53 protein-coding genes are annotated in these 56,529 nt (G+C 72.2%); 22 read left to right on the plus strand and 31 right to left on the minus strand.

The window, feature by feature from the left end; translation table 11 throughout:
* Positions 1-200: 200 nt before the first annotated feature.
* Positions 201-1,115, plus strand: coding sequence for an LLM class flavin-dependent oxidoreductase (locus IF22_RS0108290; protein ID WP_030330064.1), 915 nt, complete (start codon positions 201-203; stop codon positions 1,113-1,115).
* 108 nt (positions 1,116-1,223) lie between these two features.
* On the opposite strand, the gene IF22_RS0108295 is transcribed toward IF22_RS0108290, so the two are convergent.
* The gene (locus tag IF22_RS0108295; RefSeq protein ID WP_030330066.1) at positions 1,224-2,465 is read right to left on the minus strand and encodes an extracellular catalytic domain type 1 short-chain-length polyhydroxyalkanoate depolymerase; all 1,242 of its coding nucleotides are present in this window, start codon (positions 2,463-2,465) and stop codon (positions 1,224-1,226) included.
* A 218-nt stretch (positions 2,466-2,683) separates the two neighbouring features.
* On the opposite strand from IF22_RS0108295, the gene IF22_RS0108300 reads away from it, so the two are divergent.
* The 3 genes from IF22_RS0108300 (at position 2,684) to IF22_RS0108310 (ending at position 5,683) form a co-directional block, all read left to right on the plus strand.
* Positions 2,684-4,516, plus strand: coding sequence for a DUF6311 domain-containing protein (locus IF22_RS0108300; RefSeq protein WP_030330068.1), 1,833 nt, complete (start codon positions 2,684-2,686; stop codon positions 4,514-4,516).
* 80 nt (positions 4,517-4,596) lie between these two features.
* On the plus strand, positions 4,597-5,238 hold the full coding sequence (lipB, locus tag IF22_RS0108305; RefSeq protein ID WP_030330071.1) for a lipoyl(octanoyl) transferase LipB: 642 nt from the start codon (positions 4,597-4,599) through the stop codon (positions 5,236-5,238).
* Positions 5,239-5,290: 52 nt separating this feature from the next.
* Positions 5,291-5,683, plus strand: a complete 393-nt coding sequence (locus IF22_RS0108310; protein WP_030330073.1) for a VOC family protein — start codon at positions 5,291-5,293, stop codon at positions 5,681-5,683.
* 45 nt (positions 5,684-5,728) lie between these two features.
* Here IF22_RS0108310 and aspS read toward each other — a convergent pair whose 3' ends face one another.
* Positions 5,729-7,015, minus strand: a complete 1,287-nt coding sequence (gene aspS / locus IF22_RS0108315) for an aspartate--tRNA(Asn) ligase (protein WP_030330075.1) — start codon at positions 7,013-7,015, stop codon at positions 5,729-5,731.
* Positions 7,016-7,460: 445 nt separating this feature from the next.
* Between aspS and lipA the strand changes: the two genes are divergently transcribed.
* Positions 7,461-8,456, plus strand: coding sequence for a lipoyl synthase (lipA, locus tag IF22_RS0108320; protein WP_081883748.1), 996 nt, complete (start codon positions 7,461-7,463; stop codon positions 8,454-8,456).
* Between the two features lie 53 nt (positions 8,457-8,509).
* Positions 8,510-10,186 (plus strand): hypothetical protein, encoded by a 1,677-nt coding sequence (locus IF22_RS0108325; protein ID WP_030330079.1) that lies wholly within the window; start codon positions 8,510-8,512, stop codon positions 10,184-10,186.
* 14 nt (positions 10,187-10,200) lie between these two features.
* Here the strand turns inward: IF22_RS0108325 and IF22_RS0108330 are convergent, their stop codons facing one another.
* The gene (locus IF22_RS0108330; protein WP_245233568.1) at positions 10,201-13,251 is read right to left on the minus strand and encodes a helix-turn-helix transcriptional regulator; all 3,051 of its coding nucleotides are present in this window, start codon (positions 13,249-13,251) and stop codon (positions 10,201-10,203) included.
* A complete protein-coding gene (locus IF22_RS35335; RefSeq protein WP_167337283.1) occupies positions 13,248-13,418 on the minus strand; it encodes a hypothetical protein in 171 nt (56 codons plus the stop codon). Before IF22_RS35335 ends, IF22_RS0108330 begins: the two co-directional genes overlap by 4 nt.
* 206 nt (positions 13,419-13,624) lie before the next feature.
* On the opposite strand from IF22_RS35335, the gene IF22_RS0108340 reads away from it, so the two are divergent.
* The gene (locus tag IF22_RS0108340; protein WP_030330083.1) at positions 13,625-14,311 is read left to right on the plus strand and encodes a DUF4191 domain-containing protein; all 687 of its coding nucleotides are present in this window, start codon (positions 13,625-13,627) and stop codon (positions 14,309-14,311) included.
* Between the two features lie 629 nt (positions 14,312-14,940).
* Here IF22_RS0108340 and IF22_RS0108345 read toward each other — a convergent pair.
* Positions 14,941-15,339, minus strand: a complete 399-nt coding sequence (locus IF22_RS0108345) for an RDD family protein (protein ID WP_030330085.1) — start codon at positions 15,337-15,339, stop codon at positions 14,941-14,943.
* Between the two features lie 263 nt (positions 15,340-15,602).
* On the opposite strand from IF22_RS0108345, the gene glnA (IF22_RS0108350) reads away from it, so the two are divergent.
* The 3 genes from glnA (IF22_RS0108350) to IF22_RS0108360 all read left to right on the plus strand — a co-directional run bounded on the left by glnA (IF22_RS0108350) (position 15,603) and on the right by IF22_RS0108360 (position 18,473).
* Entirely contained in the window at positions 15,603-17,027 is a 1,425-nt protein-coding gene (glnA, locus tag IF22_RS0108350; RefSeq protein ID WP_030330087.1) for a type I glutamate--ammonia ligase, read from the plus strand.
* Between the two features lie 100 nt (positions 17,028-17,127).
* A complete protein-coding gene (locus IF22_RS0108355) occupies positions 17,128-17,493 on the plus strand; it encodes a PadR family transcriptional regulator (RefSeq protein ID WP_030330089.1) in 366 nt (121 codons plus the stop codon).
* A complete protein-coding gene (locus tag IF22_RS0108360) occupies positions 17,490-18,473 on the plus strand; it encodes a hypothetical protein (RefSeq protein ID WP_030330091.1) in 984 nt (327 codons plus the stop codon). Before IF22_RS0108355 ends, IF22_RS0108360 begins: the two co-directional genes overlap by 4 nt.
* A 57-nt stretch (positions 18,474-18,530) precedes the next feature.
* On the opposite strand, the gene mptB (IF22_RS0108365) is transcribed toward IF22_RS0108360, so the two are convergent.
* The 6 genes from mptB (IF22_RS0108365) to IF22_RS0108390 all read right to left on the minus strand — a co-directional run bounded on the left by mptB (IF22_RS0108365) (position 18,531) and on the right by IF22_RS0108390 (position 27,546).
* The gene (mptB, locus tag IF22_RS0108365; RefSeq protein ID WP_030330093.1) at positions 18,531-19,994 is read right to left on the minus strand and encodes a polyprenol phosphomannose-dependent alpha 1,6 mannosyltransferase MptB; all 1,464 of its coding nucleotides are present in this window, start codon (positions 19,992-19,994) and stop codon (positions 18,531-18,533) included.
* 14 nt (positions 19,995-20,008) lie between these two features.
* Complete coding sequence (gene mptB / locus IF22_RS0108370) at positions 20,009-21,409, minus strand: polyprenol phosphomannose-dependent alpha 1,6 mannosyltransferase MptB (RefSeq protein ID WP_030330095.1); 1,401 nt, start codon at positions 21,407-21,409, stop codon at positions 20,009-20,011.
* Between the two features lie 48 nt (positions 21,410-21,457).
* Positions 21,458-23,074 carry a hypothetical protein gene (locus tag IF22_RS0108375; RefSeq protein ID WP_030330096.1) on the minus strand — a complete coding sequence of 539 codons (1,617 nt, stop codon included), beginning with the start codon at positions 23,072-23,074 and terminating at the stop codon, positions 21,458-21,460.
* Positions 23,067-26,114 (minus strand): bifunctional [glutamine synthetase] adenylyltransferase/[glutamine synthetase]-adenylyl-L-tyrosine phosphorylase, encoded by a 3,048-nt coding sequence (locus tag IF22_RS0108380; RefSeq protein WP_030330098.1) that lies wholly within the window; start codon positions 26,112-26,114, stop codon positions 23,067-23,069. The genes IF22_RS0108375 and IF22_RS0108380 overlap by 8 nt, the downstream gene beginning before the upstream one ends.
* The gene (locus IF22_RS0108385) at positions 26,114-26,881 is read right to left on the minus strand and encodes a type 1 glutamine amidotransferase (RefSeq protein WP_030330100.1); all 768 of its coding nucleotides are present in this window, start codon (positions 26,879-26,881) and stop codon (positions 26,114-26,116) included. Before IF22_RS0108385 ends, IF22_RS0108380 begins: the two co-directional genes overlap by 1 nt.
* A 74-nt stretch (positions 26,882-26,955) precedes the next feature.
* Entirely contained in the window at positions 26,956-27,546 is a 591-nt protein-coding gene (locus IF22_RS0108390) for a TetR/AcrR family transcriptional regulator (protein ID WP_030330102.1), read from the minus strand.
* 76 nt (positions 27,547-27,622) lie between these two features.
* Between IF22_RS0108390 and IF22_RS0108395 the strand changes: the two genes are divergently transcribed.
* Positions 27,623-28,039 carry a VOC family protein gene (locus IF22_RS0108395; RefSeq protein ID WP_030330104.1) on the plus strand — a complete coding sequence of 139 codons (417 nt, stop codon included), beginning with the start codon at positions 27,623-27,625 and terminating at the stop codon, positions 28,037-28,039.
* 28 nt (positions 28,040-28,067) lie between these two features.
* Entirely contained in the window at positions 28,068-29,030 is a 963-nt protein-coding gene (locus IF22_RS0108400) for a S66 peptidase family protein (RefSeq protein ID WP_245233569.1), read from the plus strand.
* Positions 29,031-29,174: 144 nt separating this feature from the next.
* Here the strand turns inward: IF22_RS0108400 and IF22_RS0108405 are convergent, their stop codons facing one another.
* Entirely contained in the window at positions 29,175-30,053 is an 879-nt protein-coding gene (locus IF22_RS0108405) for a Vgb family protein (RefSeq protein WP_030330109.1), read from the minus strand.
* 180 nt (positions 30,054-30,233) lie between these two features.
* On the opposite strand from IF22_RS0108405, the gene IF22_RS0108410 reads away from it, so the two are divergent.
* The gene (locus IF22_RS0108410; RefSeq protein WP_030330110.1) at positions 30,234-30,710 is read left to right on the plus strand and encodes a hypothetical protein; all 477 of its coding nucleotides are present in this window, start codon (positions 30,234-30,236) and stop codon (positions 30,708-30,710) included.
* Positions 30,711-31,047: 337 nt separating this feature from the next.
* Here the strand turns inward: IF22_RS0108410 and IF22_RS0108415 are convergent, their stop codons facing one another.
* The 4 genes from IF22_RS0108415 to glnA (IF22_RS0108430) all read right to left on the minus strand — a co-directional run bounded on the left by IF22_RS0108415 (position 31,048) and on the right by glnA (IF22_RS0108430) (position 34,376).
* Entirely contained in the window at positions 31,048-31,431 is a 384-nt protein-coding gene (locus tag IF22_RS0108415; RefSeq protein ID WP_030330112.1) for a VOC family protein, read from the minus strand.
* 189 nt (positions 31,432-31,620) lie between these two features.
* Complete coding sequence (locus tag IF22_RS0108420; RefSeq protein ID WP_030330114.1) at positions 31,621-32,313, minus strand: helix-turn-helix transcriptional regulator; 693 nt, start codon at positions 32,311-32,313, stop codon at positions 31,621-31,623.
* Between the two features lie 199 nt (positions 32,314-32,512).
* Positions 32,513-32,938 carry a DUF350 domain-containing protein gene (locus IF22_RS0108425; RefSeq protein WP_030330115.1) on the minus strand — a complete coding sequence of 142 codons (426 nt, stop codon included), beginning with the start codon at positions 32,936-32,938 and terminating at the stop codon, positions 32,513-32,515.
* A gap of 88 nt (positions 32,939-33,026) precedes the next feature.
* Positions 33,027-34,376 carry a type I glutamate--ammonia ligase gene (gene glnA, locus IF22_RS0108430; RefSeq protein WP_030330117.1) on the minus strand — a complete coding sequence of 450 codons (1,350 nt, stop codon included), beginning with the start codon at positions 34,374-34,376 and terminating at the stop codon, positions 33,027-33,029.
* Positions 34,377-34,658: 282 nt separating this feature from the next.
* Between glnA (IF22_RS0108430) and IF22_RS0108435 the strand changes: the two genes are divergently transcribed.
* The gene (locus IF22_RS0108435; protein ID WP_030330119.1) at positions 34,659-36,416 is read left to right on the plus strand and encodes an NAD+ synthase; all 1,758 of its coding nucleotides are present in this window, start codon (positions 34,659-34,661) and stop codon (positions 36,414-36,416) included.
* A 196-nt stretch (positions 36,417-36,612) separates the two neighbouring features.
* Entirely contained in the window at positions 36,613-37,458 is an 846-nt protein-coding gene (gene panB / locus IF22_RS0108440; RefSeq protein WP_030330121.1) for a 3-methyl-2-oxobutanoate hydroxymethyltransferase, read from the plus strand.
* A gap of 52 nt (positions 37,459-37,510) precedes the next feature.
* Here the strand turns inward: panB and npdG are convergent, their stop codons facing one another.
* The 4 genes from npdG to IF22_RS0108460 form a co-directional block, all read right to left on the minus strand.
* Positions 37,511-38,209: an NADPH-dependent F420 reductase gene (gene npdG / locus IF22_RS0108445; RefSeq protein ID WP_030330123.1), complete on the minus strand. Its 699-nt coding sequence runs from the start codon at positions 38,207-38,209 to the stop codon at positions 37,511-37,513.
* Between the two features lie 91 nt (positions 38,210-38,300).
* Complete coding sequence (locus IF22_RS0108450; protein WP_030330125.1) at positions 38,301-39,731, minus strand: RNB domain-containing ribonuclease; 1,431 nt, start codon at positions 39,729-39,731, stop codon at positions 38,301-38,303.
* Positions 39,732-39,811: 80 nt separating this feature from the next.
* Positions 39,812-40,624 carry a hypothetical protein gene (locus IF22_RS32930; protein WP_081883751.1) on the minus strand — a complete coding sequence of 271 codons (813 nt, stop codon included), beginning with the start codon at positions 40,622-40,624 and terminating at the stop codon, positions 39,812-39,814.
* A gap of 83 nt (positions 40,625-40,707) precedes the next feature.
* Positions 40,708-40,911, minus strand: coding sequence for a hypothetical protein (locus tag IF22_RS0108460; RefSeq protein ID WP_030330129.1), 204 nt, complete (start codon positions 40,909-40,911; stop codon positions 40,708-40,710).
* Between the two features lie 176 nt (positions 40,912-41,087).
* Between IF22_RS0108460 and IF22_RS0108465 the strand changes: the two genes are divergently transcribed.
* Positions 41,088-41,585 (plus strand): NUDIX hydrolase, encoded by a 498-nt coding sequence (locus tag IF22_RS0108465; protein ID WP_030330131.1) that lies wholly within the window; start codon positions 41,088-41,090, stop codon positions 41,583-41,585.
* Between the two features lie 3 nt (positions 41,586-41,588).
* On the opposite strand, the gene IF22_RS0108470 is transcribed toward IF22_RS0108465, so the two are convergent.
* The 3 genes from IF22_RS0108470 to IF22_RS0108480 are packed head-to-tail and all read right to left on the minus strand — an operon-like array spanning position 41,589 to position 43,913.
* A complete protein-coding gene (locus IF22_RS0108470) occupies positions 41,589-42,545 on the minus strand; it encodes a hypothetical protein (RefSeq protein ID WP_245233570.1) in 957 nt (318 codons plus the stop codon).
* A gap of 31 nt (positions 42,546-42,576) precedes the next feature.
* Positions 42,577-43,587 carry a hypothetical protein gene (locus IF22_RS35610; protein WP_209444513.1) on the minus strand — a complete coding sequence of 337 codons (1,011 nt, stop codon included), beginning with the start codon at positions 43,585-43,587 and terminating at the stop codon, positions 42,577-42,579.
* Positions 43,581-43,913 (minus strand): PadR family transcriptional regulator, encoded by a 333-nt coding sequence (locus IF22_RS0108480; RefSeq protein WP_030330137.1) that lies wholly within the window; start codon positions 43,911-43,913, stop codon positions 43,581-43,583. The genes IF22_RS35610 and IF22_RS0108480 overlap by 7 nt, the downstream gene beginning before the upstream one ends.
* Before the next feature lie 165 nt (positions 43,914-44,078).
* Between IF22_RS0108480 and IF22_RS0108485 the strand changes: the two genes are divergently transcribed.
* Positions 44,079-44,669: a GrpB family protein gene (locus tag IF22_RS0108485; RefSeq protein ID WP_081883752.1), complete on the plus strand. Its 591-nt coding sequence runs from the start codon at positions 44,079-44,081 to the stop codon at positions 44,667-44,669.
* Between the two features lie 142 nt (positions 44,670-44,811).
* Here the strand turns inward: IF22_RS0108485 and IF22_RS0108490 are convergent, their stop codons facing one another.
* Positions 44,812-45,402 carry a GNAT family N-acetyltransferase gene (locus tag IF22_RS0108490; RefSeq protein ID WP_030330141.1) on the minus strand — a complete coding sequence of 197 codons (591 nt, stop codon included), beginning with the start codon at positions 45,400-45,402 and terminating at the stop codon, positions 44,812-44,814.
* Between the two features lie 65 nt (positions 45,403-45,467).
* Here IF22_RS0108490 and IF22_RS0108495 point away from each other — a divergent pair, with 65 nt between their 5' ends.
* On the plus strand, positions 45,468-46,352 hold the full coding sequence (locus IF22_RS0108495) for a transglutaminase domain-containing protein (protein WP_030330143.1): 885 nt from the start codon (positions 45,468-45,470) through the stop codon (positions 46,350-46,352).
* Here IF22_RS0108495 and IF22_RS0108500 read toward each other — a convergent pair.
* The 3 genes from IF22_RS0108500 to IF22_RS0108510 all read right to left on the minus strand — a co-directional run bounded on the left by IF22_RS0108500 (position 46,339) and on the right by IF22_RS0108510 (position 49,482).
* Positions 46,339-47,280, minus strand: coding sequence for a redoxin domain-containing protein (locus tag IF22_RS0108500; protein ID WP_051708256.1), 942 nt, complete (start codon positions 47,278-47,280; stop codon positions 46,339-46,341). The genes IF22_RS0108495 and IF22_RS0108500 overlap by 14 nt on opposite strands.
* On the minus strand, positions 47,281-48,504 hold the full coding sequence (locus IF22_RS0108505; RefSeq protein WP_030330146.1) for an epoxide hydrolase family protein: 1,224 nt from the start codon (positions 48,502-48,504) through the stop codon (positions 47,281-47,283).
* 198 nt (positions 48,505-48,702) lie between these two features.
* Positions 48,703-49,482 (minus strand): SDR family oxidoreductase, encoded by a 780-nt coding sequence (locus IF22_RS0108510; protein ID WP_030330148.1) that lies wholly within the window; start codon positions 49,480-49,482, stop codon positions 48,703-48,705.
* Positions 49,483-49,623: 141 nt separating this feature from the next.
* Between IF22_RS0108510 and IF22_RS0108515 the strand changes: the two genes are divergently transcribed.
* A complete protein-coding gene (locus IF22_RS0108515; protein ID WP_030330150.1) occupies positions 49,624-50,244 on the plus strand; it encodes a TetR/AcrR family transcriptional regulator in 621 nt (206 codons plus the stop codon).
* A gap of 42 nt (positions 50,245-50,286) precedes the next feature.
* Here IF22_RS0108515 and IF22_RS0108520 read toward each other — a convergent pair whose 3' ends face one another.
* Positions 50,287-51,135, minus strand: coding sequence for an SDR family oxidoreductase (locus IF22_RS0108520; RefSeq protein ID WP_030330152.1), 849 nt, complete (start codon positions 51,133-51,135; stop codon positions 50,287-50,289).
* Positions 51,136-51,267: 132 nt separating this feature from the next.
* Between IF22_RS0108520 and IF22_RS0108525 the strand changes: the two genes are divergently transcribed.
* Both IF22_RS0108525 and IF22_RS0108530 read left to right on the plus strand, forming a co-directional pair.
* Positions 51,268-51,870 carry a TetR/AcrR family transcriptional regulator gene (locus IF22_RS0108525; RefSeq protein WP_030330154.1) on the plus strand — a complete coding sequence of 201 codons (603 nt, stop codon included), beginning with the start codon at positions 51,268-51,270 and terminating at the stop codon, positions 51,868-51,870.
* 55 nt (positions 51,871-51,925) lie between these two features.
* Complete coding sequence (locus IF22_RS0108530) at positions 51,926-52,843, plus strand: expansin EXLX1 family cellulose-binding protein (RefSeq protein WP_030330156.1); 918 nt, start codon at positions 51,926-51,928, stop codon at positions 52,841-52,843.
* Positions 52,844-52,893: 50 nt separating this feature from the next.
* On the opposite strand, the gene IF22_RS33645 is transcribed toward IF22_RS0108530, so the two are convergent.
* The 3 genes from IF22_RS33645 to IF22_RS0108545 are packed head-to-tail and all read right to left on the minus strand — an operon-like array spanning position 52,894 to position 55,855.
* Positions 52,894-54,267: a hypothetical protein gene (locus IF22_RS33645; protein WP_156057389.1), complete on the minus strand. Its 1,374-nt coding sequence runs from the start codon at positions 54,265-54,267 to the stop codon at positions 52,894-52,896.
* A 53-nt stretch (positions 54,268-54,320) separates the two neighbouring features.
* Positions 54,321-55,517, minus strand: a complete 1,197-nt coding sequence (locus IF22_RS0108540; RefSeq protein WP_030330159.1) for an RNA polymerase sigma factor — start codon at positions 55,515-55,517, stop codon at positions 54,321-54,323.
* On the minus strand, positions 55,514-55,855 hold the full coding sequence (locus IF22_RS0108545) for a YciI family protein (RefSeq protein WP_030330161.1): 342 nt from the start codon (positions 55,853-55,855) through the stop codon (positions 55,514-55,516). The genes IF22_RS0108540 and IF22_RS0108545 overlap by 4 nt, the downstream gene beginning before the upstream one ends.
* A 236-nt stretch (positions 55,856-56,091) precedes the next feature.
* Between IF22_RS0108545 and IF22_RS0108550 the strand changes: the two genes are divergently transcribed.
* Positions 56,092-56,448: a hypothetical protein gene (locus IF22_RS0108550; RefSeq protein ID WP_156057391.1), complete on the plus strand. Its 357-nt coding sequence runs from the start codon at positions 56,092-56,094 to the stop codon at positions 56,446-56,448.
* Positions 56,449-56,529 lie beyond the last annotated feature (81 nt).

A 56,529-nucleotide genomic window follows, 5' to 3' on the forward strand; every position in this document is an offset into this window, starting at 1 on the left:
CCCTAACCCCCACCCACCCACCCACCCACCACCATTTGCGTTGATCAAGAGGGTTGCGTCAGATTTCGGCTTCCGGATGACGCAAACCTCTTGATCAACAGGGGCGGGGGGGGTGGGGCTTCGCCCGGCCCCACCCTGGGTGGTTCGGCCCTCGGCAGAAATCGGCGGTCAGGGGGCCGGCGTGGGCCGAAGCTGGACCGATGGCGACTTTCTCCCTCCAGGCCACCCCGACCGACGCGGCGAGCTGGGCCGAGCTGGCCCGCCGGGCCGAGACCGCCGGCTTCGACGCCCTGCTCGCCGCCGACCACCCTGGCGACGTGACGTCACCGTTCGTGGCGCTGGCCGCTGCCGCCCCGGTCACCTCGACGATCGGGCTCGGCTCGTACGTGTCAAACCTCGGCGTACGGGAACCGATGCTGCTCGCGGCCGACGTGGCCACCCTCGATCTGATCTCCGGTGGACGGGCCCGGCTCGGTGTCGGCGCCGGTCACACCCCGGCGGAGTGGCGCGCCGTGGGCCGGGAACGCCCCGACGTGGCCGGGCGGGTCCGTCGTTGCGTGGCCGTCGCCGAGGCGGTCCGCGCCCTGCTCGACGGCGCCCCGGTCACCGTCGACACGGCCGAGCTGACGATGCGCGAGGCGGTGCTGCGCGAACCCCGGCCGGTGCAGGAACGGATCCCGCTCACGATGGGTACGGCGAACTCGGCCCTGCTGCGGTGGGCCGGCGCGCACGCCGACGTGGTCGGGCTGACCGGGTTCGGACGTACCCTCGCCGACGGCCACCAGCATGAGGCTCGCTGGCGGACCAACCAGATCGAGGCGCAGCTGGCCTGCGTGGCCGACGGCGCAGCCGGCCGGGCCGACCCGCCGGCGCTGGAGGCGCTGGTGCAGACGGTGATGGTCACCGACGACGCGGAGGCTGCCGCCGCGGAACAGGCCCGGCGCAACGGCATGACCGTCGCCGAGCTGTTGACCACTCCGTTCGTGCTGATCGGCACGGTGGACGAGATCATCACGGCGGTCGCGGAGCATGAACGGCGCTGGGGGGTGACCCGGTTCGTGGTTCGCGAGGCCGCGCTGGAGCCTCTCGCGCCGGTCCTGGCCCGGCTGACCTGATCCCACGCTGACGCCCCCGTTGATCAAGAGGATTGCGTCAGATTCCGGCTTCCGGATGACGCAAACCTCTTGATCAACAGGGGCAGGGGTGGGGGTGGGGGTGGGGGGTCAGCAGCCGATCACCCAGTGGTTGGGGGCGGTTTGCTTGAGGGCGGTGGTGTAGAAGGTGTTGTAGAGGCCCATCCGCTGGTTGGAGCCGTTGGCGTAGGCGTAGCCGCCGGACTGGTACGCCCGACCGGCCGTCACGTGCGCGTAGTTGCTGGCCGTCACGCAGACCGGCGCGGTGGTCGGCGTGGGGGTCGGGGTAACGGTCGGGGTCGGCGTGGGGGTGGGGGTGGCCGTCGGGGTCGGGGTCGGGGTCGGGTTGGTGCCGCCACCGTTCAGACCGAAGAAGAGCGCGTCACGGTACGTCGAGCAGATGGTGTCCAGGAAGTACGCGGTGGCGGTGCCGCACTGTTCGGCTGCGGAGCCCGGGTCGACCGGGGTGCCGTGGCCCATCCCGGAGATCCGGTAGAGCCGCACGTCGTCGTTGCCGTACACCTCGAGGCTGGTGTTGCCGGGCAGCGACGAGGTGCTGGTCGGGGTCTGCGACACGCCCCGGACGTTGGTCCACTGGTCGCGGGACTCGGTGCCGTTGAGCGGGGTGACGGTGGTGTCCGAGGTGCCGTGCCAGATCGCCACCCGGGGGCGCGGGCCGGTGTAGCCGGAGTACGCGCCACGGACCAGGTCGCCCCAGGCGGCCGGGGTCTTGTCCGCACCCGGGTTCATGCAGCTGAACGCGTTGACCATGCTGGTGGCGCAGCGGTACGGGATACCCGCGATGATCGACCCGGCGGCGAAGACGTCCGGGTAGGTGGCGAGCATGACCGCGCTCATCGCCCCGCCCGCGGAGAGCCCGCTGACGTACACCCGGGAGCCGTTCACTCCGAAGTTCGCCTTGGCGTGGTCGACCATCTGCTTGATCGACAGCGCCTCGCCCTGGCCTCGGGTGGTGTCGCCCGCCTCGAAGAAGTTGAAGCAGGAGTTGGCGTTGTTGCCGGACGGCTGCTGGGCGACGATCAGGGCGAACTTCCACTGGTCGGCGTACTTCTGCCAGCCGGAGTTGGCGAAGTAGCCGGAGGCGTTCTGGACGCACCCGTGCAGCAGGACGACGGCCGGGGAGTTGGCCGGCAGGTTGTCCGGCCGGTAGGCGTACATGGCGAGGTTGCCGGGGTTGGAGCCGAAACCGGTGACCTGGGTGAGGGTTGCGGCCTGGGCGGGTGCGGCGATGGCGACCACGCCCGCGGCGGCGAGGGCGACCCCGGCGACCGCACCGAGCAGCCGGGTGAGGATGGACGAGGAGCGGCGCACGGCGGCCTCCTGAGGGGGCGGACTGTGAACTGGGTCACGGTCGAGTTGCCGAGACGTTACGACGGTGTGTCGCCGCCATGACATGGCGCACACTCACACATTCACGACGGACGCTGTGTACGCCGAACCATCGACGAGGCGGACCTAATCCGTCCCCAACGGTCCCGTCCTTGCAGGTCTGACCGGCCCGTCCAGGTCCGGTTGGTAACGTCCGCTGCGTGCCGTCCTCCCCGTCGCTGGCCACCGGGCCCGCACCCGCGTCACCGCCGCGCGCAGTCCGGAACCGCCGGGCCGACCTGATCGTCGTGCTGGTGGCGCTCGCGCTCGCCGTCTGGGTGACCAGTGGGCTGTGGCGGGACCCGAACGTGCGGACCATCACCGTCAACTCCAGCGACCAGGCGCTGTTCGAGTGGCTGCTCGCCTTCGGCGGGCACGCGGTCACCCACGGGGAGAACCCGCTCTTCACCTACCTGATCAACGTCCCGGACGGCGTGAACCTCGCGGTCAACACGACGGTCACCGTGTACGCGGTGGTCTTCGCCCCGCTCACGTACCTCATCGGGCCGCCGGCCACGTTCCTGGTGATCCTCACCCTGAACCTGCTCGCCACGGCGTTGGCCTGGTACTGGCTGCTGTCGCGGCACCTGGTCCGCAGCCACCTGGCCGCCGGGGTGGGCGCGCTGTTCATCGCCTACTCCCCCGGCATGGTGTCGCACGCCAACGCGCACCTGAACTGGACCGCCGGTTGGCTGGTGCCGCTGCTGATCTGGCGGCTGTTCGCGCTGCGCCGCCCGGGGCACTGGCTCCGCGACGGGGTGATCCTCGGCGTGCTGGTCGCGGTGGCCTTCTCGATCGCCGCCGAAGGGCTCTTCTTCACCGCGCTGGCGCTGGGCGTGTTCGTCGCCATCTGGGCGCTGCACCCGGCCAACCGGGCCGAGGCGCGCGCCGCACTGCCCAATTTTCTGCGCGGGCTCGGGGTGACCGCGGTGGTCGCCGGGGTGCTGTTGTCGTACCCGCTGTGGTTGCACTTCGCCGGGCCACAACGGTTCCACGGCACCGGCTTCGACCCGGTGATCCACTCCGAGGACATCGCGGCGTTCGCCGCCTTCCCGCGCCGCTCGCTGGCCGGCGAGGTCGGGTTGGGCACCTCGCTGGCACCCAACCCGACCGAGGAGAACTCGTTCTTCGGCATCCCGCTGCTGGTGCTCACAGTGGTCTGCTTCATCGCGCTCTGGCGTCGGGCCGACGCGCACCGCCGGGCCACCCTCTGGGCGCTGGGCGTCGTCGCCCTGATCTTCACGGTGCTCTCCTTCGGTCCGGTCGCCAAGATCGACGGCCGACGCACCGACCTCCCCATGCCGTTCGACCTGCTCGGACAACTGCCGGTGGTGAATGCCGCGCTACCGGCCCGGCTGGCGCTGGTGGTCGCGCCGGTGGTGGGGCTGTTGCTGGCGTACACGATCGACCAGTTGCGCGCCGCACCACTGCGGCACCGCTCCACGGAGCTGGCCTGGCTGGTCGGTTTCGTGGTGGCCCTGGCGCCGCTGCTGCCCACCCCGCTGCTGACCGACGAGCGGGAGCCGATCCCGGAGTTCATCACCTCCGGCACCTGGCGGGAGTACGTGTCACCCGACGGGGTGCTGACCCCGCTGCCGCTGACCGTGGACATCTACCCGGACGGCCAGCGGTGGCAGGCGTACGCGTTGTCGCACCGGCAGGGCGAGTTCGCCATTCCGGGCGGCTTCTTCCTCGGCCCCGGCGGGCCGGACGGGCGGGGCCGGATCGGTCCGGTGCCGCGCACCCTGAGCGCCTTGATGGACCAGGCCGGCCGGACCGGGCTGGTTCCCATCATCACCGACGGGTCGATCCGGGAGGTCCAGTCGGACCTGCGGCACTGGCGCATCGAGACGGTGGTGCTCGCCGACCAGGTGCACGGCGCGAAGTTCGAGGTGGACGAGGAGGCTCTGCGGCGTACCGCCACCGCCCTGTTCGGCGAACCGCAGCGGGTCGACGACGTCTGGCTCTGGCGGATCCCACCGGCTGACCGGTAGCCCCCGACCCCCGTGGTGATCTTCGCCGGTGAGGCGGCTCACCAGGGAAGATCGCCCATGGCGGGACTAGGCTTGATGCCGTGACAACGACGACCCCCGGCCTGACGGCCGTTCGTGCCGGCCTGCTCGACTACCAGGCCGCCTGGGACGAGCAGCGACGCCTGCACGAGTCGGTGGTGGCTGGCGAGCGCGGCGACACCGTGCTGCTGCTGGAGCACCCCAGCGTCTACACCGCCGGCAAGCGCACCGAACCGTGGGACCGGCCGATGGACGGCACTCCGGTCGTCGACGTGGACCGCGGCGGCAAGATCACCTGGCATGGGCCGGGGCAGCTCGTCGGTTACCCGATCCTGCGCCTGCCCGACCCGGTGGACGTGGTGGCCTACGTGCGCCGGACCGAAGAGCTGCTCATCGACGTGTGCGCCGAGTTCGGGCTGAGCGCCGGCCGGGTCGAGGGGCGCAGCGGGGTCTGGGTGCCCGCCGACGACCGGGGGCCGGCCCGCAAGGTGGCCGCCATCGGCATCCGGGTGGCCCGGGGCGTCACCCTGCACGGCTTCTCGATCAACTGTGACTGCGACCTGACGTACTTCGACCGGATCGTGCCGTGCGGCATCCGGGACGCCGGCGTCACCTCGCTCACCGCCGAGCTGGGCCGCCCGATCAGCGTCGCCGACGTGCTCCCGGTGGTCGAGCGTCGGCTCTCCACCCTCGTCACGCTCTGAGCAGGCCCGGCCGCGCGCCGGGGTGACCGAGGGTCGGCCTATCCTCGGGCCAATGCAGATCGACCTCGTCACCGTTGTCGTCACCGAGTACGACCCGGCCATCGCCTTCTTCACCGGGGCACTCGGCTTCGAGTTGGCCGAGGACTCCCCGTCGCTGACCAACGACGGGCGGCCGAAGCGCTGGGTGGTGGTCCGCCCGCCGGGCGGCGGCACCGGGTTGCTGCTGGCCCGCGCCGACGGCGAGCGGCAGGAGGCCGCGGTGGGCGACCAGACCCACGGCCGGGTCGGGTTCTTCCTCCAGGTCGACGACTTCGACGCCACGTACCGCCGGATGGTCGAGATGCACGTCGAGTTCGTCAAGCCGCCGCGCACCGAGCCGTACGGCAAGGTCGCTGTCTTCCGCGACATCGCCGGCAACCTCTGGGACCTGCTCGGCCCCGCCTGAGCCCCGCTGCCGGCCCACCCGATCGGATGGGCCGGCAGGGCAGCCCTACGGAGTCAGGCGGTGCAGGTCACGCGGGAACGCGGTGACCTCCCGGATGTTGGCCGCGCCGACCAGCCGGGCCACGAACCGTTCCAGGCCGATGGCGAAGCCGCCGTGCGGCGGCATGCCGTGCCGGAACGCGTCCAGATAGCCGGCGTACGGCTCGACCGGCTCACCCCGGGCCGCCAACGCCGCCAGGTAGTCGGCGTGCCGGTGCAGCCGCTGCCCGCCGGTGACCAGTTCCAGACCCCGAAAGAGCAGGTCAAAACCGTTCGAGTACGCGGGCCGCTCCGGGTCCGGGTGGGTGTAGAAGGGCCGCTTCGCCATCGGGTAGCCGGTGACGTAGAGGAAGTCCGACCCGTGTTCGCGGCGGGCCCACTCGCCCAGCGCCCGTTCGTGGGCGGGCGCGAGGTCCGGCTCGTCGGCGGGCGCGCCGGCGATCGCCAACGCCTCGGTGAAGTGCACCGCCGGGATCTCCGCCGGCACCTGCGGCGCGGTGACGCCGAGCGTCGCCAGGGCCCCGCCGGCCCGCTCGTCCACCGCGCCCAACATGCCGGCCAGTGTGTCGCGCAGCACCCGCATCACGTCGGAGTGGTCGGCAACGAAGCCCAGCTCCGCGTCGAGCGACGTGTACTGCGCGAGGTGCCGGACGGTGTCGTGCGGCTCGGCCCGGAAGACCGGCCCCACCTCGTAGACACGTTCGAAGACGCCGACCATGAGCTGCTTGTAGAACTGCGGCGACTGGGCCAGGTACGCGGGCCGGCCGAACCAGTCCAGCGCGAACACGTTCGCGCCGCTCTCGGTGCTGGAGCTGACCACCTTCGGCGTGTGGATCTCCACGAAGTCGCGGGCGTCGAGCGCGGTCCGGAACCCGGCCACCGCGGCCGCCGAGATCCGCAGCGCGGCCGAGCGGGTGGGGTGCCGCAGCGCGGTGGGCGCGTGGTCCAGCTGGGTGGGCAGGCTCGCGGTGAGCGCCGGCCGGTACAGGTCGAACGGTGGCGGCGCGGCGGGCGGCCCCAGCGGACGTACCGTCGGGTCGGTCAGCTCGACCCCGGCGGGCGCGGTGCCGTTCGCGGTGGCCGTGGCGGTGACCTCGACGACCGTCTCCTCGGTGAGTTTCTCCAGTTCGGCGCGGACGGCCGGGTCGGTGACGACCACCTGGGCCAGGCCGGCGGCGTCCCGCACGATCAGGAAGGCCACCGACTTGAGCAGTCGGCGGCGGTGCACCCAGCCGGCGATCCGCACTGTCGTGCCGATGCTGGCGGGCAGGTGATGGGACAGGGTTCGTTGCATGGCGCGCTGCTCCTCGGTCGATCGCGACGCCGTCGCCGCCCGGGGGAAGCGATGCGTCGCATCAGCCCCAGGCAGGTGTGGGCGAGCGGGAACCTCGCGGTGCCACCACACCTTCACCCCCGCCGAAGCGGAGGCCTCGTTCGTCGCCTGATGACCGGGGCCAGCCGGGCGAGCTCTACTAGGCGTTTCGCCGTTCTGCCCGCAGCTCGGGAGGGTCTTCGCGCCCCGGCGCCAGACCGCCTCTCAGCACCGGCGGCTCTCTGCACTGGCGGGGTCGGGACGCTACTTGGCTCCGTCATCGCTGTTGGCGGTGACCGTAGCAGCCGAATCCCGCTCGTGTGACGCACATTTTCGACACCCCGGTGTCCGGCGTCACAAGGTTTGGGGCGTGACGCCGGTCGCCTGACGCACATAGACACCTGCCGTCGGGCGTAGGCTCGTTTTCGTGACGATCGAGCACTCCGCGCCGACGACCGGCCAGGCAGCGCGCACCGCAACGGCGGCCCCCGAGGGGCGGCGTCTGCTGCGGATCGAGGCGCGCAACGCCGAGACGCCGATCGAGCGCAAACCGCCATGGATCAAGGTCAAGGCCAAGATGGGCCCGGAGTACACCCAGCTGCGCGGGCTCGTCTCGCGCGAGGGGCTGCACACCGTCTGCCAGGAGGCCGGCTGCCCCAACATCTACGAGTGTTGGGAAGACCGGGAGGCCACCTTCCTCATCGGTGGTGACCAGTGCACCCGGCGCTGCGACTTCTGCCAGATCGACACCGGAAAGCCGGCCGAGTTCGACGCCGACGAGCCGCGCCGGGTCGCCGAGTCGGTGGTCTCGATGGGGCTGCGCTACGCCACCATCACCGGTGTCGCCCGCGACGACCTGCCCGACGGCGGCGCGTGGCTGTACGCCGAGACCGTCCGGCAGATCCACGCCCTGCAGCCGGGTTGCGGCGTCGAGCTGCTGATCCCCGACTTCAACGCCGTCCCCGAGCAGTTGGCCGAGGTTTTCGGCTCCCGCCCGGAGGTGTTGGCGCACAACGTGGAGACCGTGCCGCGCATCTTCAAGCGCATCCGCCCGGCGTTCCGCTACGACCGTTCGCTGGACGTGATCCGGCAGGCCCGCGCCGACGGCCTGGTCACCAAGAGCAACCTCATCCTGGGCATGGGCGAGGAGCGGGCCGAGGTCTCGCAGGCGCTGCGTGACCTGCACGAGGCCGGCTGCGAGCTGATCACCATCACCCAGTACCTGCGCCCCTCCCCCCGCCACCACCCGGTGACCCGCTGGGTCAAGCCGGAGGAGTTCGTGGAGCTGCGGGAGGAGGCCGAGGAGATCGGCTTCGCCGGGGTGATGAGCGGGCCGCTGGTGCGTTCGTCGTACCGGGCCGGCCGGCTGTACCAGCAGGCCATCGACGCCCGCGCCGCCGCCTCGGTCGTCACCGTCAGCTGACTCCGCCGGCAACGCCGCGCGGCCGTTCGACGTCCGGGTGTCATGATCCTGTGATGACCGTCGGCGTACGCGAGCAGCCGCGCGGCGCGGGCGCGCCCCGCCCGCGTCCCGGCGCACGTGCCAGCCTGGTCGGTTGGCTCACCGGGTTGGCAGTGCTCGCCGGCGTGGGTTACCGGCTCTGGCTGCTGCGGCAGGCCGCGCCGCCGACGAACAGCGACGAGGCCACCATGGGGCTGGCCGCGCTGCACATCGCCCGGGGCGAGGGTTTCCCGATCTGGTTCTACGGCCAGCAGTACATGGGCACGCTGGAGGCGTACCTGGCCGCGCCGGTGTTCGCCGTGGCCGGTGGGCCGTCGCTGCTCGGGCTGCGGTTGCCCACGCTGGCCCTGTACGCGCTGTTCCTGCTGCTGGCCTGGCGGTTGACGCTGCGGCTGACCGGGGACCGGTGGTTCGGGCTGCTGATGGTCGTGCTGCTGGCCCTCGGCTCCGACCGGATCGTCAAGAACCAGCTGATCGCCGGCGGCGGCTACCCCGAGATGAACGTGGCCGCGGCGGCGCTGGCCCTGCTCGCCGTGGACCTGGCCACCGACCGTCCCGGGCCGTCGGCCGACACCGGGCGGCAGTGCTGGCGGCTGGCGCGCTGGGCCACCTGGGGGTTCCTGGCCGGTCTGATGCTCTGGGTCGACCCGCTCGTGCTGCCGTACGTCGCGGCGACCGGGGCGGTCCTCGTCGCGTTCCGCCGCCGGGAACTGTGGGGTGCCGCCGGGGCGCTGCTCGGGGTGGCGGCCGTGCTGGGCGCGGCCCCGCTGCTGCTGCACAGCCTGCTGACCGGGCGCAACCCGCTGCACGCCGTGCTCGTGGCCAGCGGCGCGAACGCCAGCGCGGGCTGGGCGGACCGGCTGCACGGCGGTCTGGTGCTCGGCCCGCCGCTGGGCATGGGCTTCTGCGCTCCCGGCCAGTGCGCCACCTGGCAGCTGTGGTGGGCACTCGTCCTGCCGCTGCTGCTGGCCGTCGCCGCCGGCACCGCCTGGCGGGTCCTGCGCACCGCCGACAGTGGCCCCGCCGAGGTCGGCCCCGGCGCGGTGTCGCCCCGGGTGGCGGCGGCGGTCCGGCTGGCGCTCGTGCTGGCCGCGCTGGCCACCCTCGGGGCGTACACCGTGAGCAGCGCCGCCGGGCTCACGCCGGTGGAGAGTTCCCGCTACCTGTCCTGCCTGCTCGTCTCCCTGCCGGCGCTGCTCTGGCCGGTGTGGACGGTGGCCCGGCGTGGGCTGCGACCGGCGGCGACCGGCCGGCACGGCGTCCGGTCGACGGTGGCCCGCTCGGTCGCGGTGCTGCTGCTCGCCACCACCGTGGGTACCGCCACTCACGCCACCTGGCGGGCGGCGCAGACCGTCGGGGCGACCCGGGCCGCCGAAGCCCGGCACGCCGAGTTGGTGAGCACCCTGCGTCAGCTCGGCGTACGGCACGTGCGCGCCGGTTACTGGACCTGCAACCGGCTCACCTTCGCCACCGCGGAGCGGGTGGTCTGCGCGGTCGTCGACGACAACCTCCGCCCCGGGTTCGACCGCTACCCCGGGTACCGGCGGGAGGTGGACAGCGCGACGGCGCCGGCCTGGGTCGCGCCGGCCGGCTCGCCGCTGGCCGGGGTGCTCGACGAGCGGCAGCGGGTCGCGCCGGGCAGCCTCGACCTGGTCACGATCGAGGGCTGGCGCATCTACCTGCCGCGCTGATCCCGCAGCCGCTGTCAGCGCGGCGCGGCGGCCTCGGTGAGCAGGCCCAGGCGGTGGGCCAGGGCGGCGGCCTCCACCCGGTTGGACACGCCCAGCTTCGCGATGATCCGGGAGACGTGCACGCTTGCCGTCTTCGGCGAGATGAACAACCGCTCGGCGATCCGGCTGTTGCTGTGCCCCTCTGCGACCAACCGCAGCACCTCCCGCTCCCGGGCGGTCAGCAGGTCCGCGCCGGCCCCGCCCCCGGCCGCACCGCGCAGGCCGACCCGCCGCGCCAGGGTGGTTGCCGCCTCGACCAGCGGCGCCGCGCCCAACCGCCGGCCGATCTCGGTGGCCTCGGTGACCGCAGCCGCCGTCTCGTCGCGTTCCCCGGCGGCGGCGGTCACCTCGGCCAGCGCGAGCAGTGCCCGGCCCAGCGGGTACGGCTGCCCGTCGGCCCGCCACGCGTCGACCGCCGCGCGCCACGCCGGCAGCGCCTGGTCGCCGACCGCGAGCAGCGCGCCGACCTGGGCGGCGTGCGCCCGGGCCGCCGGGTGCCGCGCCGGCAGGTCGGCGGCGAGCGTCGCCACGGCGGCGGCCAGCTCCCGGTCACCCACCCGGGCCGCGGTACGCGCGGCGGCGCTGAGCACCGGCCAACCCTCGCGGGGCAGCTGCGGCAGGCTCTCGTCGGTCACCGCGACGCGGGCCGCCCGGACCGCCTCGACCTTGTCGTCAGCGGCCAGCGCCGCCTCGATCGCCAGCTCGTGCAGGGGCAGCCGGTGGTTCGGCCACAGGTACGGCCGGTTGAGGAAGGTGAGCGCCCGGTCGACCAGTTCGTCGGCGCCCGGATGGGCGCGGGCCAGCCGCAGCCCGGCGCCCAGCTGGAGCCAGTGCAGCCCGGTCACACCCGACAGGTCGATCCGGGCGGCCTCCGCGCAGACCGCCTCGGCCTCGTCCCACCGGCCCAGCGCGATGAGCGCCTCGGCCCGGTTGGAGAGCAGGTACGCCCCGGTGGAGCGGCTGATCCCCACCCGACGCGCCTCGGTCGCCCCGGCCTCGGCGGCCTGCGCGGACTCGGCGTAGCGGCCCAACTCGCAGAGCATGTCCGACTCGAAGACCATGGCGAGCACCAGGGTGGGCGCGTCGCCGGCGGCACGGGCTGCGGCCGCCGCCTGGCCCAGCTCGGCCAGCCCTCCGGTGAGGTCCCGCTCGCCGTGGCAGAGCAGCGCGATCCGCGTCGACAGCAGGGCCACCTGCTCTCCGAGCGCCTCGGCATCGGCGGCGGCCTCGGCTGCCACCCGGGCCGCCTTCTTCGGGTCAATCTTGACCAGGTGGGTGGCGATGTCGGCCAGCAGCCGAACCCGCTCCACGCCGGGCGGGCCACCGGCCGCCAGCCGGTACGCCTCGTCCAGCTCCCGGCTGCCGTCGCTCTTGCCGAGCAGGGCCATCAGTCGACCGCGCTGGTCCAGCAGGCGGGCGGCGCGCAGCGGCGCGGCGTCGGCGTCCACCTCGGCCAGTCCCGCCCGGGTCAGGGTGATAGCCCGACTGAAGTCGCCGGCGGTGACCGCCGCGTCCAGGGTCTGCTCCAGCAGCGCCAGGTGATCCATGCCGAGCAGGTCGGCGGCGTCCGGCACCAGCTCCCACAACTCCAGCGCCCGCTCCAGCAGTCGGCGCTGCTCGGCGTACGCGTACCGGTCGGCGGCGGCGCACGCGGCGGCTCGTGCGGCGACGAGGGCACGCGGGTGGTCGTGCGCGGCGTACCAGTGGTGGGCGATCTCGGCCGGGGCCCGGCCGGCGGCGACCAGGTGCGGCTGGGCCTCGATGGCGGCGGCGAAGCGGGCGTGCAGCCGGGCGTGCTCACCGGGCAGCAACTCGTCGTGCACGGCCTCGCGGACCAGCGCGTGGCGGAACTCGTAGTCACCGTCCGGGTCGGCCACCACCAGTTGGGCGGCGACGGCGGCGCGCAGCGCGTCCTCCAACTCGGCCTCGGGCAGCCCGGCGACCTCGGCGAGCAGGTCGTGGGCGAACCGGGTGCCGCCGGCGGCGGCGATCCGCAACACCCGCTGGGCCGGCTCGGGAAGCCGGTCCACCCGGGCCAGCAGCAGGTCACGCAGCGTCTCGGGGAGCGCCGCGCAGCCGATCGGGTCACCGGCGACGGCCAGTTCCTCGATGAAGAAGGGGTTGCCCTGGGTGCGGTCGTGGACGTCGTCGACGGCGCGGGCCAGCGGTTCGGCGCCGAGCAGGTCGGCGAGGATCGCGGCGGTGCCGTCGCGGTCCAGGCGGCCCAGCTCGACCCGCTCCACACCCCGGGCCCGGTCCAGCTCGGCGAGGAACGGCCGCAGCGGGTGCCCGCGCTGCAACTCGTCGGTGCGGTAGGTGCAGACCAGCAACAGCCGACCCGGCCTCGCCGCCCGGACGAGGAACCCGATGAGGTCGCGGGTGGAGCGGTCGGCCCAGTGCAGGTCCTCGATGATCAGGACCAGCGGGCGAGCGTCGGCCAGCCGCTGGAACAACTCGGCGACCAGGTCGAACAGGTAGCCGCGCGGGGCGTCGCTGAGTGCGGCGGCACGCGGTGCGGCCAGCGCCACTGAGGTGCGGCCCAGCTCCGGCAGGAGCGGGGCGAACTCCGCCTCGTAGCCGGCGAAGACCTCGGGGCCGTCGGCGCGCAGCACCGCGCGCAACGCGGCGGCGAACGGGGCGAACGGCAGACCCGCCTCGCCCAGCTCCAGGCACTGGCCGACGAGGACCCGGGCCGCGCCGTCGGTGGCCCAGCCGGCGAACTCCTCCAGCAGCCGGGTCTTGCCCACGCCGGCCTCGCCGCCGACCAGCACCGTGGTCGGCTCCCCGGCCCGCGCCCGGCCCAGCGCGTGGCGCAGGGCCGCGGTCTCGCGGTGACGCCCGACGAGGACGGAACTGGCGGCGCGCACTGTCACGTGTTCGAGCATGCCATGGCGGGCGACCGGGCCGACCCCGCCGATCGGCCGGTGGCCGGGCGGCGGGGTCGGATCGGGTCGAGCGGGCACCCCATCAGGTGCCGTGAACGTGGCGACCGCGGTGGAGGTGGCGGCCGCGCTGGGCGCGGTCACCGGCGGGCGTCGTCGGTGCGACCGGCCTGCCTGCGCCGGCCCAACCACCCACGGCTTACCGGACGTGACAGCGACCGGGCGAGCCGGTCGGCGGCCGCGTCGGCGCGCAGCTCGGCGGCGTGGGTACGGTGCAGGGTGAGCAGGAAATCGCTGTCGTTGCCGAACATCTCGGGCTCCTTCGGGCGTCGTCGTCTTCTGCTGACGACTCTCCGCGCGAAGGCCCCACCCGGGCATGGGCACGGCGCCTCATCTTCCCCGCCCACAGCCTCCTTACCCGGCCCGTCCGGGCGCGTACGGCGACGTAAGGTACTCAGCTGCCCGGGCACCCGGACGCGGATCAACCGGGCCGGCGGCGACCACTAGACTCTGCGGCATGGCAAAGCCCCAGGAGAAGGTCTCGTTCGGCCAGCGGCTGAAGCAGATCGGGATGGTGTTCCAGTTCACCGCCAAGCAGGACCGGTGGTTCGCGCCGTTGGTCGCCGCGGCGGTGCTGATCCCGCTCGCGCTCACCGTGGTCGCGGTCATCCTCTGGGGCTGGATCTGGCTGCCGCTGGGCATCCTGTTCATCCTGCTCGCGGTGCTGATCGTGCTCAACCTGCGATCCAACAAGGCGATGATGAACGCCGCCGAGGGGCAACCCGGCGCGGCGGCGCAGATCATGGAGAACATGCGCGGCGACTGGCGGGTGACCCCGGCGGTCAGCTCGACCACCCAGATGGACATGGTCCACCTGGTGATCGGCCGTCCGGGCGTGATCCTGCTGGCCGAGGGCAACCCGCAGCGGGTGCGCGGCCTGCTCGGCCAGGAGAAGCGGCGGCTGTCCAAGGTGATCGGCTCCGCTCCCCTGCACGACTACGTGATCGGGCAGGAGGAGGGCGAGCTGCCGATCCGCAAGCTCCGCACGACGCTGCTGCGCCTGCCCCGCGCCCTCTCCGGCAAGGACGTCAACTCGCTGGACAAGCGGCTCAAGGCGCTCACCGCCCGGCCGCAGATGCCCAAGGGCGCGATCCCGAAGAACATGCGGCCGCCAGGCGCCTTCCGCCAGTCGCGGGGCCGCTGACTCCTCAGTCGTACGCGCAAAGAGCCGGACCCGTACGGGTCCGGCTCTTTCGTCGTACACCCGCATCGCGCCCGGCCGCCCCCAGCACGCCAGTTGCCCCCGCCCCGCGCCCAACGCTGCGCGCCCAGCGCGACGCGGCGCGGCCCAGCGCCGGCACGGCGCGGCCCAGCGCCGGCGCAAGATCGTGCTCGATCATTGATCTCGATCATTGATGTAGTGGCCTCGTGCGCGGTGGATGTCCACTACATCCTGGATTGAGTGCGATCTTGCAGGTCTTGGTCCTGCGAGTCACGCGGATCCGTCGCTCACGCGGCCCGCTTCGCTGCGACGGGCCCTGCCGCACAGGCGGGCCCTGGCGCGCAGGCCGGCCCGGCGCGCAGGCCGGCCCGGCGCGCAGGCGGCGGGGGCTGGCTGCTGCCGGTTTGATTCCCCTGGTCGCTGGCGACCTTGGCCCTGCGCCTCGGCGTGCCAGGCCGAACCCCCTGCCGCGAACGAGCCCTGCCGGTCACGCAGGCTGCCGGTCACGCACACCCTGCCCGGCACGCACCCCGCCCGGCACGCACACCCCGCCCGGCACGCAGGCAGTGCTGGGCAGGGCGGCGACCCGGGATCGACCTTGAGGGGGCGGGTCAGCCGCGGGGAGCGTCGACGATGACCGAGTCGGCGAGGCGGTCGTGCAGGCCCCGGCGGTGCTCGTCCATGATCAGCGCGGGGACGACCAGGGCCAGCAGCAGGCCCCGGATCAGCCCCCGGAGCACGCCGATCCGGCCGCCGTCGTGCCAGTTCACGCAGCGGATCTTGGTGATGTACATACCTGGCGTCTGGGCGAACAGGCCGAGGAAGATGCCGTACACCAGGACCAGTACCAGCACCGGGGCCCAGCCGTCGCGTACCGGGTCGGCGAAGAGGTTGGACGCCAGCAGGCAGAGCACCCAGTCGATGATCAGCGCCCCGAACCGCCGGCCGAGGCTCGGCGCGGTGAAGGTGGGGTCGGTGGCCGGCGCTGCCGGGAGGTGCGGATTGGTCACAGCGCTCAAGGGTATCCGCGCCGGTATGAGGGTCTGCCGGGTGCCGCCGCCACTGTGTGCCGATTCAGGCCAAAGGCATCAGATGTCACTACACTGGCACAGTCGGTACGGCGTTCCTGGCGGGCCGCAGGCGTGGACACGGGCGTCGCTGACCCTCCGCGAGGGACGTAACACGGCAGAAACAACGGAGACACGGCCGGGCAACCCCCCGGCCCTAGCGTCGCCAGAAGCCTAGCCACCCCGTGGACGTGCCAGGAGGATGTGTGTTCGCCAATCCCGAGGAACTGCTGCGATACCTCAAGAACGAGGACGTGAAGTTCGTCGACGTTCGTTTCTGTGACCTGCCCGGCGTGATGCAGCACTTCAACCTGCCGGTCGAGTCCGTCAACGACGACCTCTTCACCGACGGCCTCGCGTTCGACGGTTCGTCGATCCGCGGTTTCCAGGCGATCCACGAGTCGGACATGCTCCTGCTCCCGGATGTCGCCACCGCGTTCATCGACCCGTTCCGCGCGCAGAAGACGCTCGCGCTCAACTTCTTCATTCACGACCCGTTCACCCGCGAGGCCTACAGCCGCGACCCGCGCAACGTCGCGAAGAAGGCCGAGGCGTACCTGGCGGCGAGCGGCATCGCCGACACCGCGTACTTCGGCGCGGAGGCGGAGTTCTACATCTTCGACTCGATCCGCCACGAGACCTCGGCGCACCAGTCGTTCTACTACATCGACTCGGTCGAGGGCGCGTGGAACACCGGCCGCGAGGAGCCGGGCGGCAACCGCGGCTACAAGACCGCGTACAAGGGCGGCTACTTCCCGGTTCCGCCGGTCGACCACTACGCCGACCTGCGGGACTCGATCGTGCGCCGGCTGGTCGACACCGGTTTCACCGTGGAGCGTTCGCACCACGAGGTGGGCACCGCCGGTCAGTCCGAGATCAACTACAAGTTCTCGACGCTGCTGCACGCCGCCGACCAGCTCCAGCTCTTCAAGTACATCGTGAAGAACGAGGCGTGGGCCAACGGCAAGACCGCGACGTTCATGCCCAAGCCGCTCTTCGGTGACAACGGCTCCGGCATGCACACCCACCAGAGCCTCTGGCTCAACGGTGAGCCGCTGTTCTACGACGAGACCGGCTACGCGGGTCTGTCCGACATGGCCCGCTGGTACATCGGCGGTCTGCTGCACCACGCGCCGTCGCTGCTGGCCTTCACCAACCCGACGGTCAACTCGTACCGCCGCCTGGTGCCGGGCTTCGAGGCGCCGGTCAACCTGGTCTACTCGCAGCGCAACCGGTCCGCCTGCACCCGCATCCCGGTGACCGGCAGCAACCCGAAGGCCAAGCGCGTCGAGTTCCGCGTTCCGGACCCGTCGGCCAACGTCTACCTGGCCTTCTCGGCCATGATGATGGCCGGCCTCGACGGCATCAAGAGCAAGATCGAGCCGCCGACGCCGATCGACAAGGACCTCTACGACCTCCCACCGGAGGAGTGGGGCGACGTCAAGCAGGTGCCGGGCTCGCTGCCGGCAGTGCTCGACTCGCTGGAGGCCGACCACGACTACCTGCTCGACGGTGGCGTCTTCACCCCCGACCTGATCTCCACCTGGGTCGACTGGAAGCGCGCCAACGAGGTCGACCCGGTGCGCCTGCGCCCGACCCCGCACGAGTTCGCCATGTACTACGACTGCTGAGCAGTCACCGCACCACCGGCCGGGCCGGCTCCGCGTCAACGGAGCCGGCCCGGCCCGTTTCGACCCCCCGCCATGCCTTCGCGTCCGATATATTGCGACGGTGGACACACCGCTACGCGAACCCACCTTCCTGATCCTCACCGCGCTCGCCGCCGAGCCGATGCACGGCTACGGGCTGATCCACGAGGTCGCCGCCCTCTCCGACAACCGCGTGTCGCTTCGCCCCGGGACGCTCTACGGGGCCCTCGACCGGCTCGTCGACGCCGGCCTCGTCGAGGTCGACCGGGAGGAGGTGGTGGACGGTCGGCTGCGTCGCTACTACCGCCTCTCCCCCGGCGGCGAGACCACGTTGAGCGCCGAGACCGAGCGGCTGCGTCGCAACGTCGAAGCCGCAACCACCCAACTCTCCAAGCGGGCTCGCGCCGCCCGCCCCGTCACCCCGCGTACGGTCGGAGGGCTGGCATGAACGACCTGGAACGGCGTTACCTCCGGCTGTTGCGCGCGTACCCCGCCGAGTACCGGCGCGCCCGCGGCGCCGAAATCGTCGGCACCTACCTCGACCTGGCCGCCAGTGACCAACGCTGGCCCACACCGCCGGACGCCGCGGACCTGGTGCGCGGCGGCCTCCGCCAGCGGCTGCGGGCCGCGGGCGTCACCGGTCTGATTCCCGGGGTACGCCTCGCGGCGCTGCTGTCCCTCGTCACCGCTAGCGCTCTCGCTGGTGTGTGGGGTGCGGCAGAGCAACATCCGCCGCCCGCGGAGTGGGGAGTCCCGCACGTCGGCCCCTTCGTCTCGCTCGGTGTCGTCGCGTGGGCGGCATGGTTGCTGGTGGCGGTGGTGACGGCCGTCGCGCCGAGTCGGGTCGCCCGGCTGTCCATCACCGTCGCGCTCCTGCTCACTCTGGCGCTGCCGCCGGTGGCCGCTGTGCTCGACGCCCCCCGACCACCGCTGTTCGTGCTTCTGCCGCAGGTGGTCCTGGGCCTGCTCGGGCTCGCCCTGCCCGACCGACTTCCGACGGCGATCCGGCTCACGCCACTGCTGTCCGCACTGTTGACGCTGGTGGCGACGGAGTTGCTGGTCGGCTTGGACGCAGTCGACAGCTACTACGGCATCACCATGACGATCTTCCTGCCCTCCGTCGGCGGACTGCTGCTTGTCGTCGGGGCGCTGCTGGCGACGGGTTTGGCTGCGGGCGGGGACACCCGCGGCGGCTGGGCGCTCGTCACACTGCTCACCCCCGCCGGCTTCCTGACGGTGCCCGGCCTGGCTGACAGCCTCAACTCGGCACACGGTGGTGTCACCTTCACGGACCTGGCCGCGAGCGCGGTCGCCGTCGCGGTCGTCGGTCCGGCCGTACTGCTCCTGACAGTCCTCGTTCGCGCCCGCCGGCCTGCCACCACCCCGACCCCGAGCCGACAGTGCCCCACCTGTGGAACGCGGGCCTGACCGCTCATGATCGTGCTCGATCCTGGATGTAGTGGCATCCGACGCTGCCCGACACCACTACATCCGGGATCGAGCGCGATCTTCGCGGGGGCGCTGGAGGGTGATTGCCAGCGCGGTCAGGAGCAGGGCGGTCATCGCCACCCCGCCGGGGGCCTTGGTGAACCGGGCCAGATTGGTGCCGTCGGGCAGGGTGAGGAAGGCCGCCGCCGAGGCCGGCAGCACGAACCATGTCGTCCGCCCGGCGGTGAGTGCGAGCAGCGCCAGGGGCCAGGTCGCGTACCAGGGGTGGAAGACCGGGGACAGCACGACGGTGGCGACCAGCGCCAGCGCCGCGCCGCGCAGCGCCACCCCGGGGCCGCTCCCCTCGACCTGCGCCACCCGTGGGACGTCGTCGGCACCGCGCAGCGCCCGCCAGGCCCGCCACCACAGCACTGCCAGCACCCCGGCGAGCAGCAGCAGGGCGACAGCGCGGAGCACCGGCACCGCCTGCGGGTCCCGGCCGACCAGCGCGCCGGCGTAGTCGACGACGAAGCCGACGGCGGTGGGTGGTGACGTCCACTGCTCGGAGTCGCCGCTGTGCGTCAGCCCGCCCACCCAGCCGAACCCGAGACCGGACGCCGCCGAGGTGACCAGCACCGCGCCGACGAGCCCTCCGGCCAGCCAGCCGCCGTCGCGCAGCAGCGCCCGCCACGTGTATCGGCCGCGCACCCCGGCCAACACGGCGAACGGCACCACCACCACGGCGGTGGCCTTCACCGTGACCGCCAGGCCGAGCAGCGCCCCGGCCAGCAGCAGCGCCGCCGGCCTACCCGGCCGCCGGATCGCCACCAGCAGCCCGCTGAGCAGCAGACCCAGCATCACCGCGTCGTTGTGGGCCCCGGCCACCAGGTGCACCCCGACCAGCGGCCCGGCCAGCGCCAGCCAGGCGGCCCGCCGGACCGGTACCCCGGCGGCGCGGGCCAGACCGGGCAGGCAGTACGCAGCCAGCAGAACGCCCGCCACGGCGATGACCCGCAGTGTCACGACCGTGCCGGTCAACCCGCCACCGACACCCACCGCGAGCGCGGCGAGCAGGACGAAGACCGGCCCGTACGGTGCCGGGGTGTCCCGCCAGATCGGGGCGACAGTGTCCAGCCAGGGGCAGCCGGCCGCCGCCACCCCCACCGCGTACGGGTCGACGCCGTGCGCGTACGTCCAGCCCTGGCAGGCGTACGAGTAGACGTCCCGGCTGCCCAGCGGTGGCGCGACGAGCAGCGGCAGCGCCCACAGCCCGGCGGTGACGTACGCCCATCGGGTCGACGGGGCACCGTCGCGCAGCGACCACCACGCGCCGACCAGCAGCACGGTGCCGACCAGCCAGCAGGTCAGCGTGGCGGGGCCGTCCGGGGCTCGCCAGATCGACGCGGGTGTGACGCCCAGCGGGGCGTCGGGCAGCGCTCCGCCGAGGTGTGCGGCCACGGCGAGCAGAACGGCGCCGAGCAGGCCGGCGTACCGGGAGAGAGCGGCACCGGGAGCGGTCACCGGCGCACCTTCCCTCAGTCGGCGGCGACCGGCTGACGGGCCGCCCGAGCCGACCGTACCAACCGGACGACCACCACGATCACCAACAGCGTCATCAGCGGCGCCCCGACCGTCTTGGTGTACCGGGGCAGCCCGGTGCCGTCCGGAAGGATCAGGAACGAGGCGACCAGGGCGACCACGACGAACCATCCGGTCCGCCGGGCGGTGGCGGCCAGCACGAACAACGGCCACGTCCAGTACCAGGGGTGCACCACCGGCGAGAGCGCGACCGTCACGGCGAGCGCGAGGCCGGCGTAGAACAGCGGGTCACGGGTGCGGGAACGCCACCAGAGCCAGACGAGCAGGACGGCCAGCACCACCACGGCGATCGCGCGGGTCGCCGGCAACGCGTCGATGTGAGCGCCGAACGGCACCGCGAGATAGTTGATGGTCTGCCCGATGGCGGTGGGTGGGGAGGTCCAGGCGATGGCGGCGCCGCCCTGGGAGAGTCCGCCGATCCAGCCGAAGTCCAGCCCACCGACGACTGTCACGCCGACCACTGTAGCGACCGCGCCGCCGACCACCCAGCCGCCGTCGCGGATCAGCGTCCGGATCCGGAACGGCCCGGCGGTGGCCGCCAGCGCGGCGAACGGCACCACCACCACGGCGGTGACCTTGATCGCCACGGCGACACCGAGGAGCAACCCGCCGACCAGCAGCAGCCCGCGTCGGCCCGGGTGGGAGGCCACCACGGCCAGCCCACCGACCAGTGCGGCGAGCATCAGCACGTCGTTGTGGGGGCCACCGATCAGGTGCGTCGCGACCAGCGGGCAGCCCAGCGCCAACCACACCGCCCGGCCGGCCGGAACCCCGGCTCGGCGGGCCAGCACCGGCAGCGCCCACGCGGTCAGCGCCACGCCGACCAGCGACAGGGCCCGGAACAGCACGATGCTGGCGGTCAGCGAACCGGTGACCTCGACCACCGCGCCCGCGATGAGCACGAACAGCGGCCCGTACGGCGCCGGGGTGTCCCGCCAGATGACCGAAACCGTGTCCAGCCAGGGGCAGGGCAGTGCGGACACACCCTGCTCGTACGGGCTGATGCCGGCGGCGAAGCTGGCGCCCTGGCACGCGTACGCGTAGACGTCCCGGCTGCCGAAGGGGGGTGCGACGAGCAGCGGCAGCAGCCACAGGCCCACGGTGACCAGCGCCCAACGGGTCGACGGCACGCCGTCACGCAGCGCCCACCAGGCGTACGCCAGCAGGCCGGTGCCGACCGCCCAGGCGGCGAGAATCAGCGGGCCGTTGGGGCCCTGCCAGATGCTGACCGGGGTGCTGCGCAGCGGGCCGCTGGGGAACGCTCCCCGGAGGAACGCGGACAGCGCGATCAGCGTCGAGCCGGCCAGGCCGGTCCAGCGCGCGAGGTGGGAAGGCACGCCCGACATGCTGCCAGCACTCCGGTCGGGCAGCGACGGCAGGCACCGTCAGCAGTGCTGGGCCGGGGCCAGGCTGCTGGAGATCGTGTAGTCGCCGGCCGAGCGGACCCGTACCTCGGTGAACCCGTCCGCGCCCTGTCGCACGCAGCCGTCCGGGCCGTCCAGCGACAGCCAGCGGGACCAGCGCACCCGCACCGGCACGTCGCCGGGCGCGGCGGTCAGCCGCACCGAGCCCCGGTCGGCGGCGACGAGCTGGCCGGGTGCGCCGACCAGCGGCGTCGGGTCGGCGACCGCGTACAGCCGCCAGGTCGGATCACGCCAGACCTCCCGCAGGTACGGCAGGCCGGCGCGGATCAACGCGGCCTCGTCGCGGCCCCACCGGTCGGCCGGGGCGTCCGGTGCGATCGCCACGTACGTCACCGCCTCGCCGTGGAGCCACCGCTGGTAGGTCTGCGCGTTCAGGGTGCCGTCGTAGAACAGCGCGTTGCGGTCACTGTCGACCTGGCGTTCCCAGCCCCGGGCCAACGGCACTGTCGGTGGCAGGTACGCGGACTCCCAGTGGTCGCGCAGTGGCACCACCTCGACCCGTCCGGCGGGCTGGATACGTTGCAGTTCCTCGACGAGCGGGCGGTGGAACGCCGGGGCGCTCTCCGGGGCACCGGCCCGGGTGACGTCGCTCGTCATCACCGGCGACTGCCACCACACCGTCGCGGCGAGCAGCCCGGCCAGCCACGGCGTCGGCAGCGGCGCGTACCCGGCCAGCACGGGCAGCGCGAAGAGCATCGGCAGCCGCAGCGCGTTGGAACCGATCGGGCTGGGCACGTAGTACGCCCCGATCAGGAGCAGCACGGTGAGCACCGCGCCGATGCGCAGCACCCGGCGGCGGCGCGGCAGCAGGACCGCCACCAGCACGGCGAGGGCGACGTTGATCCGCATCGACTCGGCCGAGTACGGCTGGGTGCCGCCGTTGCCGAACAGGACCGCGATCGGCGCCACGGTGACGATCGGCGCCAGGGCCAGGACGAGTCCCTCGGCCAGTGGAGCCTCGGCCCGCCATCCACCCGCCAGCGCCCGCCCCGGCCCGTCGCCGCGCCGCACTGCCGCCAGCAGCAGCGCGGCCCCGGCCAGCCCGGTGAACAGGCCGGCGACCGGGCTCGCCGCCGTCGCCACCGCGGCGCAGGCGGCGGCGAGGGCCAACCGGACCGGACGCGGCGGGCGTTCGGTGCTGATCGCGCAGAGCGCCAGCAGGCCGAACGTCAGCCCGACGGCGAAGGTGACCCGCCCGCTCGCCAGGTTGCCGACCAGGACCACGGCACCGAGGACGCCGGCCAACAGCGGGCGTCGGGCCCGGTTGCGGGCGAACAGCCAGGCCAGCGCGAACGCGCCGAGCACGGCGGCGACCGCCCCCAGTGGACGCACCCCGACCAACGCGCCCAACCGGGCGGTGAACAGGCTGTAGCCGTACTGGTTGACGCCGCCGTACCAACCGAGGTCGAGGGGCGTCGCACCGTACCGGTCGGCGAAGTCGGCGCGGGCCACCTGCGCCGCGAGGTCGGTGCCCATCCGGGGCGCGAGCAGGAACGCGACGGCGAGCAGCACCGCCACCCCGGTCGCCGCCACCCAGCCGGTGCGCCGCCCGAGCGGGCGTGGCGACACCTCAGGCATCGAGGACCCGTTCGGCCGCGGCGCGGGAGCGACGGCCGGTGCGCAGGTACTCGTCGAGGAACTCCCCCGGGTCGTCGCGGCCGAGCAGCCGGGCCACCCCGGCCAACTCCACCCCGTGCCGGGGCAGTTGGTCGCCGGCCCGGCCCCGGACCAGCATCAACGCGTTGCGGACCTGGGCGGCCAGGGTCCAACCGGCGGCCATCTCCGCGGCGTCGGCCGGGTCGATCAGGCCGGCCCGCTCGGCCGCCGCGAGGACGTCGAGGGTACGCGTGCCGCGCAGCGCCGGGTTCGCGCCGGCGTGCCGGAGCTGGACGAGTTGCACCGCCCACTCCACGTCGGCGAGCCCACCGCGACCCAGCTTGGTGTGGGTGGCCGGGTCGGCACCCCGGGGCAGCCGTTCGGTCTCCACCCGGGCCTTGATCCGCCGGATCTCGACGACCTGCTCGCGGGTCAGCCCGTCGGCCGGGTACCGCACCGGCTCGATCATCGCCTCGAACTCGGCGCCCAGGCCCGCGTCGCCGCAGACGAACCGGGCGCGCAGCAGCGCCTGCGCCTCCCACACCCGCGACCAGCGGGCGTAGTACGCCGCGTACGCGGCGAGGCTGCGGACCAGCGGACCCTGCCGACCCTCCGGGCGCAGGTCGGCGTCGACCCCCAGCGGCGGGTCGGGGGCGGGCACGCCGAGCAGTCGACGAAGTTCCTCGGCGATCGCGTGCGCGGCGGCGCTGGCGGCGCTCTCGCCGACCCCGGCGGGCGGGTCGTAGACGAAGAGCACGTCGGCGTCGGAGAGGTAGTTCGACTCGTACCCGCCGAGCCGGCCCATGCCGATCACCGCGAACCGCAACCCTTCCGGCGCGGGTTGGCTGGCCTGGGCGGCCCGCAGCGCGGCGGCCAGGGTGGCGTCGGTGACGTCCGCGAGCGCCGTACCGACCTGGGTGATGTCGGACAGGCCGGGAGCCGGCCGGTTCGCGCCGTCCGGTCGGGTGGGTGTGGGTGCGAGCGAACCCGCCCGGCAGAGCACGTCGGCGCAGGCCACCCGGACCAGTTCCCGACGGCGCAGCGCGCGCACCGCGCTGGTCGCCTCCACCGGGTCGGCGTGCCGGGCCGCCGCCGCCAGGAACCCCTCCCGCAGCACCTCCGGCGGGCGCGGGGCCAGCTCGTTCTCCTCGGCCAGCAGCCGCAGCGCCTCCGGATCACGGGCCAGCAGGTCGGCCACGTACCGGGACAGGGCGAGGACCCGGGCGAGCCGGCGGGCGACCGGGCCCCCGTCGCGCAACAGCCGCAGATACCAGGGGGTGCTGCCCAGCTTGTCGGAGACCTTGCGGTAGTTGAGCAGCCCCCGGTCCGGCTCCGGCGCGTCGGCGAACTCGCTGAGCAGCACCGGCAACAGCGTGCGCTGGATGGCGGCTGTGCGGCTCACCCCTCCGGTGAGCGCCTGGAGGTGACGCAGCGCCCCGGCCGGGTCGGCGAAGCCGAGGATCTCCAGGCGGTTGCGGGCCGCCTCCGGGGTAAGTCGCAACCCGTCGGCCGGCACCCGGGCCACCGACTCCAGCAGCGGCCGGTACAGCAGTTTGGCGTGCAGTCGGCGTACCTCGGTGGCGTGGGTGACCCACTCGGCCCGGAAGCTCTCGACCGCGCTGCGCCCCGGCGCGGCCGTGAAACCCAGCGCGGCGGCGAGCCAGCGCAACGCGCCCGGTTCGGCGGGCACCGTGTGCGTACGACGTAGCCCTTGGAGTTGCAGTCGGTGCTCGACGCTGCGCAGGAAACGGTAGCCGCGCAGCAGGGCCTCGCCGTCGGCCCGACCGACGTAGCCGCCGGCGACCAGGGCGCGCAACGCCGGGATGGTGCCCGGCTCGCGGAGCGTCTCGTCGCCGCGACCGTGCACGAGTTGCAGCAACTGGACGGCGAACTCGATGTCGCGCAGCCCGCCGGGACCGCGCTTGATCTCGCGTTCCAGCTCCTTCGGCGGGATGTTGTCGATGATCCGGCGACGCATGGCGCGGACGTCCTCGACCGCCTCGGGTCGTTCGGCGGCCCGCCAGACCAGCGGCGCGAGCTGGTCGATCCACTCCTGGGCCAGCGGCAGGTCACCGGCGGCCGGGCGGGCCTTCAGCAGCGCCTGGAACTCCCAGGTGCGTGCCCATCGCCGGTAGTAGGCCAGGTGGCTGGCGAGGGTCCGCACCAGCGGGCCCCGGCTGCCCTCGGGGCGCAGCGCGGCGTCGACCGGCCAGGCGACCAGCCCACAGATGGAGATCAACCGGGTCGCCACCTGGGTCGCGGCGGACAGGTCGGCGTCCTCGGCGGCGACGAAGATGACGTCCACGTCGGAGACGTAGTTCAGCTCGCCGCCGCCGCACTTGCCCATTGCCACGACCGCCAGCCGGGGCCGCTCGGTGCCGTCGGCCAGCTCGGCGACAGCGATCTCGTACGCCGCTGACAGCGTCGCGTCGGCCAGCGCGGAGAGCGCGGCCATCGTCTGCTCCAGGCCGCGACCGCCGGTGAGGTCGGCCGCCGCGATTCGCAACAACGCCAGGCGGTACGCGGTCCGCAGCGCCGCCACCGGGTGGCCGCCGTCGGCCGGCTCCAGCCGCCCCTCGGCGATCGGGGCGAGCCCATCCGGGGCGGTCCGCAGCGCCTGGTAGTGCTCGGGGTGGGCCACCAGGTGGTCGCCGAGCGCCGACGAGGCGCCGAGCACCGCCACCAGCCGCCGCCGCAGCCCGGGGTCGTTGTGCAGGTCCGCGAGCAGCGGCGACTCGACACCGCCATCGGTGGCGCGGCTCCCGGCGGTGCCGTCGGCGCTGCGGCTCTCCGCTTCCACGATGCGGTGCAGCTGCCGCAGCGCCAGGTCCGGGTCGGCGGCCCGGGACAGCGCGGCGAGCAACTCCGCGGCGGCCTCGTCGACCGGCTCCTGCTCGGCCGGCTGCCACAGCCGCAGCCCCTGCGGGCCGAGCAGGTCCGCGGCGCGCGCGCCGCCGTCGCCCTCGGCGGTGCCGAAGCCGTACCGGGCGAGCCGGCCCGGTGCCCTGGTCGGCCGGCTCATCAGTGCCCGAGCAGCGGCAGGCCGCGCCGCGTCGTGCTGTCGTCCAACTCGCCGAGGGCCAGCGCGGCGAACCGGGCGGCGAACGGTTGCCAGACCTCCTCGATGTCGGCCAGCACCGAGGCGCAGGCCGCTACCACCAGCTCCGGGTCGTAGCCCAGCTCGGCGAGTTGGGTCGAGTCGGTGGCCCAGTCGGCGATCATCGCGGCGTCGCACTCGATGTGGAACTGCAACCCCCACGCCCGGTCACCGAGGCGGAACGCCTGATGCGGGTAGCGGGTGGACGCGGCCAGCAGGGTGGCACCCCGGGGCAGCTCGGTGATCTCGTCGGAGTGCCACTGGAGCACGTCCGGGATCAACGGCACGTACCGGAACAGCGGATCGTTCTCGGCGGCGTCGCGCCGGCCGACCACGCCGGGACCGATCTCCGGCCCGGACGGGCTGCGCTCCACCAGGCCGGCGTGCGCGGTGGCGAGCAACTGCGCGCCCAGGCAGACCGCCAGGGTCGGCACCCGGTACCGGACCGCCTTGCGCAGCAGGCCCTCCACTGCGGGAAACCACTGTGCGCCGGGCGAGCCGTCCGGCAACGGGTACGCCTGTTGGTCGCCGCCGAGCACCACCAGCGCCGCGTACCCCTCCAGGTCGGCGGGGAGCTCGTCGCCGGCGTGCGGGCGAACCACCCACAGCTCCAGCCCAGCCTCGGTCAGCCACTCACCCAGCCGGCGCGCGTCGTCCGTCGGGTCGTTCTCGATCACCAGCGCGGTTGCCACCCGTCGAGGCTAGCCGGTACGCCGCACGGCGCCACGCCCCGGCACAGGGTGGCGGTGAGCGGGCCCGCTACGGCTCAGCTGACCCGCAGCGCGTCGATCAATCGGGACAGCGCCGCCTGGGTGGCGGCCAGGTCGGCCGGGTCTGTCGATCCGGCCAGCCAGAGCGCCGCCTCGTTCATCGCGCCGGAGAGCAGGTGGGACAGTGGCGCCACCGGCTGCGGGGCAATCATGCCCGCCGCGATGAGGTCGGCGAGCGCGTCGGCCAGGTGGCGACCCGAGGCGGCCTCGTCCAGGGCCCGCCACTCGTGCCAGCCGAGCACGGCGGGCCCGTCGATCAGCATGATCCGCTGGAATTCGGGATCGGCGCTGGCCGTGAGGAACGCCTGGCAGCCGGCGGTGAGGCGGGACCATGGGTCCGGTTGGGCATCGGCGATGGCGGCGACCCGGTCCCCCACCTCCTGCTGCACCTGGGTCAGCACCGCCTGGAACAGCTCGACCTTGCTCGCGAAGTGGTGGTAGAGCGCACCCTTGGTGACCCCGGCCGCGCTCACGATCTCGGCGAGACCGACCGCCTGATAGCCACGGGTGGCGAAGAGCTGCCGACTCTGCAGCAACAGGGACCGCCGGGTCTGGTCCCGCCGCTCCTCGCGCACTCCCTGGCCCATCATGCCTCCCAATTGACATACCAACGGTATGCGAAATACGGTAGTTGACATACCGACGGTACGCGAAGGAGCCCCAGTGAATCTCACCAGCTTCTACCCGGTCATCTGCACGACCCGGCTGGCCGAGTGCCACGACTTCTACCGGCACTTCCTGGGATTCGAGACGACCTTCGAGGCCAACTGGTACGTGAGCCTGCGCCGCCCCGGCCCTCCGGCGTACGAACTGGCACTGCTCGACCACCGGCATCCGACAGTCCCGGCGGCCTACCGGAAGCCGGTGCGGGGGCTGCTGCTGAACCTCGAGGTCACCGACGTCGACGCGGAGTGGGAAAGGCTTGTCGTCCACGGCGGGCTCCACCCGGAACTGACGCTGCGCGACGAGGACTTCGGGCAACGGCACTTCATCCTCGCCGACCCCGCGGGCGTGCTGATCGACGTGATCACACCCATCCCGCCGGCACCGGACTGGGCCGAACGGTACACCGACAATTGAGTCACCAGCGAGGCTAAGCTGTGCCGCTGTGCCCGTAAGCCCTGCCGCTGTGCCCAACCACCACGAGGTAACCGCCGCCGTACGCCCGCCCGTGCTGCGCCCGGGTGACACGGTGCTGCTGGTGTCGCCGTCCGGGCCGACCTCGCCGGAGCGGGTGGCCCGGGGCATGGAGCTGCTCACCGGCTGGGGCCTTCGCCCGGTGCCGGCACCGAACGCGTACGCCCGCCACGGCTACCTCGCCGGCACCGACGACCTGCGCGCCGCCGACCTGAACGCGGCCTTCGCCGACCCGGACGTGCGCGGGGTGATCTGCACCCGTGGCGGCTACGGCGCCCAACGGATCGTGGACGCCATCGACATGGCCGCCGTCCGCCGTGATCCGAAGGTGGTGGCCGGCTTCTCGGACATCACCGCGTTGCAGTTCGCGCTCTGGCGGGGCGCCCGCCTGGCCGGCGTGCACGGCCCCGGGGCGGCCTGGCGCGACGAGCGCACGCCGCTGCGCTCCGCCGAGTCCCTGCACGCGGCGCTGATGACGACCGAACCGGTGTCGATCACCGCGGTCCCCACCGAGGAGACCTTCGGCGTACGCGTCCCGGGTCGCGCCACCGGCACCCTGCTCGGCGGCAACCTCTGCATGATCGCCGCGTCGATCGGCACCCCGGACCTGCCCGACCTGACCGGTGCGGTGCTGTTGATCGAGGACGTGCAGGAACCCCCGTACAAGGTCGACCGGATGCTCACCCACCTGCGCCGGGCCGGCGCACTGGACGGCCTGGCCGGGGTGGCGGTCGGGCAGTTCACCGACTGCGGCGACGGCTGGGACACCACGATCGTCGACGTCCTCTCCGAACGCCTCGGGGACCTGGGCGTACCGGTCCTCGGCGGCCTTCCGATCGGCCACGGACCCAACCAACTCACCGTCCCGGTAGGCACCCAGGCCACCCTCGACACCACCACCGCAACCCTCACCACAACCCCCGCGGTCCAATAACCCCCGGCCCTCTCCCCCTTCCCCCTCCCCCGCCTCGGCACCGTTGATCATGAAGTTGTTGTCACTTCCACGGCGTGTCGCGGCAATAACTTCATGATCACCGCAGGGCCGGGGTGAGGGGGCGGCGGTGGGGGGTGGGATGGGTTAGGGGGTTAAGTGGGCTATTGCTCCTGTTTCCAGGGCTGACCAGATGCCCTTCGGGGTGCGGGTGATGCCGTGGGGTTCGGAGTTGGAGGTGGGTAGCGGGTAGCTCTCGATCCGCCCGGTGGGATCGAGGTGACCGATCCGGTTGGCGCCCCACTCGGTGAACCACGCGCCGCCGTCCGGGTCGGCCACTATCGCGTGCGGACGGGCCGCCCGGTCCGGCAGCGGGATCTCGACGATCTCGCCATCCGGGGCGACCCGGCCGAGTTGGCCGGCCGCGATCTCCACGAACCAGATGGTGCCGTCGTCGCCGCAGGTGATGCCGACCGGGCCGGCCTTCGCCGTGGGTAGCGGATAGAGCGTCACGGTGCCGTCGAGGTCGATCCGGCCGACCGCGTTCGCCTGGTTGAGGGTGAACCACAGCGCCCGGTCAGCGCCGGCAGTGATCATTGAAGCGAACCCGCCGGTCACCGGCAGCGGGAACGCGTTGTGGGTGCCGTCGGTCTCCACCCGGCCGATCGTGTCGGAGGTCATCCCGGTGTACCAGAGCGCACCATCGGGTCCGGCCGCGATGCCGCACGGCCCGGTGCCGGCCGGCAGCGCGATGCTGCGCTGCTCGCCGTCGACGGTGATCCGGCCGATCCGGTCGTCGCCCGAGCGGGTGAACCAGAGCGCCCCGTCCGGCCCGGTCGTGATGATCAACGGGCGGCTGCCCGCCGGCTCCAGCGGGTAGGTCCGGACCGCGCCGTCGGGCGAGAACCGGGCGATCCCGCCGGCCTGGGCCAGCGTCAGCCACAACGCGCCGTCCGGGCCAGGCGTGATGCCGTACGGCCCGGAATCCGGCCCGGTGAGTGGAATCTCCCGAATTTCGACGGTCATTTCGTGTCCTTCCGTCGGTGATCGTCCACCCTGGCCCTCAGCCAGCGACGACACAACCGATTTCGGCTACCGCCGGCCAGGATTGTCAGCTCGCTGACAGGGTCGCCATGGCTTCCGCCCAGGCTGCCCGGTCACTGTCGGTCACGACAGCGCACGTAGACCGAACCTCTGGAGGACAGCATGTCCCGCACCATCCGTAGGAAGCACCTGCTGGCCGGCCTGGCCACCGCCGGCGTCCTCGGCGTCGGGATCGCGGCCCCGACGATCGCGTTCGCCGCCGACGCGCCCACGCCGGCTCCGAGCAGCAGCACCGCCCCGGCTCCGGGTGCCAAGGCCGACCGGCAGGGTGAGTTCGCCGAGGCCCTCGCCAAGGAACTGGGCGTGCCCACCGACAAGGTGACCGCCGCCCTGGAGAAGATCCGCGAGCAGCACCGGCCGGCCGACCGGCCCCAGCGGCCGTCCGCCGATGACCGGCAGGCCGCGCTCAAGCAGCGCCTGGAGCAGGCGGTCAAGGACGGCAAGCTCACCCAGGAGCAGGCCGACGCCATCACCAAGGCCGTCGAGGCCGGCGTCTTCCCCGGCCCGGGCGGGCACCGTGGCCCGGGCGGCCCGCACGGTCCCGGGGGCCAGCACGGCGAAGGTACGCCCGGCAAGTGATCCGACGGTCCGGCCCCGGCAGGCACTGACCGACCGGGGCCGGCCTTCGTACACCACGCGCGGCCCCGGCACGCGCCGACCCGGCCCGGGCCGGCCTCGGCAGACCACCGGCGACCCCGGTCCGTCTGCCGGAACGGGCCCCACCCGGCCCGTTGCGGCTTGATCCACTCGGCTTTCGTGAAGTCGGGGCATCCGAGTGCGTCGGATACCCCGACTTCCTGAAAACGGAGTTGATCACCGGCTCCGGCTTCAGCCACGCCACGCCAGGCCAGAGCAGGCCAGGCCAGGCCAGGCCGGAGCAGGGCCGGCCGGAGCAGGCCGGCCCTGGAACGGGTGGTCAGCTCTGCTGGGGCGGGGGCGAGAACACGCCTACGCGATTGCCGGTCGGGTCGAGCAGGTGGGCCGACGTGAGACCGCTCGGCGCCGTACGCGCCGGCACCAGCACCCGACCGCCGGCCGCTTCGGCCCGCTTGCAGGTCTCCTCAACGTCGGCGACCTCGGCGTAGAACACCGCGTAGTTCGGCGAACTCCCGTCGGTCGCGCGGATCGCCCCGCTGATCCCGGTGTCGCCACCGGCTCCGGTCACCCGGTAGGACCCGCCGTTGGCCGGCCCCTGCTCCTCGAAGGTCCAGCCGAACAGCTCTCCGTAGAACTTCTCCGCGGCCTCGGGCCGGTCGGCGCCGAATTCGAACCAGGTGATGGGCGTGGTGGACCTGGACATCTGTTGCCTCCAGAAATTTCCGGGCCGGCCGTTCGGCCGCCGTCCCCAGCAGTCTCGAGGCCGTTCGCGACAGCGTCCTGTCGGTGTTTCCGGATCATCCGGCCGAGTTGTCGTCGACGCGGCCCACCCCGGCCGGGTGGTCGTCGACGCGGTCCACCCCGGCCGGGTGGTCGTCGACGTCGAGCCGTTTCAGACCAGGCTCAGCGGGCGGAGCCGTTCGTGCGGGATGTCGAGATCGGTCAGGTGCAGCTCCCGGGCCACCACGTCGGGCAGCGCCCGGACCGTCCGGATCCGGTCGGTGCGGAAGCAGCGCAGCTCGTCGCGCAGCCGGCACCAGGCCACCAGGTACCAGTGCCGGGAGTTGCCGAGGTAGCCGAGTGGCTCGACGTCACGGGTCGAGTCGGCGCCGGCGCGGTCGGCGTACCGGATGCGCAGCACCCGCCGCGCGGTGACCGCCTCGGCGACGGTGGCCGGGACGGGCGTGGCCGGCCCGTCGCCGATCAGGTGCACCCGGCCGGCGAGGCGGTGCGCCTCGGCGGCGTCGGCGGCCGGCAGCACCGCCACCAGCTTGCGCAGCGCGGTGCCGGCCGGCCCGGCGAACGGCGAGTCGGCGAGCCGGTGCAGCGCCACCGCCATCGCCACCGCCTCGGCGGCGGTCAGGTTGACCGGCGGCAGGGTACGGGCGCGGTCCAGGACGTAGCCGCCGGTGCGCCCGGGCTCGGCCCAGATCGGCACCCCGGCCTCCTGCAACGCGCCGAGATCCCGTTCGATGGTCCGGCTGCTCACCTCGAAGCGGGCGGCCAGCCAGCGGGCGCTGCGCGGGCGTGGTGACACCGCCCGCAGCTCCTCGACCAGCGCGTACAGGCGATCCGTGCGGTTCATGCCCGGCACGCTACGGCCGGGGTACGACGCCCTCCGGCGACCGCCCGGTGACGTGCGCGCCTCGACCGTCGGAGATCTTGGACAGTTTCCGTCAGCGACTGACGGAAACTGTCCAAGATCTCCATGCGCGAAGACGCGCGCCCGCAGACGCGCGCTCGCAGACGCACGGCCTCACGCGCACGGCCTCACGCGCACGACCTCAGGCGATGCAGGCGCACACGATCAGCGCGGCCCCGAAGTGGGTGGCGGCGCTGACCCGGGCGGCCGGGTGCGGCTCCGGGGAGCAGATGACCTCGCCGAGCTTGCCGGGGGTGAGCAGGTCCAGCACCACGAAGGCCAACGCCATGATCGCCAACCCGACCAGCCCGAAGAGCAACGTGGAGGCGAGCCCCTTGCCGAAGTCGCTGTAGCTGGTCAGGATCGCGGTGAAGACGATCCCGGCGATGCCGAGCTGGTTGGCGGCGAGCAGCAACCCCGCGTTGGCGTTGCGCTCGACCCAGATCAGGTCCCGTAGCCGGCCCGGGGTGAGCAGGTCGACGAGCCCGAACCCGGCGGCCATCAGCCCGACGCCGACGATCCCGAACACGACGCTCTGCCAGGCACCGCTGAGCAGATCCTCCAGCACCGACTTGCCTCCCGACTCTCCGCCCGGAGGGGTACCGGCGCGGTGATCGAGACGATAGCGGCAGCGCGCAATCGCGTCAGCCCCGCGCCTACAGCGCCAGGTAGCGCTGCCGCTCGTACGGGGTGACCTCGCGGCGGTACTGCTCCCACTCGGCCCGCTTGTTGCGCAGGAAGAAGTCGAAGACGTGCTCGCCGAGCACCTCCGCCACCAGCTCGGAGCCGGCCATCACGTCGATCGCCTCGGCGAGGTTCTCCGGCAGCGCCTCGTAGCCCATGGCGCGCCGTTCCGCGCTGGTCAGTGACCAGACGTCGTCCTCGGCGCCCGGCGGCAGCTCGTACCCCTCCTCGATGCCCTTGAGGCCGGCGCCGAGCAGCACCGCGAAGGCGAGGTACGGGTTGGTGGCCGAGTCCAGTGAGCGGACCTCGACCCGGGCCGAGTTGGGCTTGCCGTACGCGGGAACCCGGACCAGCGCGGACCGGTTGAGGTGCCCCCAGCAGACGTACGCCGGGCTCTCCGTGATCCGGTCGGGCAGGTGCTGCGGGAAGAGCCGCTTGTACGAGTTGACCCACTGGTTGGTGACGGCCGTGTACTCCCGGGCGTGCACCAGCAGGCCGGCGATGAACGACTTCGCCACCTTGGACAGCTTCATCGGGTCGCCGCTGTCGTGGAAGGCGTTGCGCTCCCCCTCGAACAGCGACAGGTGGGTGTGCATGCCGCTGCCCGGCTGGTCGGTGAACGGCTTGGGCATGAAGCTGGCCTGCACACCGGTGGAGAGCGCGACCTCCTTGACCACGTGCCGGAAGGTCATGATGTTGTCGGCGGTGGTCAGCGCGTCGGCGTAGCGCAGGTCGATCTCCTGCTGGCCGGGCGCGACCTCGTGGTGGCTGAACTCCACCGAGATGCCGATCCGTTCCAGCGCCAGCACGCCCTGGCGGCGGAAGTCCCGGGCCACGGCGTGGGTGGTGTGCTCGAAGTAGCCGCCGGTGTCGACCGGGGTGGGCACCGAGCCGTCCTGCGGGCCGTTCTCCAGCAGGAAGAACTCGATCTCGGGGTGGGTGTAGAAGGTGAAGCCCTTCTCGGCCGCCTTGGACAGGGCGCGGCGCAGCACGTGCCGGGGGTCCGCCCAGGACGGACTGCCGTCGGGCAGCAGGATGTCGCAGAACATCCGGGCGCTCTCGCCGCTGACCCCGCCCTCGAAGGGGAAGACCTGGAAGGTGGTCGGGTCGGGCATGGCCACCATGTCCGATTCGAAGACCCGGGCGAAGCCCTCGATCGCCGAGCCGTCGAAGCCGATGCCTTCCTCGAAGGCCGCCTCCAGCTCGGCGGGCGCCACCGAAACGCTCTTGAGCGTGCCCAGAACGTCGGTGAACCACAGCCGGACGAACCGGATGTCCCGCTCTTCCAGCGTCCGGAGGACGAACTCCTGCTGACGGTCCACTTCCCCAACCCCTCGCGACACTGTTTTGTCCGCCTTGGCCGGGCTGCGCCCGACCTGATCGCCCAGTCTTCCCGGGCCTGGTTACGCAGACGTTACGCGAACTGCCGCCGCCCGTCCCCTCGTGTCCCGCCCGGCGAGCGGGGCCCCGGCCGGACCCGCGACGTCCGCCGCCGGGCGGGCCGGGCTCCTGCCGTCGCGGCCCGGCCGGCCCGTGGCGGCAGGTGGCGGCAATCTCGTCCGAGGGTACGGATTGTCGCCACGAGGCTGGGGCAAGATGAAGGCATGCCCACCCTGCGTCTCGCCCTGTCCCAGGTCAACCCGACCGTCGGAGACATCGCCGGAAACGCCGACCTGGTCCGCAGCTGGACCCGCCAGGCCGCCGATGCCGGTGCCCAACTGGTGCTCTTCCCGGAGATGATGCTCACCGGTTACCCGGTCGAGGACCTGGTCTTCCGGCCGTCCTTCGTCGCCGCGTCCCGGGCCGCCGTGGAGCGGCTGGCCGCCGACCTGGCCGCCGACGGTCTCGGCGAGCTGCCGGTGGTGGTCGGCTACCTGGACGCCGACGGGCCGCCGCAGGTCAGCGGGGACGCCGAGGCGGGCCGGGGTGCCCGTAACGCCGCGGCGCTGCTGCACCGGGGCGTGGTGGCCGCCCGCTACTTCAAGCACCACCTGCCCAACTACGGGGTCTTCGACGAGGACCGGTACTTCGTCTCCGGTGACGAGTTGACCGTGGTGCGGATCGGCGGTGTGGACGTCGCGCTGACCATCTGCGAGGACCTGTGGCAGGCCGGGGGTCCGTTCGCCGCCGCCCGGCGGGCCGGCGTCGGGCTGGTCGTCAACATCAACGGCTCGCCGTACGAGCTGAACAAGGACGACATCCGGTTGCCGCTGGTCCGCCGCCGGGCCGCCGAGGCGGGTGCCGCCATCGCGTACGTCAACATGACCGGCGGCCAGGACGAGCTGGTCTTCGAGGGCGACTCGATGATCGTCACCGCGGACGGTGAGCTGCTGACCCGGGCCCCGCAGTTCGTCGAGCACCTGCTCGTACACGATGTCGAGCTGCCGGCCGCCGGCACCGCGCCGACCACCGAGACGGTGGCGGACGGCATGCGGATCGTGCACAGCACCCTGGACGGCGTTCCGCCCCTGCCGGCCGGCCCGGCCGTCACCGGCGGGCTGATCGAGCCGGTGGCCGACGAGGCCGAGGTGTGGCAGGCGTTGGTGCTGGGCCTGCGCGACTACGTCAACAAGAACCGGTTCCCCTCGGTGGTGCTCGGCCTCTCCGGCGGCATCGACTCGGCGGTGGTGGCCGCCCTCGCCGTCGACGCGCTCGGGCCGGACCGGGTGGTCGGGGTGTCGCTGCCCAGCCAGCACTCCTCGGAGCACTCCCGGGAGGACGCCGCCGACCTGGCCAAGCGCACCGGCCTGGACTACCGCGTCGAGCCGATCCAGCCGATGGTCGACGGTTTCCTGGCCAACCTGTCACTGTCCGGGGTGGCCGTGGAGAACCTGCAGGCCCGGGTCCGTGGCGTGATCCTGATGGCGCTGTCGAACCAGGAGGGCCACCTGGTACTCACCACCGGCAACAAGAGCGAGCTGGCGGTCGGCTACTCCACCCTGTACGGCGACTCGGTGGGCGGCTTCAACCCGGTCAAGGACGTCTGGAAGACGCTGATCTGGCGGCTTGCCAAGTGGCGGAACATGGACGCGGCGCGGCGCGGTGAGACCGCCCCGATTCCGGAGAACTCGATCGGGAAGCCGCCCAGCGCCGAGCTGAGCCCGGGCCAGCTCGACAGCGACAGCCTGCCCGACTACGACGTCCTGGACCCGATCCTGATCGGTTACGTCGACGGCGACCTCGGCCGTGACGGGCTGGTCGAGTCGGGTCACGACCCGGCGATCGTGGACAAGGTGCTGCGGCTGGTGGATACCGCCGAGTACAAGCGACGGCAGTCGGCGCCAGGCACGAAGATCTCCATGAAGGCGTTCGGTCGGGACCGCCGTCTGCCGATCACCAACCGGTGGCGCGAGCACGGCTGAGCCGTACCCCTGGGGGTGCCGGGTCGGTGACACGGCCCGGCGCCGCCGCACGGCGACCTGGCGGTCACGTCGCCGCCTTCTCGCCCCGGCTGGAGTGACATCTTGCACTGGGCCCTGCCGTCAGCCCGTCGCGCGGTGCGACGATCGCGACGGAACCCGGGGACCGCGCAGGCGGCCTCGAGGAAGGGAGACAGAGATGGTGGAGTCCACTCCGAACGAGGTGACCGCGTTGTACGGCGGCCCGGCCACCCGACGGGTCCGCACCCGCGACCTGATGGCCGCCAAGGAGCGCGGCGAGCGGTGGCCGATGCTCACCTCGTACGACCAGTACACCGCGTCGATCTTCGATCAGGCGGGGGTCCCGGTGCTGCTGGTCGGCGACTCGGCAGCGAACAACGTGTTCGGCTACGAGACGACCCTGCCGATCACCGTCGACGAGCTGCTTCCGTTGGTACGGGCGGTGGTGCGGGCGACCCGGCAGGCGCTGATCGTCGGTGACCTGCCGTTCGGCTCGTACGAGGAGGGCCCGGCCCAGGCGCTGCGGACCGCCGTCCGGTTCATGAAGGAGGGTGGCTGCCACGCGGTGAAGTTGGAGGGTGGCCGCCGTAACGCCGCGCAGATCGCCGCGATCGTCGGTGCCGGCATTCCGGTGATGGCACACATCGGTTTCACCCCGCAGAGCGAGCACACCCTGGGCGGCTACCGGGTGCAGGGCCGGGGCGACGCCGCCGACGAGGTGCTGGCCGACGCGCGGGCGGTGGCGGAGGCGGGCGCTTTCGCTGTGGTGCTGGAGATGGTGCCCGGTGAGGTGGCCAAGCGGATCACCCACGAGCTGCCGATTCCCACAGTGGGCATCGGCGCGGGCCCGGACACCGACGCGCAGGTGCTGGTCTGGCAGGACATGGCCGGGCTGCGGACCGGCAAGGCCCCCCGGTTCGTCAAGCGGTACGCGGACCTGGCCGGCGCGCTCACCGACGCCACCCGCCGGTTCGCCGACGAGGTCCGCGGCGGCGAGTTCCCCGCCGCCGAGCACACCTTCTAGCCAGCGGTGTCGGGGTGTCCCCCGCACGGGTGGGACACCCCGACACCGAGGCTCAGAGGTCGGTGACGCGGATGCCGGCGTGGGCCTTGTAGCGCTTGTTGATGGCGATCAGGTTGGCGGTGAACGCCTCGATCTGGTGGGCGTTGCGCAACCGGCCGGCGTAGATGCCCCGCATGCCGGGGATCCGGGCGGCGAGCGCGCCGACGATGTCGACCAGCTCACGGTCCTCGGTGCAGATCAGCACGTCCAGATCGATCCGGTCGACCTCGGGGTCGGCCAGCAGCGGTGCGCTGACGTGGTTGAACGCGGCGCAGACCCGGGAGTTGGGCAGCAGCGCGGCGGCCTGCTGCACGGCACTGCCCTCGTCGACCGTCAACGCGTACGGGCCCTGCTTGTCGAAGCCGAGCGGGTTGACGCAGTCGACGACGATCCGGCCGGCGAGCGGCTCGGCGAGGGCGGCGACGGTGGCGGCGTGCCCGTCCCACGGCACCGCGATGATCACCACGTCGCTGCGTCGGGCCACCTCGTCGTTGGCGGCACCGGTGACGCTGCCGCTGGCCGGCACCCCGGGCAGGGCGGCGATCTCGGCCGCGGACTCGGCGGCCCGCTCCGCCGACCTCGATCCGATCAGCACCGTCTGACCGGCCCGCGCGAACCGGTAGGCGAGGCCCCGCCCCTGGTCGCCGGTGCCACCGATGATGCCGACCGTCAGCCCGGACACGTCGGGCAGCGTGCTCGCGTCGTATGCCATGGCCTCATCCTCGCAAACCGCCCGGTGGGTCAGCAGCGCCGAGCGTTGTGAGAATCCCCGCTACCCCGGCGCTCACGAACACCGGCAGCGCTCAGGCCAGCTCGAACAGGACGCTCCGGGCCGCCGGGTCGGCCGTGACCAGCCGGACCCGCACGCGTTCGCCGAGCGGCAGTTGGCCGAGGCAGCGGGCGCGTACCGGCGGGGCGTCCAGCGCGACGGTGCCACCTTGCGGGCGGGGCCGGGACTTGCCGTTGGGCGGGGCGTCGACGTCGAGGACGGCCGCGTCGAAGGTTTCGCCGACCCGGTGTTCCAGCACCGCCGCCTCGGCCAGCTCGACGGCGCCACGAGCGGCCGACGAGGCGACCCGGTCGGTGCTCGCCATCGCCTCGGGCAGCCGGGGCAGGGCGGCGCGGGCCCAGTCGGGCACCGGCTGGCCGGTGTGCAGGGCCAGGCAGACCTCGGTGGCGTACCGGTCGGCAAGCCGCCGCAACGGGGCCGTCACGTGGGCGTACGCGGCTGCCACACCGCCGTGTTCCGGCTGCTCCGGCACTTCGCCGTCGAAGGCGGTGTACGCGGCACCGCGCATCAGCTCGGCCGCCTGGTCGATGAACGCCGCGGCGCGCGGCTGGGCCGGGTCCAGAGCGGCGATGACCTGTCCCGGGCCCACGTCGTCGGGCCAGTGCACGCCCAGCGGGGCGGCGGCGGCCCGGAGCCGCTGCACCGCCTCCGGTTTGGGCGCCGGCATGGTCCGCAGCAGGCCGACCCGGCCGGCCAGCATGATGTCGGCGGCGGCCATCCCGGTCAGCAGGGAGATCTGCGCGTTGTGCTCCTCCATCGGCACCGGCGCGCGCAGCACCAGTCGCCAGCCCTCACCGTCAGGCTCCAGATCCTGCTCGGGCAGCGGCAGGTTGATGGCGCCGCGCCGCAACCCCCGCGCGGTCAGCAGGTCGCCGATCTCCGGCAGCAGGGCGATCGGGTCGGCCAGCCGTCCGGCCTCGGCCGCCGCCTGCACACCTGGGTAGTCGAGTTTGGCGCGACTGCGGACCAGGGCGCGTTCCACCTCGACGGCCACGGTGGCGCCGTCGGCGTCCAGGTCGATGGTCCAGAGCACCGCGGCCCGGTCGACGTCGGGCAGCAGGCTGGCGGCACCCTCGCTGAGGGTGCGCGGGTGCAGCGGCACGTTCCCGTCGGGCAGGTAGATGGTCTGCCCGCGCCGCCAGGTTTCCGCCTCCAACGCCCCACCAGGGGTGACGTGCGCGGCGACGTCGGCGATCGCGTACCGCACCCGGTAGCCGCCACCCGGGCGGCGGGCGAGGTGCATCGCCTGGTCCAGGTCCCGCGAGGTGGCGGGGTCGACGGTGACGAACGGTATGTCGGTGCGGTCGACGGGCGGCTGCGGCGGTGCCGCAGCCGCCTCGTCGGCCTCACGCTGGGCGTCGGCAGGGAAATCCTCGGGCAGGCCGAGTTCCCGGCGCAACGCGCCGAAGTCGATGCGGGGCGCGAGTACGCGTCGGATGACCACGGGTCAATCCTGACAGTGCCACCGGTGATCCGCTTCCGGTGACCGGCCGGGAATTCCACCTGGCAAGAGGTGGTCCGTGCTCAGCCTGTCGCCTTCCGGGCGGCGGAGCGGGCGCCCTTCGGTGCGGTGGCCCGAGCGGCGACCGGCCGGGCCGGCGACTTGCGGGCGGTCACCTTGCGCGCCGGCGCCTTGGCCGCGACGGTCTTCTTCGCCGGGGCCTTCTTCGCCGCCGCCTTGCGGGCGGTGGTCGACGAGGTGCCGGTCGCCTTCGCGGCCGGGGCCTTCTTGGCCGGGGCCTTGCGCGCGCCGCCGCTGGGGCGGGTGGACGCGGTCTTCTTCGCCGCTGTCGTCTTCTTCGCCGCTGTCTTCTTGGCGGCGGACGCCGTGGTCGCGACCTTGCGCGCCGGGGCCTTCGCCGCGGTGGCGGTCTTACGGGCGGGGGCCTTCGCGGCCGTGGTCTTCTTCGCCGCCGAGGCCGTCGTCTTCTTCGCCGCGCTCGCCGTCTTCTTCGTCGCGGCGGTGGTCTTCTTCGCGGCGGTGGTGGTCTTGCGCGCCGCCGACGCCGGAGCGCGCTTGGCGGTGGCGGTCGTCTTGCGGGTGGCGGCAGCGGTCTTCGCCGGCGCCTTCTTGGCCGCGGCCGTGGTCTTGGTCGTGGTCCGCTTCGCCGGTGCCTTCTTCGCGGGGGCCTTCTTCGCCGCCGTGGTGGTCTTCTTGGCCGGCGCGCGGCCTGCCGCACCGGCCGCCTTGCGGGCCGGTGCCTTCGCGGCACCGGCGGTGGACTTGCGCACGGGGGTGGTCCGGCTCGCCGCCGTGTTCCGCTCCGCCGCGGCGGTCTTCTTCGCGGTGGTGCGTCGGGCGGCCGGGCGCTTGGTGGCCTGCTGTGCTTCGGCCATCGTGGTTCCCTCCTCGGGGGACGTGCTCTCGCGTGCGTCCTCGCGGAGCACGAAATGCCTCGGCGCGAGCCGTCCCGCGCCGCCTATCTGTCGTCCCCGGCCCAACGAGCGTCCTCGGCATCCCACGCCTCGTTCCGCTCCTGCACTCGTTGCAGGGCGTTCTCGGCGTCGGCCGCCGAGTCGTACGGCCCGAGAACGTGCTTCGCCGGACACACGTTGGCGTCCGTCTCGACCCGGTGATGTCGGGTGCACCAGTAGAACTGCCCACCACGTTCGCTGTCGCTCATGGGAATCACTGTGCACCGCGAACCGGCCGGCCGCCACCGGATCGCACAAGTCGCCGACGATCTCCACAGTAGATATGCATCGGCTCTGTCGGGCCGAAACGGCGAAACGCGTGGGACTGGAACACCAGAAGATGCGCAGGTGAGCCGCGCGGTGGCGTCCCCTCTATGATCGCCGGATGGCGATTCCGGACTACATCGTGGGCATGCGCAAGCACGTCGGCCACGACCTGCTCTGGCTGCCGAGCGTCAGCGCGGTGGTCCGCAACGACGCCGGTGAGCTGCTGCTCGGACAGCGCGCCGACGACGGGCGCTGGTCGGTGATCAGTGGTTTCGTCGAGCCGGGCGAGCAGCCGGCCACCGCGCTGGTCCGCGAGGTGCGTGAGGAGACGGGGCTGGACGTGGCGCCGGTGCGGATGTCCAGCGCCGTGTCGCACCCGCACACGTACCCGAACGGGGACCGGTGCGAATACCTCAACCTGGGGTTTCTGTGTCGGCTAATGGCCGGCACCGCCCGGGTCAACGACGACGAGTCGCTGGACGTGCGGTGGTTCCCGTTGGACCGGCTGCCCGAACTGGACAAGCACGCCCTGCTGGTCATCGCGTACGCGCTGCGGGAAAACCAGTTGGCCGGTTACCTGGAGCCGGGCACGACGTGGGACGACGTGCCCGACTGAGGTTCACACCGGGGTCGGCGCGAGGGCGACGGGCACGGCGGGCGCGGACCGGGCCGCCCGAATGGTGTACGCGAGCGCGTACGGCATGCAGGCCAGGTAGAACATCGGCTCCAGCAACAGGCGGTCGGTGATCAGGAAGATCTCCCACGACGTGGGGCGGGGCAGGCCGAAGTTCCAGTCGGTCCAGCAGGCGAAGAGCCACAACGGCGCGGAGATCCGGTCGACGCTGTCCGCTGTCATCGCGTCGGCCGCAACGGTGCCAGGCCCCGGAATGGTCTGGATCACGAAGAGGATCACGGCCAGGTCGGCGGCGACGAGCGCGCCGACGAGGCCCACCGACCAGGCGACGCCGACCCGGCCCCGGGCGGCGAGGCTCGCCGCAGCCCAGAGGGCCAGCGTCAGGCCCGCCGACCAGAGCAGCAGACCGGGTACGAAGCTGCCGAGGACACTGCCGTTGATGACGGACATGAGCCCGAGTGCGGCCACACCGACGGGGAGCACCACGCCGAGCGCGATGCGCAGTGGCCCGTGCAGTGCGGTGTGCCGGGCCGACCGTGCCGTGTACTTCGCCAACAGCACCGCGAAGCCGAGGATCAACATCGACCAGAGCGGCAACTGCACCGCGCTCGACCAGCTCACCAGCATCGACAGCCAGTTGTAGACCTGCGCCATGGCCAGCGCGCTGACGACCACGATCGCGGCGCAGGCGAGGGGGGCCAGGAGCAGGGCGGCGGCGGTACGGCGGGCCCGCTGATGCATCAGGCGGCGGTCGAGGAGCGGGGCACCGGCTCGGCTGACGGCGAGGCTCGCCGCGAAGCCGACCATCGTCGTCCGGCGACCGTTCTCGGCGAGCACGTGCAGCTCGGCGGCCCATTCGCGGCGCAGGTCGTCGCGGACGTCGGCCGGCCAGCGGCGCGCGGCCAGCCCCAGCAGCAGCTCGGCGATCCGACGGGTCAGCATGCCGGCGCTCCGGTGGTTGCTCGCGTGGCGTTCACCCGTTCGCCGCTCGGGTGCCCGGGTTGGGCTTTCGGCTCGACGTGGACGTCCAGCCGGTGGCGCTGCGCGTCGCCCCCAGAGCGGCGGGCGCGAACCGGGCCGCCCGGATGGTGTAGGCGAGCGCGTACGGCATGCAGGCCAGGTAGAGCATGGGCTCCACCAGCACCCGGTTGGTGATCAGGAAGATCTCCCACTGGATCGGCCGGGGCAGGCCGAAGTTCCAGTCCGTCCAGCAGGCGAAGAGCCACAGCGGCGCGGAGATCGGGTCGACGCGTTCCCGTGCCTCGATCACCGGACCGGCGCCGATTCCGCCCGGGTAGGTGTCGACGACGGGGAGGATCACCGCGAGGTCGGCGGCGACGAGCGCGCCGAGGACGCCCACCCACCAGGCGGCGCGGAGGCGACCCCGGGCGGCGAGGCTCGCCGCGGCCCAGAGGGCGAGGGTCAGGCCGGCCAACCAGAGCAACAGACCGGGTACGGCGCCGGCCAGGCTCTCGGGACTGGTGACGCGCACGAACAGGATGACGGCCGCGCCGAGCGGGATGACCACGCCGAGCGCTATGCGCAACGGACTGGCGAGGGCGGTGTACCGGGCCCAGCGGGCAGCGAACACCGCCAACACGACCGCCAGCACGATGACGACAGTCGTCCAGATCGGCTTCTGCGCCCGCTCCGCCCAACCTGCCCGGAACATCAACCAGTTGTAGACCGGGAACATCACCAACGCACCGACGGCCACGATCCCGACGCAGGCGATCGGGGACAGCAGTAACGCGGCGACAGTGCGGCCGGTTCGACCACGCATCAGGGTGCGGTCGACGAGCGGGGCACCGGCACGACTGACGGCGAGGCTCGCCGCGAAGCCGACCATCGTCGTCCAACGACCAGTCTCGGCGAGCACGTGCAGCTCGGCGGCCCATTCGCGGCGCAGGTCGTCGCGGACCTCGGCCGGCCAGCGCCGGGCGGCCAACTCCAGCAGCAGCTCGGCGGCCCGGCGGGTCACCACGCTGGCGCCCCGGTGGGTTCGGTGACGCCCCAGGACGGACGACCGTCGGGGATCGCGGCCCGCAGCTCGGCGAGCGTCCGTCGGGCCTGCGCCACGCCTTCGGCGGTCAGCCGGTAGTAGCGGCGAGCCGGTCGGCCGGCCGTGGCGGGGTCGATCGCCTCCCAGTCGGAGGCCAGCCAGCCGGCCCCCTGCAGCCGGTGCAGCACCGGGTAGAGGGTGCCGCTGGGCAGGCCGGTCAGTCGCATCAGGTCCAGCCCGTAGTGCTGCTCGTCGGGCTCGGCGAGCAGCGCCGCGAGCACCTTCGCGACCGGAATCGTGATCCGCATCCGACCACTGTATCGGAACTCTACATAGGGTGGGAGCACCTTCTCCGCGCGTCGGTCGGGTGGGGCCGCATCGATCGTCGTGGCGTCGCCGCCGCACCGCGCGGTCGGCTGGCGGCGCGGCGGTCACGTAGTCTGGCGGACTTTGCTTCTTCCGAGGAGGTTGACGTGGCCGAGTACCCGCAGGACGTCGTGCAGCGCTTCCACGCCACCCCCGAACAAGTCGACGCCGGCCTGGTCGGCGAGCCGCCCCGGACCTGGGCGTCCATCGTCATCGAGGAGTACGACCCGGCCTGGGCGCAGCGATTCGCCGCCGTCCGCACGTCGATCGTCGAAGCGCTGGGCGACGTGGCCCTCGGTGTGGAACACGTGGGGTCCACGGCGGTGCCGGGGCTGGCGGCCAAACCGATCATCGACGTCGACCTCACCGTCGAGGACACCGCGACGGAGCCTGCCTATCTCCCCGCGCTGGAGCGGCTCGGGTACCGGCTCGTCCTGCGCGAGCCCTGGTGGCACGGGCATCGGATGCTCGTCGGCCCGGCCGAGGACGTCAACCTGCATGTCTGGCCGCAGGGCGCGCCCGAGCCGGTCCGGCACCGGCTCTTCCGCGACTGGCTGCGCTCGCATCCGGACGACCGGGAGCGGTACGCCGAGACCAAGCGCCGCCTCGCGCGCGACACGGCGCACCGGCCCCGCGACTACAGCCTGGCGAAGAACGACGTGATCGACGAGATCTACGCCCGCGTCTTCGCCGCCTGACGACCTCGTGTCGCCGCCGTCCACGCGCAGATCTTGGACAGTTTCCGTTACTAGCCAACGGAAACTGTCCAAGATCGGGCGGTGGGCCGCGGGTGCGGACCGCCAGCCGACGGTCCGGGGTTGATCCCCCAACCGTGACGTTTCAGCGCGGCGGCTGCTGCATGATCCAGGTGGGCACCGGCTCGGACAGGGAGCCCACCACCTCCCAGCCGGCCCGGCGGTACAGCTCGACGTTGCCCGGGTTGCTGGTCTCCAGGATCGCCGGCAGGCCGTCGGCGGCGGCACGAGCCAGCCCGGCCCGCATGACGGCCCGACCCCAACCGCGTCCGGCGCTGTCGGGGTGGGTGCCCAGGACACCGAGATACCAGAACGGGTACGTCGGCAGGGCGTCGTGCACGGTGTCGTCGTAGCCCTGCACCCGGGCCAGCACATCGGCCGGGTAGGGATCTTCCTTCGGCGACCCGGACACGACGGCCGGCACGATGCCCGGCTGCTCGGCCGCCGGCGGCTCCCAGATGGCGGCGGACGCGCCGGCACCGATCGTCCAGATCGACGACCAGTGCACCCGCTTGTCGAAGAGGTTCCCGAAGAAGATGGCGGCGTAGCGCGGGTAGGTCTCCTCGTCCGGGAACAGGAACCGCAGCACGGGGTCCTTGACGAACGCGGCGACCAGCGAACCGACCACCGCGTCGCGGTCGGCTGGGGTGGCGATGGTGATCTCGGGCGTTGTCACAGCAGTCGACACTAGCCGGAAATGCGCCTTGACCCTGACACGGTGGCGGGCCGAAGACTGCCGCCATGAACCTCGATGACTACCGAAACCACTCCCCCTACAGCGCTCCCGGCCGGCACGGCGGGCTCCTCGACGCCGTGGCGACCGACATCCCCACCGTGGCGGCGACCGTCCGCAACGTGATCGTCCACTACCGGGCCGGCGGCGTGGAGCTGCCCGACGACCGGCTGGAGGAGGTGAACCACCGTTGGATGGACCGCATCCTCGACACCGACCAGTCCCGTTTTCCCCTGCCGCTCACGAGCGGGCGCCCGGCAGCCGAACGGGTGGCCGGCTGCTGCCGGGACCACACACTGCTGTCGGTCGCGATCCTGCGCCAGCACGGCATTCCCAGCCGCAGCCGGGTCGGCTTCGCCTCCTACTTCACGCCCGGCTGGCATCACGATCACGTCCTGGTCGAGTACTGGAACGGCCACCGCTGGGTCTGGGCGGACCCGGAGCTCGACCCGGCTGGCGACTGGCGGTTCGACGGCTACGACATCGATCCGGGGGCGGGTCTCTTCGATTCGGCGGCGCGGGTGTGGTCGGCGTACCGGGCGGGGGCGACCGATCCCGACGTCTACGGCGTGGCTCCCGACCTGCCGGTCCACGGCGCCTGGTTCATTTACAACTACGTCATGCACGAGCTGGCCCATCGGCAGAAGGATGAGCTGCTGCTGTGGGACAGCTTCGGCGCGATGACCGACGACCTCGCCGACGCCGACCTCACGCTCGCCGACGAGATCGCCGCGCTGCTGCTCCAGGCGGACGACGGCGACGAGGCCGCGGAGAAGGCGCTGGCCGACCGGTACGCCACCGACAGCCGGCTGCGTCCCGGCGCTCGGGTGCGCAGCTTCTCGCCGGTCTCCGGCACGGTGAGCACCGTCGAGCTGCGCGTCAGCCGAAGGTGAAGGCGTACGCCTCGGCCCCGGGCTCGCCGAACGTGATCTCCAGGGTCCGTTCGCGGATCGCGTCGTCCTGGCGGACGAGCTGGTAGAGGCGGCCGTCCTGGAGGACGCCGTTGCCGTCGGCGTCGACGTCGACGCCGTGCGACGGGCCGGGAGCAGCGCCGTCGAGCAGCACCCGGAACGGGATCGACCGTCCCGCCCCGGGGGCGAGCACGAGATGCGCGTCGCGGGAGTGGAACCGGACGGCGACGCCGCCGCCGGCCCGGTCGAGCACGACGTTCTCCGAACCGATCGTCCACTCCCCCGCCAGGGCCCACTGATTGAGGTCGAGGCTCTGCGGCACCTGGTATTCGCGGCGTTCGTCCAGCGCCGGCTCGTTCGGCGACGCGAAGTGTTCACCGCGACTGAAACCGAGGTACGTCTCGGGCGTGCGCAGGTTGGCCCAGTCGGCCTCCGCCTCCGGGCCGACCCCCTCGACGGGTACGGGTGCGCGCTCGATGCCGAGCAGTTGTTGGAGCACCCGCTCGGACTGCTCGTAGCGTCCCTCGCCGAAGTGGTCGTCGCGGATGACGCCGTCGGTGTCCACGAAGTAGAGCGCCGGCCAGTAGTGGTTGCCGAAGGCACGCCAGATCACGTAGTCGTTGTCGACCGCCACCGGGTAGTCGATGGACCGGGCAGCGACCGCCCGCCGCACCCAGTCGACGTCGTGCTCGAAGCCGAACTCGGGCGTGTGCACCCCGACGACGACAAGCCCGTCGTCGCGGTAGGCGTGCGACCAGGCGCGCACGTACGGCTCCTGGCGCAGCCAGTTGATGCAGGTCAGCGTCCAGAAGTTGACCAGGACGACGCGTCCGCGCAGGTCGGCGGGGCCGAGTGGCTCGGAGTTGAGCCACTCGGCCGCCCCGTTGAGCGGGGGCAGGTGCACGGCCATCTAGCGCAGCGACCGGAAGGCGGTGCGAAGCTCTTCGGAGAAGATCTTCGGCTGTTCCCAGGCCGCGAAGTGCCCGCCCACGTCGAGCTTGTTGTAGTAGATGAGGTTGGAGTACGCCTGCTCGGCCCAACTCTGCGGCGCCTCGTACAGCTCGTCGGGGAAGACGCTCACGGCGACCGGGATTTTCACGCCCTTGGCGGCGAAGAACGACAGCTTGTTCTCCGCGTACAGCCGAGCCGAGGAGACCCCGGTGTTCGTCAACCAGTAGAGCGAAATGTTGTCGAGGAGGTCCTCCGGCGTGATGCCTCGGGGCTGCCCGGCGACGGACTCGGAAATGAGCTTCAGGCTGGCGGCGTCATGGTCGAGCATGTAGGTCGCCAAGGCGACGGGCGAGTCAGCCAAACCGGTCAGCGTCTGCGCGCGTCCCATCTCAAGGGCGTAGCTGGAATGCTTCCAGAAGAAGTCCGCCTGCTCACAGGCGCGCCTCTCATCGTCGGAGAGGTTGGACGGGAGCGAGGCGAGGGGATTGTTAGCACCAGTGATACCGGACTGGAGCATCGCATCGATGTCGGGCGGATACACACCCGGCATGTTGGTGTGAATGCCGATCAGTTCCGGAGGTGCCTGCACCCCCATCAGATCCGTGATGAGCGCACCCCAGTCGCCACCCTGCGCCACGAATCGCGTGTAGCCCAGGCGTTTCATCAACTCGATCCAGGCGGTGGCGATGTGTTGCGGGTCCCAGCCGGGCATGCTCGGCTTGCCGGAAAAGCCGTAACCAGGCATCGACGGGATCACCAGATGGAAGGCATCCGAGGCGCTCGCGCCGTGCTCGGTGGGATTGGTGAGCGGGTCGATGATCTTCATCTGTTCGATCACCGAGCCCGGCCACCCGTGCGTGACGATGAGCGGTAGGGCGTCCTCATGCTTCGAACGGATGTGGAGGAAGTGGATGTCGAGGCCGTCGATCTCGGTCATGAACTGTGGTAGGGCGTTCAGCCTCGCCTCGACCTTGCGCCAGTCGTACTCTTTTTCCCAGTAACGCGCGAGGGCCTGCATTGTGGCAAGCTGCACTCCCTGCGACTGGTCGTCCACCGTTTCCTTGTCCGGCCAGCGGGTGGCTTTGATGCGCCTTTTCAGGTCGTCAAGGTCGGCCTGGGGAATGTCGACCGAGAACGGCCGGATCTCCGTGGTGCCCGGACGAGTCTTGGTTTTGACAGCCATGCGTTTTTCCTCTCCGTCTAGGTTTGCGCCTCGCGAGGAGAAAGCATCGGGTGCAGGCTCTGCCCGGACTCAGGTGCCAATGAATGGGCACGCCGCCGCCATATCTCGGAGCCTAGTGTCGGCCGACCGCGATGGTCGGCGAAGTCGACACTTGCTCAACTGCCTTCCGGACGGCGGTCGACACAGCGGACAGCGACCTCATGCGGTCTCGGCCTGGAGGGCGGGGCCGAGGAGGAGTCCGCCGTCGATGACGTACTCCGAGCCCGTGATGAACGACGCGTCCGATGAGGTGAGGAACAGGAGAAGTCGGCTGACATCGGTCGGCTCCCCGAGCCGGGGGATCGCGAACGGCTCGGGTGAGTAGAAGTCGGCGATTGCCGCGACTGCGCCAGCTGCTGGTTCGTGGATGAAGGGGGTCGATATCACGCCGGGGTGGATGGTGTTCACCCGGATGTGGTCGCGGCCGAGCTCGAGTGCCGCCGTTTGGGTGAGGCCTCGCACGGCCCACTTACTGGCGACGTACGGCGCGTAGTGAGCCGTGCCGCCCAGGCCCATTGTCGAGCCGATGGTGACGATGGCTCCCCCTCCCGCCCGGCGCAGCGCGGGGGCCGCGACCTTGATGCCGAGGAAGGTCCCGGTGAGATTGATGTCGAGGATGCGCGACCACGTGGCCTGCTCGGTGTTGTCGATCGTCGCCGGCGGGTTCTGCACGCCGGCGTTGTTGACGAGCACGTTCAGGGCGCCGAAGGCGCTCTCGGCGGCCAGCACAGCGGCGGACCACGAGCTCTCGTCGGTGACGTCGAGGCGGGCGAAACGAGCGCGGGTTCCCAGCTCGTCGGCGAGAGCGGCGCCGCGCTCGGCGTCGATGCCGCCGATCACCACGTTCGCTCCCTCGGCGTGAAAGGCGCGCACGTGGCTCGCGCCCTGGCCGCCGGTTCCACCGGTGACGAGCACGGTCTGGTTGTCGAAGCGGGGCATCAGATGCTCCTTCGGTACGGGGGTGGATGACCGTCGTGGTGATGACCGGGCGGCCAGTGGTGAGCCGGTCGACTCACCGCTGGCCTGACACTAGGCGGACGGCAGAGGCGAGTCAAGCCACTCACCTCGTATGCTCGGCCCATGAGCAGGGCCTTGACCACGTATCACCAGCGCGTCGCCCAGGAGAAGCGGGCGCTGATCGTGACGGCCGCGACCGCGCTGTTTCTCGAGTTGGGCTACGACCGGACGTCGCTGGCGCGGATCGCCGAGCGCTCAGGAGTTTCGCGGGCCACCCTGTTCAAGCAGTTTCCGAGCAAGGCCGCGCTGTTCGACGCCATCGTGACCGAGTCCTGGTCGACGGCCGACGAGGAGGACCCTCCGCCCACGGGCAACGTCGTTGCCGGGCTGAGCATCATCGGCCGCCGTTACGCCGCACTGCTGGGCCGCGCCCAGATGACCGACCTGTTCAGGATCGTCATCGCCGAACTGCCGCGGTTCCCCGAGCTGGCCCATGCGCAGTTCTCGCGCGGGAAGATGCCCTACTTCGAGTCCGTCCGCAGCTACCTCCTGGCTGAGCACGAGGCGGGAACGGTGCGGGTCGAGGACGCCGAACTCGCGGCCACCCAGTTCCTGGGCATGATCTCCAACTACGTCTTCTGGCCGACGCTGCTGGTGCCGGGCTGGGAGGTGAGCGCCGAACGCACCGCCCAGGTGGTCGACGAGGCCGTCCGCACCACCGCCGCCCGATACGCCACGACGTGACCACCGACGTCCGCGCACGGCACCGACGCCCGGCAGGACCGGTCACGGGCGCTCGACGGCTTTTTCGGCGGCGCGACTGACCTGCTCCCAACCCGCCCAGGTGTCCATCCGCTGGCGGGAGATGTCGAACGCCAGGTCGTACACCATGCTGCCGAGCAGGAGTCGCAGCGGCGGGTCGTCGCTGTCGACCAGCCGCAGCAGCGCCTCGGCGGCCAGCCGGGGTTCGCTGTCGATCGAGCCTTCCGCCCACTGGCGTTCCATCTCGGCACGCAGTGGTGCGTAGGCGTCCATCGGAGTGGTGGCGCGCACGCTGGTGTAGAGGTCGGTCCAGTAGCCGCCCGGCTGCACGATGCTGACGGTGACGTCGAAGGCCGCCGCCTCCATCGCCAGCGCCTCACTCATCCCTTCCAGGGCGAACTTGCTCGCGCTGTACAGGCCGGTGCTGGGGAAGCCGCCGAGCGCGGCGATGCTGGAGACCTGCACGATGTGGCCGGACCGCTGGGCGCGCAGGTGTGGCAGCACCGCCTGGCTGACCCAGAGCGCGCCGAAGAGGTTGACCTCGAACTGGGCGCGCGCCTCGGCCTCGGTGAACTCCTCGATCATGCCCATGGACAGGGTGCCGGCGTTGTTGACGACGATGTCGAGCCGACCGAAGTGCTCGACGGCGGTGCCCACGGCCGCGATCACGGCCGCGCGGTCGGTGACGTCGAGGGTCAGGGCCAGCAGCCGGTCGGCGTACTTCTCGTCGAAGTCGCGGTGCGCGATGGTCCGGGCGGCGGCGACCACCCGGTCACCGCGGTCGAGCGCGGCGTCGGCGAAGGCGCGGCCCAGGCCGCGGCTGGCGCCGGTGATGAACCAGGTACGGGGGGCGGCGCCGGAGGGGGTGCGCATGCGAAGCCTCTTTCCTCTTGACGAGACGAAACGAGACGAGACGGTTCGTCTCGTTACGGCTGAAGGCTAGACGCACCCCGACACCACGTCAAGACGAGACGGTCCGTCTCGTCGTTGCTATCGTGGTGCCCCATGACGCCCAACACCGCCCGCCGGCGCGAGACCTCGCGGCGCGCCATCCTCACCGCGGCCTTCGACCTGCTTCAGGAGACGGGGTACGCGAAGCTCAGCATCGAGGGCATCGCCGCGCGGGCCGGCGTCGGCAAACAGACCATCTACCGCTGGTGGCCGTCGAAGGGCGCTGTCATCTTCGACGCCTTCCTCATGCTCAGCGAGGCCACCGAGGGTGGGCCGCCGACGCTGCCGGACACCGGCGACCTGGCGGCGGACCTGACAGTGGTGCTGCGCGCGACGGTCGAGGAGATGAACGACCCCCGCTTCGAGCAACCGATGCGCGCGCTGGCCACCGAGATCGCGCTCGACCCCGAGCTGGCCGCGGCGTACGCCGAACGGTTGGACGGGCCGTTGAAGGAGGCCAAGCGGCAGCGCCTGCGCAGCGCCCAGCAGGCGGGCCAGATCGCCGACGACGTCGACCTCGACGTGGCGGTGGACCTGATCTGGGGGCCGCTGCTCAGTCGCTGGCTGCACCGCAGCGGCCCGCTCACCGCCGAGTACGCCGACCTCGTCGTCAGCACCGCCCTCAACGGATTGCGCCCCCGCCGATCCGACGAGTGACGATCGGTGGGACGACTTTGCGCTGCCGCAGCGTGGTGCGGCAACATCAGGCGCCGTGACGGCACCAGGCACGGCCCCCGACAACGATCTCCCGGCCCGCACGCCCCGGGTGAGTCGGCGGGTCAGACACTGGTTGGCCGGTGCCGGGGTGGCCACCCTGGCCGCCGTCCTCGGCATCACCCTCGCCGTACGCGGCGGCGCCACCCCGGCCTGCGCCGCGCCGCCGACCGGTAACGCCGTCCACAAGGGCAAGGCCAGCTTCTACGACGCGGGCCGCTCGGGTGGCAACTGCTCCTTCCCGGGCCCGCCGGCGGACCGGCTCTACGTGGCTCTCGGCGCAGCCCAGTACTCCGGATCGGCGGCCTGCGGCAGCTACCTGCAGGTGAGTGGTCCGAAGGGCACGGTCCGGGTCATGGTGATGGACCAGTGCGGCGGCTGCGGACCCAGCAAGATCGACCTTTCCACCGAGGCGTTCACCAGGATCGCCGACCGGTCGCAGGGCATCGCGCCCGTCACGTACCGGGCGGTGGTGAACCCTTCGCTCGACGGTGGGCTCACCTTCCGGATGAAGGGCGGCGCTTCGCGGTACTGGTTCGCGGTGCAGGTCGGCAACCACGGCAACCCACTGCGCTCGGTCGAGGCGAAGGGGCCGGGTGGCGGCTTCCGCAAGGCCGTCCGCCAGAGCGACAACCACTGGACCATCGAGGGCGGGATCGGCCCCGGGCCGTACAGCATCAGGGTGACCGACGTGTACGGACGCCAGGCGACCGCGACCACCATCCGGATGGTCACCAAGCAGGTGCAGCGCAGCACGGCCACCCTCGCCAGCGCCTCCCCCACACCCGGCAACTCCCCCGCGGCCCCGCCGACCCCCAGCGCCGCGCCTTCGCCGACAGCGACGGAATCGGCAGCGCCGACGGCGACAGTCGAGGCGCTCGCCGGCGCCGCCGGACTCGACGCCCCTCGCTGCTGACCGACCTGCCGAACACCGTCGTCAATCCTTGCGGGCACGCAGGATCCGCCTCAGCGGAACACCCGCGCGACAATCGTCAGTAGCGCCGCACCGAACACCAGTACGCGGTACACCGCGTACACGATCCAGACGCCGAGCATGCCAACGGCGGTGACGATCAGGGCGGGCCCCACGAAGGCCGCTTCCTCCACCACCCAGCCCCCCGCGATCACCACCGTGACCACGACGCCGAGCAGTACGACAGCGCGTCCCACCCCCTTCGACGCCTGCCACAGGGCTGTCGCGTGGGCCCGAGCGGGCCGGGCGCCCGCCGGGGGCATGGTGGGCGATGCCGGTGCCCGCGCCGCCAATTCGTCGAGTTGCCGGCCCGCGGCGCGGTCCCGTTCGTCGGCGGAACGACGCAGCACCGCCTCCAGCGCGCGCAGGTCGTCCCGGTCACGGAGCAGCCCGGTACGTGGATCACCGAGGAGCAGCAGCGGAACCAGGGGTTCCTCGTCCGTCGAGCGAGCGAGCAGCCACGCATCGCCGAAGCCCTTCAGCTGACCCGGTCGCAACACCGTGACGATCCCGGAGAGCAGGCTGATCCGCGGCGATGCCGGAGCGGAACCGATCACCAGGTCAGCGCCGTCGATCATCGCTTCGGTGTCGATCAGGTCTCGGCAACTCTCGGTGAGACGCCGAACGACTGTGGTGACGATGCCGACCACCACCAGGGACACGACCAGCACGATGGCGCCGAGCAGCTCGTTGCGTTGTGTCGCCACGACGACGAGCACCAGCGCCGGGACGAGGACGACCAGGTACCAGCCGACGAACAGCACGGCCCGGCGTCGGTCCAGCCACCGGTTGAGCCGGGCACGCTCGGGCTGGTCCGGAAAGCGCCGCAGGGGAACCCCGTCGGCCGGCGGGACCAGTTGTCGGCTCAGCTGCTGGAAGCGCTCACCCGCCAGCACCGCCAGGTCCCGCGTGAACTCGTCCTCGTCGTAGGCCACCTCAGCGAGTTCGAACAGCTCGATGGCCGGCCGGCCGTCCACCGGGCTCTTCTCGGGCAGCGGGACACCCAGGCTCACCCCGGCCGCCGGCACCAGGAGCAGGCGCGGGCCCCGCAGCAGGTGCCGGCCGGCGGTCGCGGGTGGGTCGGCGAGCACGACCGCGTCGACCTCGTCCCACCGCAACTGGCGGTTGAGCTTCGATGTCCGCACCGACAAGCCTTGCGGATCGACATCGACGCGGAACGGCAACACCGCGTCCCGCACCAGCCGGCCACCTGTCGCCAGGCCGAACGCCACGGCCGCCGCGCTCAGGAACAGGCCGACCCAGGCGACGTCCAGCATCGCGTACGCGATCCCGACAGCGCCGGTGAGCAACAGCATCCCGAACAGCAGGAGGACGAGACGGTCGAAGTACGGCTGCCGTACCTTCACCAGCTCATCGTTGAGCACGAGGTCAAGCCCTCGCCACGAACGGCGAGGTGAGCTCAGGCCCAGTTGAGGCGGTGGCGCAGGAGCGAACGTTCGGCCGGGTTGGTGGCCAGGGCGAGGGCGCGTTCGTCGGCGGTGCGTGCCTGGGTGGTGTCGCCGAGGTCGCGGAGCAGTTCGGCTCGGGTGGCGTGGAACAGGTGGTAGTCGTTCAGTTCACCGGCCAGGGCGTCGACTTCGGTGAGCGCGATTGACGGCCCGCTGACGTAGCGCAGGGCGATCGCCCGGTGCAGCCGAGTGACAGGTGATGGTGCCAGGCGCAGCAGCATGTCGTAGAGCACCGCGATCTGGGTCCAGTCGGTCTCCTCCCACCGGCCGGCCTCCGCGTGGCAGGCGACGATGGCCGCTTGAAGCTGGTACGGGCCCGGTCTTTTCCGCGCTGCTGCCTGGGCCACCAGCCGGCCAGCGGCGGCGATCGACCGGTGGTCCCAGAGAGCTCGGTCTTGGTGCTGAAGCTGGACGATCTCGTGGTCCCGGTCGAAGCGGGCGCTGGCCCGGGCCCGGTGCAGCCGGATGAGCGCGAGCAGACCCGCGACCTCTGGTTCGGTGGGCATGAGCTGATGCAGCAGGGCTGCGAGGAACTCGGCGTCGTCAGCCAGGTCGCGGGATTGGGCCCGGTCGCCGCCAGTGGACAGGTACCCCTCGTTGAAGAGCAGATAGATCACCGCGAGGACCTCGATGAGCCGCGAGCCGAGATCGTCTTCCGACGGGATCCGGTACGGGATGGCCGCGTCGCTGATCTTCCGTTTGGCGCGGGTGATGCGCTGCCCTACGGTGCTCTCCGGAACGAGAAACGCTCGGGCGATCTGCGCGGTGCTCAGACCGCACACCACCCGAAGGGTGAGGGCGACCTGGGCGGCCCGAGGCAACGCCGGATGGCAGCAGGTGAAGATCAACCGAAGTCGGTCGTCCGGTGGTGGCTCGACCGGCCACGCCACCAGCGCGAGCTTGCGTCGGTGACGCTGGTCGCGGCGGATCTGGTCCAGACCACGGCGGCGGGCCACTGTGTACATCCAGGCAGCTGGCCGCTCAGGAATGCCCTCGACCGGCCAATGGGTCAGCGCGGCCTCGATGGCGTCCTGGACGAGGTCCTCCGCGGCGCTGAAATCACCGACCAGATGCACCAGGGACGCGGCGAGCTGGCCCGCGTGATCGCGGACCACGCGGGCCAGTTCGGCGTGTGTCGGTTTGCTCATCCGGCGATGGGACGGATCTCCACCACCGGGCAGGCCGGCCAGGACCTGGCGATCCGCAGCGCCTCGTCAAGGTCGGCCACCTCGATTTCGGCGTAGCCACTGATGATCTCTTTGCCCTCCACGAACGGACCATCGCAAACCAGCGGCTCGCCTCGGTCCAGCCGCAGCGTGGTGGCGGTGTCCGACGGCATCAGGTAGGCGTGATGAGTGATGGTGTCGTGGTGGTCGGCGAACCACTGCTGCACGCGGGCGTAGGCCCGGTTGCGCTCGGGTTCGTCCATGGCGGCCAGGTCGGCGGCGAACTGTGGTGTGTCGACGAACATCAGCACGTACTTCATCGTTCCTCCAGCAGCGGTCTACGGGACGAGGCGGGTGAAGCGCCTCCACCAACCAGACGACCAGCGAGGGCCCCCATCCGACAACCAGCCGAACCTGTTCCCGGGTACCTGTCAACGACCGGGCGCGGCACTGCGGTGACCACACCCCGTTCCGGCGGCGGTCGACCTCCGGCGTCAGGAACGCTGCGAGAGCGAATCCCGGGCTTCCGCCCTCGTACCCGGCGTAGCATCCGGCGGTGATTTCGGAATCCTTCGATACCCGTGGCGGGCTCACCTACGTGGACCGCCTCGACTTCACCCGGGGCAACCCCCTCAGAGCCGTCCGTCGAATGGCCTGGCCGACGGTGAAGCTGCACGCCGATGACAGCACGCTGACCTTCACCTCGCGTACCGGATCAGACACCCTGGAACACTTCTGGGTGACCGCGCTGGCGCACCGCCCGTTCCACGGGCGGTTCCCGCTGCCGGCGACGGCTGTCTCCTTCGAGGTCGAGGGGCGCGACCAGGTCCTGCTGTTCTGGACTCCGCGCGCGGGCGCGGTAGTGCGGGCACTCGGAAAGCTGGGCTGGGACGCCGAAGACGCCGGTCCCTAGACCCCGTACGTGTCGAGCTGCTGACCGGGCGGGAAAGAGAGAAGGGACACCCTCCGACGCATGTTGACAGCCGTTTCGGGC

It is taken from the genome of Micromonospora parva (genome assembly GCF_000718515.1).
GTDB classification, from domain to species: Bacteria; Actinomycetota; Actinomycetes; order Mycobacteriales; family Micromonosporaceae; genus Micromonospora; species Micromonospora parva.

Excerpts from the sequence above, each read along its gene's own strand:
- IF22_RS0108290 (WP_030330064.1), top strand. The coding sequence starts at position 201 with ATGGCGACTTTCTCCCTCCAGGCCACCCCGACCGACGCGGCGAGCTGG.
- IF22_RS0108310 (WP_030330073.1), top strand. The coding sequence starts at position 5,291 with ATGCAGATCGACCTCGTCACCGTTGTCGTCACCGAGTACGACCCGGCC.
- aspS (WP_030330075.1), bottom strand. The coding sequence starts at position 7,015 with ATGCAACGAACCCTGTCCCATCACCTGCCCGCCAGCATCGGCACGACA.
- IF22_RS0108325 (WP_030330079.1), top strand. The coding sequence starts at position 8,510 with ATGACCGTCGGCGTACGCGAGCAGCCGCGCGGCGCGGGCGCGCCCCGC.
- IF22_RS35335 (WP_167337283.1), bottom strand. The coding sequence starts at position 13,418 with ATGTTCGGCAACGACAGCGATTTCCTGCTCACCCTGCACCGTACCCAC.
- IF22_RS0108340 (WP_030330083.1), top strand. The coding sequence starts at position 13,625 with ATGGCAAAGCCCCAGGAGAAGGTCTCGTTCGGCCAGCGGCTGAAGCAG.
- IF22_RS0108360 (WP_030330091.1), top strand. The coding sequence starts at position 17,490 with ATGAACGACCTGGAACGGCGTTACCTCCGGCTGTTGCGCGCGTACCCC.
- IF22_RS0108375 (WP_030330096.1), bottom strand. The coding sequence starts at position 23,074 with ATGCCTGAGGTGTCGCCACGCCCGCTCGGGCGGCGCACCGGCTGGGTG.
- IF22_RS0108380 (WP_030330098.1), bottom strand. The coding sequence starts at position 26,114 with ATGAGCCGGCCGACCAGGGCACCGGGCCGGCTCGCCCGGTACGGCTTC.
- IF22_RS0108390 (WP_030330102.1), bottom strand. The coding sequence starts at position 27,546 with ATGGGCCAGGGAGTGCGCGAGGAGCGGCGGGACCAGACCCGGCGGTCC.
- IF22_RS0108405 (WP_030330109.1), bottom strand. The coding sequence starts at position 30,053 with ATGACCGTCGAAATTCGGGAGATTCCACTCACCGGGCCGGATTCCGGG.
- IF22_RS0108410 (WP_030330110.1), top strand. The coding sequence starts at position 30,234 with ATGTCCCGCACCATCCGTAGGAAGCACCTGCTGGCCGGCCTGGCCACC.
- IF22_RS0108415 (WP_030330112.1), bottom strand. The coding sequence starts at position 31,431 with ATGTCCAGGTCCACCACGCCCATCACCTGGTTCGAATTCGGCGCCGAC.
- IF22_RS0108420 (WP_030330114.1), bottom strand. The coding sequence starts at position 32,313 with ATGAACCGCACGGATCGCCTGTACGCGCTGGTCGAGGAGCTGCGGGCG.
- IF22_RS0108435 (WP_030330119.1), top strand. The coding sequence starts at position 34,659 with ATGCCCACCCTGCGTCTCGCCCTGTCCCAGGTCAACCCGACCGTCGGA.
- panB (WP_030330121.1), top strand. The coding sequence starts at position 36,613 with ATGGTGGAGTCCACTCCGAACGAGGTGACCGCGTTGTACGGCGGCCCG.
- npdG (WP_030330123.1), bottom strand. The coding sequence starts at position 38,209 with ATGGCATACGACGCGAGCACGCTGCCCGACGTGTCCGGGCTGACGGTC.
- IF22_RS32930 (WP_081883751.1), bottom strand. The coding sequence starts at position 40,624 with ATGGCCGAAGCACAGCAGGCCACCAAGCGCCCGGCCGCCCGACGCACC.
- IF22_RS0108460 (WP_030330129.1), bottom strand. The coding sequence starts at position 40,911 with ATGAGCGACAGCGAACGTGGTGGGCAGTTCTACTGGTGCACCCGACAT.
- IF22_RS0108465 (WP_030330131.1), top strand. The coding sequence starts at position 41,088 with ATGGCGATTCCGGACTACATCGTGGGCATGCGCAAGCACGTCGGCCAC.
- IF22_RS0108470 (WP_245233570.1), bottom strand. The coding sequence starts at position 42,545 with ATGCTGACCCGTCGGATCGCCGAGCTGCTGCTGGGGCTGGCCGCGCGC.
- IF22_RS0108480 (WP_030330137.1), bottom strand. The coding sequence starts at position 43,913 with ATGCGGATCACGATTCCGGTCGCGAAGGTGCTCGCGGCGCTGCTCGCC.
- IF22_RS0108495 (WP_030330143.1), top strand. The coding sequence starts at position 45,468 with ATGAACCTCGATGACTACCGAAACCACTCCCCCTACAGCGCTCCCGGC.
- IF22_RS0108500 (WP_051708256.1), bottom strand. The coding sequence starts at position 47,280 with ATGGCCGTGCACCTGCCCCCGCTCAACGGGGCGGCCGAGTGGCTCAAC.
- IF22_RS0108505 (WP_030330146.1), bottom strand. The coding sequence starts at position 48,504 with ATGGCTGTCAAAACCAAGACTCGTCCGGGCACCACGGAGATCCGGCCG.
- IF22_RS0108510 (WP_030330148.1), bottom strand. The coding sequence starts at position 49,482 with ATGCCCCGCTTCGACAACCAGACCGTGCTCGTCACCGGTGGAACCGGC.
- IF22_RS0108515 (WP_030330150.1), top strand. The coding sequence starts at position 49,624 with ATGAGCAGGGCCTTGACCACGTATCACCAGCGCGTCGCCCAGGAGAAG.
- IF22_RS0108520 (WP_030330152.1), bottom strand. The coding sequence starts at position 51,135 with ATGCGCACCCCCTCCGGCGCCGCCCCCCGTACCTGGTTCATCACCGGC.
- IF22_RS0108525 (WP_030330154.1), top strand. The coding sequence starts at position 51,268 with ATGACGCCCAACACCGCCCGCCGGCGCGAGACCTCGCGGCGCGCCATC.
- IF22_RS0108540 (WP_030330159.1), bottom strand. The coding sequence starts at position 55,517 with ATGAGCAAACCGACACACGCCGAACTGGCCCGCGTGGTCCGCGATCAC.
- IF22_RS0108545 (WP_030330161.1), bottom strand. The coding sequence starts at position 55,855 with ATGAAGTACGTGCTGATGTTCGTCGACACACCACAGTTCGCCGCCGAC.